We start from the raw sequence: 57,671 nt of genomic DNA on the forward strand, positions 1-57,671 counted from the left end.
GTAGCGATATAAAAAGCTGCAAAGAAAAACTCAGCAGCATCAGCCTTATTAGCTAAAACCTGGTGGTCGCCTTTGCAACAAAGCTCGGTATTGAGCAAAGAAATGGCCAACTTGCTTTGGCCATTTCTGACAAGCCCACAGGCGCATTAACATAACCATCACGAGAAATGTCCCACGACAATAGTCATAAATAAAGAGGTCACTATGACATTGGATAACAATCGAGTAAGGGAGCTACTCGTAAAAATGACACACCATCGCCAAACGTGTTTGCCTCTCGTTAACCCGCAATCACATATGACACTCGCAAGAGCGGCATATCGATTCGTGAAAATAGAAAAAGTGATGATCAAAAAGATGGCGAAGCTGTTCTTCGATCAAGACGGTGAACAATTCATTGCAGAAAATGCCACCGAATACGGCGTTGCCGAGCTAGGTAATTACAAAGAAATGCATTTTATGAATAAATTACTGTTAGATGATTTAAAAGCCCTGCTTAGAGCCATTGACGACACCAACTTAACCGCACTTGTTTCTTATTGGTTAGCTGCTTTACAAGTTGAAAACGATGAAATTGAAAAGCACTTACCTCAGGGTGAGTAATTATACTCGCCCTTCTTTCTTCACTTTGTTTAAACCACATCCCCAATCAACCTAGTAAAAGGTGCAGATAGAAAAAAAGCCGCTGCATCTACTACGCAGCGACCTTGATAGCCTTTTTACGACGCACACCAAATCATCAAACAACACAGAAAAAGCGCCATGTAGAATACGAAGCAAATGGCGCGTTATCCGCGGATTACAGTGTTAAAGCGAAGATGATTTACGTCTCTGGCCTGGAACAAATACGTTCAATGACTTTGGACGCAGCTTGATTGCCAGTTGCTCATCAGAATACAGTTCACCATCAATCACATACTCAATCGGCTTATTCGCAGAAATAGTGACACTCTGAGCCGTCGCGTATTGAAAATGTGTCGATTCTTCCTGTGCGCCTACGCTCGTTAATGTCAGATCCGACAAGGCGATAAGACGTCCGCCTAAAGACTCGGTGTTATCTAAATATGTGATATGCAGCTTGCCATCATCAGGCTGCGGCGCATCACCACCTTGGGCAAGCAACGTACTAAATGGAGCGATATTCGCAACGACAAAACTATGGATTTCAAGCGTTTGTGTATTCTTGTCGTGGTTTCCATCTTCAGTTGGATCGTCTAACGAAACGGTTAAAGCTTGCGTTTCTTCCGCCACTACAGCATTAAAAAAGCCGGTGAGGTAAGCGAGTTGCCCAAAAACATTTTTCTCTTCTCGCTGAGCGTGCTCGATCATTTTCTGTTCTAGCCCAATACCTAAGACCAACAAAATAAGCCGCTGATTACATTCCGCAGTATCAATACGTTGGCAGTGTCCGCCAAGCAACGCTTCACACGCTTTTTCGACCGGTGAGAATTTTGCGCCAACGCCATAAAGCACATGACATAACGCATTGGCAGTTCCGAGCGGAACAATACCGAGTTTGAGGTCGGTATCCACCAATTGGCTCGCCACCTCTGTTACTGTGCCATCGCCACCAGCTACGATGATTTGCTTAGCTCCACTTTCTTTTGCCTGTTGTGTTAGCTGCTCGGCGCTGAGGTTTGTGGTGGTTTGATGAATACTCAAGCGATATTTTTTGGTTAGCTCACGAATCAAGTGCTGTTCGTTTTCCTCCCATTTGCCGCCACCTGAAACAGGGTTAACCACCATCCAAGTGGATTGATCCAGCCCCAGTACGCCTTTTTCACTGATCGCTCGTAACGTCCTAATCTGTAATTTATTTAATCTCGCGGTACTACGTACGTCATTGATTTTTTTCATCACAGATTCAACCGTCAGTGACGGGTCTTTGCTCAGTAAATACGCCGCCACAACAAACACTGAACGACCACGCCCTAACGCACAATGCACAACCACAGCCCGCGAGCACGAGATTTGAGTATCAATCCAGTTAATCGCATGGCGAAGGCGCTCTAGCGTTGGGGCTTTGTGGTCGAGTACCGGAATCGAAAGGTAATGAAACTGCTTGTCGGTCATCGCACTTTCAAGGCCTGCAAATTCTGCGGTGACATCGACAATACAAGAGATCTCATTGGATTCGAGAAAATCTAAGTCACTCTGAAACAAACGGCGAGATAGGTATAAATTGTCGCTGACTTTTTGGATTGGAGGCACAGTATCACGCCGTCTTTCCCAGGCGTTATACGCTCTAGCCCCCAATAAAAATGGAATGAATGCCCAGCGAATCCACCTGACAATCTTGCCATCTTGGTTTTTTCTAAAAATAGAGGGAATGTCGAATACGTAGGCTACGCTGACCAACGCTAAAGAAAGAGATATCCACAAGAACAGCAGACTAACGATAATTTGAGGCGTATATATAGCGGCCAATAAACTGATCAGAGCGCCAAGAATATAATATTTGATGATAAACATTCGCTCTCCTTGCCTTCAGCGAGTGCACTTTTTAGTGGAAGTTAGAATACGCGGGGGATTGAGCTTGGATACATGAACTTGAGTAAACGCCTTGATTGAGTGCCTTCCCGTGCCGAAATGGCACGAAAAGGTCCAACACTCTACCTAGCTTGCCATCTCTTCAACATAACCATCCGCTAGTTTCATTTTCTGCTTATCGGTCATTACCTTACCGGCTAACTGGAAGAAACGCTGCTCTTCTTCCTCAAGATGGTGCAACACTTTGTGACGCAAGGTTTTCATTAGGTTGAGCCACGCTGGCGAGCTCATATCGGTTGCATCAAGCTGTGCAATCACTTTATCAATTTCATGATGCTCTGCGATGCCATGGCGAGTGAGATCAATGGTCTTATCGCTATCTATTAAAGGCGCGTAGAAAAATCGCTCTTCTGCCGCTGCGTGCTGTTCGAGTTCCTCTTTAAGGTTGTGGTAAAACTCTTCACGAGCGGGGGAATCTCCAGACGTTTCCGTCAGAGCATCGAGTAAAAGGCGCTGCTTTTCATGACTCTCTTTCAGTACATCAAATATGTTTTTCATCTTTGACTCCTTATCTGATTGTAAACAATTGGGACAAAAGGAAGGGCGGTGATTGACCGCCCCTCTCTTACATAGCTATGCGTAAAAACCTAACCTGATTCGGCTAACAATCTTGGTCTTCAGCGTTTAGGTTTTCTTTAATGTTTTCACATTCATCTTCAATCGCATTTTGGGTTTCTTCGGCGGCTTCATCTATCTTTTTGCCGGCCTGTTCCATTGGCCCTTCTTCACTACAAGCTGCCAACGCAAACACCAAACCGAATACTGCGGCGATACGGTAAATAAATGACGTAAGTCGCATAGAATCTCCTATCTATTTACGTTTTTTCTTCCCAGCAGAACAATCACTATTGATACAATTAATGACAATAGGAATAGGTAAAATATCACTTGCGCGATAGAGGCAGCAGCTCCTGCAATACCGGTAAAGCCTAATAGTGCAGAAATTAGTGCCAGTGCCAGAAAAATAAACATCCAACGAACCATAGTGTTACCTCCTAATAAAAGTGGGTTAAATCACTCGGCTCGCTATTATTGAACCACTTCTAGCTTATCAATCACCTTATTTACGTCATTGGTGTTATTTGCAATTGAAATTGCAAGATCATGCTCCGCATCTGAATTAACTTTACCTGCCAACGTTACCGTTTTGCGTTCTGTCGTTACATCAATATCCGTACCACTCACATTGGTATCCATTAGTAGGCGCGTTTTAACTATAGTCGTGATTTTAGAATCGGTCAGTGTAGCTAAAGCTTCTGAATCAGTTTCTTTCTTGCCTTCATTCACTACTGACAATTCGTTGTTTACTTTTTTCACACCATCAAGACCAGTAACAAGCTCTTCGGCAAGTGATTTTTCAAGATCATTGTTTACCGAACCAGAAAGGGTAACGACCTGATTCTCTACATCGGTATTGATATCAAAAGAGTTGAGATTGCTGTTTAGCAGTAGTGTGGTTTCAGCTTTACCATCTAGCCAAGCGTCCATGGATTCTTTTTCCCATTTATCACTCGCTAAGACTGCTGTAGATGAAGTAGCAAGAACTGACGTAAGTACAATTTTAGCTGCGATGTTATTCATAGTAATTCTCCTTTATTGACGTTGCACTTCCCTAGGAGCAAACCATGTGCCAACTTTATAACTCATTGTTTTTAATTGACTAATAAAGGAAAGAGGTAAAAATGAGATGAGCAATAAAGTATAAGCATGAATTATTTACACGTAAAAAATGTAATTTTTAATCGGTGATAAAGCCTCCGTCACTTGTGCCTAAATAACCTGATAAAACAGAAAGGCTATTTCCCCAGAATCAATTAATAGCAAACTTATTATTTTAAAAATAAAAATCTGAACAAAAGGAAATATCTACTGATGGCTCTCACCGATATATATCAAAAAGGGGCTAACAACATAAAAATACCGAACAAATCCTTAAATCTATGCTGACAATATTTTGTCTTGTGAAGTGAGAATAATCCACGTACATTGTTTCTGTCATAGTAAAGAGGACATTTCTATGTCGATGCCAAGCCTGTTTCTAAGAATACAAGATCCATCACTTAAAAATGCCATCGCTTCTTGCCAGGAACTGAACAAATTTCGTCTGCATGACATCGATGCCGCAGACCAATGGATTGAAGATTTCCTACAACTCAAACCGGAAGTTGCGATTGTTGAAGTCGCCCACTTTACTAGTGCAGATTATCAACGTCTTTCTAATATCGAAGACATCTACGATATGGACTTGATCATCATTAGCTCTGGCGCTCCAAACGAGAACTTGGATAAGCTGATGAACTTGGGTGCTATTTTTCACTACAGAAAGCCCGTTGATATTGCCATTCTGACGGACACCCTGAGTGAAGTCAGCCAGTACTATCAACACAAACAAGATCAAGGGCGTAAAGTGTCCACCAGCGATCTTGACCAATTTGGTCTTTTGGTCGGCTCTTCCTCTCCGATGCATCAGCTCTATCGTATGATCAGGCGCGTTGCTAAAACAGAAGCCAACGTCCTTATTGTCGGTGAAAGTGGATCAGGCAAAGAACTGGTGGCGCAGACCATCCACTTAGCGAGTGAGCGTAAACAGCAGCCCTTTATAGCGATTAACTGTGGTGCCATTAGCCCTGAATTGGTTGATAGTGAACTGTTTGGCCATGAGAAAGGCGCTTTTACCGGAGCAAATAAAACTCACCAAGGTGTATTTAAGCAGGCAGAGGGCGGCACCCTATTTTTAGATGAAATCACCGAGATGCCTATCGAGCATCAAGTGAAGCTATTGCGGGTGCTAGAAACCGGAGAGTATCGCCCAGTTGGCAGTAATACAGTTCATATCGCTAATACTCGCATCATTGCTGCTACAAACCGTGATCCTAAAATCGCCATTGAGGAGCAGTTCCTGCGTGAAGATCTGTTTTTCCGCTTATCGCATTTCCCATTAACGATACCGCCACTGCGAGAACGAGGCGGTGATATCGTCGGTCTGGCCAAGCACTTTATTGCGCACCGCAACGCCAATGAGGCAAAAACCAAAACGATTCTTGACTCTGCGATCCAAAAAATCGCTGCACACGACTGGCCAGGTAATGTCCGTGAGCTCAAACACACGATCGAGCGTGCATTTATTTTGGCTGATGACACCATCCGAGATGAACACCTGATCTTCGACACACCACCATTGGAAACAGGCACCAGCATCGAAGACCTTGTTCCGGCGGGCGTTTCGCTAGAAGAGCTAGAAAAAGCCGCCATTCTCAATACCCTTGAAGAGAATCAAGGCAATAAAACGGAATCAGCGCAGGAGTTAGGCATTAGCGTGAAAACGCTCTATAACAAACTCGAAAAGTATCAAGACGAGTAACTCGCTATGAGAATACAAAAAGAGTACTGAATAAAACTCAGTGCTCTTTTTGTATCTTATCTTTTATGCAGTTAGGCTGCGTTTGGTGTTTGATTAAACCCACTGCCCCGCAACAAAACCGCTCGACCAGCACCACTGAAAATTGTAGCCCCCTAGCCAACCAGTCACATCCATCACCTCACCAATAAAATAAAGCCCTTTAATGTCTTTGCATTCCATGGTTTTCGAGGATAAGTGATCAGTATCGACACCGCCGAGTGTCACTTCCGCAGTTCGGTAGCCTTCAGTGCCATTCGGGGCGATATCCCAATGCTCTAGGCGCTCCACAATCGCCGCAAGCTCCTTTTGATTGAACTGTTTTAGCGGTTTATCGACTAGCTCTTTACGTTCAATTAAGACTTCAACCAGACGCTTAGGCAGCACTTTGGCAAGCGTATTCTTGAGTGACTGATTTGGATGCTTCTCACGACTGCGTTCTAATAACTCAGCAACATCATCGTTTGGCACAAGATTGATCAACACCTTTTGTCCGGCCCGCCAGAATGAAGAAATCTGTAACACTGCTGGACCAGATAACCCACGATGTGTGAAGAGCAGGGCTTCTTTGAACATGGTGCCATCTTCAGCCGTAATTTCCGCAGGTACCGCGATACCAGATAACTCAGCAAAGTCTTCTTTGTCTTCTTTATGCAGAGTAAATGGTACAAGCCCTGCCGTGGTTGGGATAACTCGAAGACCAAATTGTTCCGCGACTTTATAACCAAATGGTGTCGCTCCCAGTTTTGGCATCGACAAGCCACCTGTTGCGATAACTAAAGACTCACATTCGACAACCTCAGTACCAGCATGCAAACGAAAGCCTTCATCAATTTTTTCAATCGAATGAACATCGCATTGGTAACGCTGCTCGATGTTCGGCATGTCACACTCAGCTAACAACATCTTCACGATATCTTTGGCCGTAAATGCATCGACACAAAACAACTGGCCGTGATCACGCTCTTCGAACTCAATGCCATGTTTACACACCATCGAGATGAAATCCCAGTTAGTGTATTGGGAGAGCGCCGACTTAACAAAGTGCGGGTTTTGACACAAATAGTGATTAGCTGAAACGTCGTAGTTAGTGAAGTTACAACGACCACCGCCCGAGATAAGGATTTTACGTCCTGGCTTTTTAGCATGATCGAGCACCAAAACACGGCGGCCTCGCTTGCCTGCTTCTGCAGCACACATTAAACCTGCTGCGCCTGCGCCAATTACAACAACATCAAATTTCTCACTCATCGGTAGCTCTTAGACTGATTGGTATCGAATCAAAATAAAAAAGGATGTGCACATTGCACATCCTTGCTTTCTAGGCGCGACATTCTACCGACAAATACCGAAAGGGAAAAGCGCTTAAACTCTAAGCGCTCTGTATGTCCGCAAAATCTCAGACAGAACAACTTCTGGATTATTGACTCTTAGAGAATGAAGGCCGCAAGTAGCGTCACGCCGAGCAACGCGGTCGATAGAACAAACAATTCACGCACTCTTTCACACTTACCAGTAAAAATTTCATCGTGGTGATGATGATATTCTTTACTTTTAATGTAGTGATACAACCTCACCTGCTTGGTGACATTTCCATGAGTAGTAAAAAAACCATTACCATCAACTTGCTGATATAACAGCGGATGCGCTTCACGCATGATATAAATTAGAGAACGAAGAGCGGTGAGATACCGGATCATATTAACTCCAGTTACCACCATTAGCGCAAATAAGATTGTGTCTCCACTGATCATCTTTTCCTCCCTACATCTTCAACAATGCTCAAGAGAAAAAGACGACCAAGACTTCGTCTTTACCCGCTACTTACAACGTCCCAAAACGCGTTTACGCAGCTGGAGCATCCATGATTGAAGATGAACCTTCTTTCGCCATTTGTGCTAGATCTTTGTCGATGAAGAACAACGCTTTACCGTCTTCACCTACCAGTTCGATCTTATCTAAAATCCCTTTAAACAACTTCTCTTCTTCGTGCTGTTCTGACACGTACCACTGTAGGAAGTTAAACGTTGAGTAGTCTTGGCTAGTAAATGCAACGTGCGCCAGTTTGTTGATTTTTTCCGTGATCATTTGCTCATGTTCAAATGTCTCGCGGAAAACGTCACCTAGGCTCGCAAAGTCATGCTTAGGCGCATCAATAGCGCCTAAGATTGGCATTGAGCCAGTTTCACTCACGTAAGTGAATAGGCGTTGCATGTGCTCCATTTCTTCTACGGCGTGAGCGCGTAAAAATTCAGCCGCACCTTCAAAACCTTTGTCTTCACACCAAGCACTCATTTGTAAGTATAGATTGGATGAGAAAAATTCTAGGTTAATTTGCTCATTCAATTGTTCGACCATAGTTTGAGACAGCATGTTAACTCCTATTATTGTGCATGCAATATACCCAAGTAACCTCGAAATAAGTGACGCTGCGAGAATAGCTTGGTCTGGCAGACACGGCGAAGTTTCACTTCAACTCTAGTCAGTAACACTACGCTTATTTCAGCATATCAAAGTCACTTGGGTATAACGCCACTATAACATGATTACTGAGACAAGACTTTGTACCTACGGCACCGATATGAGATCACTTCAGCAAATTTTTTTTGGGGTTGGTGCTAATCTAAAACTATGACCTTACAAGGAGATAGCAATATGAGTTACAAACACATACTTGTGGCAGTCGACCTTTCAGACGACAGTAAAGTGTTGATTAAGAAAGCCGTATCACTGGCTAAACCTCTGGATGCGAAAGTCTCTTTTATTCACATCGACGTGAACTACGCAGAACTCTACACCGGGCTTATCGATATCAATATGGCAGAAGCGCAACATCAAGCAATGGAAGCATCGCGCACACAATTGGCAAACTTCGCTGAATATGCGCAATACCCAATTGTCCATACTTTAGTCGGTAGTGGCGATTTGAGTAATGAGCTGTGCGATACCATTCAAGATTACAGTATTGATTTGGTGGTTTGTGGTCATCACCAAGATTTCTGGAGCAAGATTCTATCTTCGACTCGACAGCTGATTAACTGCTCACCAGTCGATATGCTGGTCGTACCGCTAAAAGACTGATTGGCGCAGCGATAAAACTTGGTTAGACTGCGGGCACATTTGTTGTTGATAAAGATTCTCATCCATGGCTTATCTATCCGCAGTTACCCTACTTTGGGCATTCTCATTTAGCCTGATCGGCGTTTACCTCGCCGGTCAGGTTGATTCTTGGTTCTCGGTGTTCATGCGCGTGGCACTGGCGAGCCTGGTTTTCATTCCCTTTTTGAAATTCCGTGGCGTTAGCAAACCCCTGATCGCGAAACTGATGACCGTCGGTGGCTTCCAGCTCGGCTTGATGTATTGCTTCTACTACCAATCTTTTTTGCTCCTTTCCGTGCCAGAAGTATTGCTGTTCACCGTATTCACACCCATTTACGTCACGCTAATCTATGACTTCTTGAAAGGTCGCTTTTCACCTTGGTACTTAGTTACCGCTGCAATAGCCGTATTTGGTGCCGCCTGGATTAAATTTGCAGGCATTAATGAAGATTTCCTACTGGGCTTTTTGGTCGTACAAGGAGCAAACCTCTGCTTTGCCATCGGTCAGGTGGGCTACAAATATATCATGGAGAGTGAACCCGTCGATTTGCCACAACACACCGTGTTTGGCTACTTCTACTTAGGTGCACTTTGTGTAGCAACCGTGGCTTTCGCGCTCATGGGTAACCTCGACAAACTACCTACCACTGCAACACAATGGGGCATTCTGACATACCTTGGGTTGATTGCTTCTGGTTTTGGTTACTTTGCTTGGAACAAAGGCGCGACTATGGTGAACGCAGGTGCACTGGCAGTAATGAACAATGCATTGGTTCCGGCGGGCTTGATTGTAAACATTGTGATTTGGAACCGCGATGTTGATGTCATGCGACTCGCCATTGGCGGTGCGATCATCATGCTATCCCTATGGATTAACGAAACCTGGGTGAAAAAGCGCGTAGAGATGAGCTACGCCAATAAGTAACGCAGCTAATCCTATAAACATTTCGACAATAAAAAACGCTCTCCGACTGGAGAGCGTTTTTTTATTTGATTAATGCACTTTGGCTTGTGAGATTGCGTTCATCAAAGCATTAGGTGGCGTTGGCAGCAACACTTCTAGTTTCGCATTACGCGCTTCAAGCTTGCGCTGACGCTTAAGTAACTTTTGTTGTTTTTTCGCCACTTTTAGTAACTTCTTTTGCTGCTTATAGTGCTTTTTCAGTGCTTTTTTCGCTTTCTTGAGCGATTTTTTATCCGCTAAATCAAACCATACTGGTGCGTCGGCTCTTACTGGCTCCAGAGATTTTTCGGCTTGTTTTTTCTCTTTCACACGCTCAACAACACGCTTCACAATCGCGGCTTTTTCGTTGCTTTGTTTAGTTGTCACTGGAATCGCTTGTGATGGCAGAGCTTCAACCAATAAGCCACATGCTTGTTGCTCACTCAATGGCTTGTCTTGGCATTTTTGTGGAGGAATTGCGGCTGGCTTACAAAGGGTATCTTTGGCCGATGAAGAGCGTGCGCAAGAACGACAAACGAATTTTGGTGCGACAACTAAACGATGGATATCACCAAGTTCTGCCGCGATCTGTTTGCGACTCATTTTACATAAACGTTTAGCCATTCTACTACTCCAGCTTCCCAGTTATCGACCGCATCACAACAAGTGAAATAATAATAATTCTTAGTTAGATATACAGTCAGGGAAGGGAATTAGCAAGAGAAAACTATCAATAGAGACGAGGAAAGAGAGGCTGAGTCACAGCACGATACACCATACTGTGACAAGAAAAGTTGAGCCGTCAGGAAGTTATGCCATCGATGCTTTAACGTAGACATCGAAGCGATTTTTTTTCGTTTCAATCGCCATGGTCGGTTTTTTCTCGTTCAGCCAGTTAGCATAGTCTGGGCGTTTAACTACTACACGCTTTGTGGCTAACGCCATGGCTGGTTCTAGTAGGCCATCGGCGTCCAAATCAGCGCCAACCAACGATTGGAAAACGCGCATTTCTTTTTTCACGAGCGCCGACTTCTTTTTATTTTCTGGGTGCGGATACATCGGGTCAAGATACACCACATCTGGCTGGACAAAGTCTTTATCTTGCGCCAATTGTTCCAACGCATCATGGCTAGAAGCATGGATTAGCGACATGCGCTCAGATACCCAGGTGCCGATTTCTGGGTCTTGTTTCGCTCGATCCAAGCCATCATCTAACAAAGCCGCGACGACTGGATGACGCTCGACCATCTGCACTTTACAACCTAGTGAGGCGAGCACAAACGCATCACGACCAAGACCTGCCGTGCCGTCTAACACGGTTGGCGTTGCCCCTTTGTTCAACCCCGCAGCTTTCGCAATTGCCTGACCTTTACCACCACCGAACTTGCGACGATGACCGACCGCACCACCAATCAAATCCACAAAGATTGCACCCAGCTTTGGCTCATCCACTTTACGTAGCTCCAAACGCTCGGTGGTTAGCACCAAAGCAAAATCGCTATCGTCAGTATGAGAAAGCCGCCAACGCGCAGCGAGTTCATCAAGATGAGATTGTTGAGACAGGTTTTCACAGATCAATTGCAGTTGCAAAAGGAGGCTCCAATAAAAATCGAGGTAACTGGCGCTGAGTGTATACCTAAGTTACCTATTAATGCTAGGTTGAGCTTGCTACGCAGAGGTTATACAACCGTCAGTTGCTCCACTAGCTCAGAAAGCGGCTTAGGATGACCAATACCGTAGCCTTGGCCGTAGTCCACACCGAGGTCTATCAAATGCTGCATGACCTGGTCATTTTCGACAAACTCCGCCACCGTCACTTTGCCTAGTTGTTTCGCCAAGTCATTGATTGAACGAACCATCACGCGGTCCATTTCATTTACGTTGATATCTTGCACGAAAAGACCATCAATTTTCACGATATCGACAGGAAGTTTCTTTAAGTAACCAAATAAAGACAATCCAGATCCGAAATCATCCAATGCAATCATGCAACCCAAAGCCTTTAGCTTGGTAAACAGCTCAATGGCTTGATCCAGATTGCTCATCGCCGCTGTCTCGGTGATTTCTAAGCAGATTTTTTCACACGGCAGAGTCGAACTTTCCAATCGCTCCAATAAGAAGTCAATAAACTCTTGATTCCCCATAGATTGACCTGAAAGGTTTATCGAACAGCGACCAAGCTGTTCAATCACCTCAGGACGCTGTTCAAACCACTCTAGCGTTTGAGTAATAACCTGCTTATCAATCCAATGGGCAATGTTGTAGCGCTCGGAAGCAGGGATAAACAGCGCAGGAGAAACATAATCACCGTACCCATTGCGAATACGCACCAAAATCTCAAAATACATTTGAGTCTCGTGCTTTTGTAAGCTTTTTATCGGTTGAGCAAACAGTTCTAAACGTTGATTCGACAATGCCTCATGCACCAAATTGACGCTCTGCATTTCCATCTGACGACGCTGCAACTCTTCGTTATCTAAGCTGAATAGATTATAGCGGTTACGGCCTTGCTCTTTAGCGGCGTGACAAGCAGAGTCTGCTTGAGCGTGCACCATTTGTGGCGTATCAGCGGTATGATCGATGATACGGATACCAATTGAGCAACTGATGAACAGGCGTGTGTCTTCCCAAATAAAGAGGTGTTCGCTTAGTGTCGAGATGATCAGTTTGGCAATATTGATGGCGCCATATTCGTCACAGTCTTTGAGTAACACCGCAAACTCATCGCCTCCCATTCGAGCCAAGATGGAATTGTACGGCAGAACGCCTTCCAGCATACTGGCGCAGAATTGAATCGCCGCATCACCTGCATCATGCCCAACCGTATCATTGAGGACTTTTAGCTGATCTAAGTCGAGGTACAGCATGGCGTGGACTCGACGATGGCTGTCCACTTCGCACAGTGCGGTCTTAAGCTCTAGTTCAAAATGGTTTCTGTTGTAAGTCCCCGTCAGTAAGTCATAGCGAGCTTGGTATTCCAATTTCTCGGAGAGCAGTTTGGTTTCGGTAATATCTTCGCCCACAATCAGCAGTTGCTCAGATTCACTCAGCGGACGAATATTCTCGCGCACCCAAACACGATGACCATTTGCATGACGATACTCGACTTCACGTCGCCAAACACCATGCACTTGCTGGTTGGGTTGCAATAACACTTGGCGAGGGAACAGCACTTTGTCATCAAAATAGAACTCCCTCAGGCGATGTCCGAGCATGTCCATCGGTTTGTAGCCAAGAAGTAGTTGAGCAAATCGATTCACTTCTTGAATTCGGTTATTACTATCAAGCGTCACCATCATCACGGGCTGCTGCTCATAATAGTTGCGTAGGGTTGACTCACGTTGGTAGAGCTTGTCCTCCATCAATTTACGACTGGTAATATCGCGCGCTTCAAACAAGTATTGCTTATGATTCCCTACTTGCTGAGAAAAAGGCTTGAGCGAAACTTCTAATACCAAGGCGCCGTGTTCTTTACTCCAAATTTCAGCTTCAAACGTCGACACTTGATGGTGAGGCGCATGGAAATACTCCTCTAGCAGCGCTTGGGCTTTCTCACTCCAGTTGGGATGAAACCAAAGTGGTCGGTCTAAACGCAGTCCTTGGTGATAAAGTAAGGATTGAAGGTGATCGTTGCCCGATTTAAGCACACCGTTGGCATCCAAAATGCCCATATACTGCATGCTCTGATCGAAAATCGATTCTAGAATAGCCTGGCTTTCTCGCACAGCGCTCTCACTTCGACGCATCCGCTGTAAATAATAACCCATCAGCAAAATGACCACCGACATCACCACCAACAGGCTACCAAACAGGCGAATTTCCTTGGCAAAACGTTCAGAAAGCTTCATTGGCTTATTAAAAAATACCGCAGAAACCTCTTGTTCAGCCCCCAATCCCCAACGCGCTACCGCTTGGTAATCGAGCTTTATTTCAGAATCACTTTTTTTCACGGCAGGCAGAGGCTGATCAGGGTTATCCAAAACGAATTCAAGCATCTCTGCACTCTCAATACCATGCCGATAACCACTTTGAATAACCCCTCCAACTGCGCCATGACCCAAACCAATGTCATGCACCATAAACAGCGGCGCGTTTGAGACTTTGTTGACACCAACCCAGTCACGCTCGCTGCCAACCATACCTTGTTTATCTCGGTAATAGGTCCAGAACAAGACGACTTTATCGGAACTCAGTTTTGCGACTTGTTGTTTTAGATCGATGATACTGTCTGGGACAACTTGTACGATTTTGTCTCGATATTGCGGGAACTTGAGGACAAAATTGTCGATTTGATAACGCAACACCTCACCGGTCACCGAGTGGTCACTGACGATGAGAACTTGTGTGTAGTTCGGATGTAAGCGCTCAATAAGAGCGAGATTCGCTTCCAAATCGACATCTTCCATGACTCCGGTTGCATTCAGAGAACGATGTAAAGAAGGATGGTAGTTATTAATGCCGTTAAATATAACTGGGGTGTCTTTGATGATTGGGGCTAAACGCTGCATGAGTTCAAGTGCATTGTTATCGCTCACTAAAATGGCATCGAATCGCTCTTTGCGTAATTTCGTAAGATACAAGGATTTTAGTTGCGCAAAAAACTGCTCACTCTGGTTACGTTTCGAGTCTAGATAGAGCACACGCATGTCCAGCGCTCGATCGCCCAGCTGTTGCTCGATGCCTCGCTGTATGGAGTCCGTCCAGAAAAAACCCTGATGATAGGAGTGCACGACCAACACCTTCGGATCTGAGGCCGTAGCAAACGCGCTCCAACATAGCGCGGCAATAACCAGAAAACGCTGCACATTATCTCCATAGCTCGGAGTTAACCCGCAGTTACTCCTGCCAAACCTTGTGAATCCTATCCGCTATGAGTATAAAAGGGAGGTAAAACTCTATCCCTAACGGAAATCATAGTATGAATGCGAGCCTGCCGAAACTCGACGACCTTGACCGCGCAATATTAAAAACACTGATGGCTGACGCCAGAACGCCCTACGCAGAAATGGCAAAGCAGTTCGATGTCAGCCCTGCCACTATCCATGTGCGTATCGAGAAGATGAAGTCGGCGGACATCATCGAAGGAACGGAGGTGATCATCAATACTAAAAAGCTTGGCTACGATGTGTGCTGCTTTATTGGTATTAACCTCAATGCAGCTCGTGATTACCACTCCGCGTTAGAAAAACTCAACGCGCTCGACGAAGTCGTTGAAGCTTACTACACCACGGGCGCGTATAACATATTCGTCAAATTGATGTGCAAATCGATTGAAGAGCTGCAATTTGTACTGATCGACAAGCTGCAAGCCATTGATGAGGTTCAGTCCACGGAGACATTGATATCGTTGCAGAACCCGATCAACCGCAACGTAAATCCGTAAAATTTTTTATAAAAAATGTACAAAAAAGGCCAACCGTTCGGTTGGCCTTGATGTTTTTTGCTCAATTTACGCCGCAATACCCGAATGGCGCAACAGTGCATCGATTTGTGGCTCGCGGCCACGGAAGCGCTTAAACAGCTCCATTGGCTCTTCACTGCCTCCCATTTCTAGGATGTTGTTCAGGAAGCTTAGACCCGTCTCTTTGTTGAAGATGCCTTCTTCTTCAAAGCGAGAATACGCGTCTGACGACAGCACTTCAGCCCATAGGTAGCTGTAGTAACCCGCACTGTAGCCACCAGCAAAAATATGGCCGAAGCTGTGTGAGAAACGCGCCCACTCAACCGCAGGAACTACCGCGACTTTCTCTTTCACTTTCGCCAGAGTTTCCAGTACACGCGCACCCACTTCTGGGTCATATTCAGTGTGAAGCGTGAAATCGAACAAGCCGAATTCTAGCTGACGCAAAATACCCATCGCAGATTGGAAGTTTTTCGCTGCGAGCATTTTGTCTAGCATCGCTTTCGGTAGCGGCTCACCTGTCTCATAGTGACCAGAAATGAACGCCAGAGCGTCCTCTTCCCAACACCAGTTTTCTAGGAACTGACTTGGTAGCTCAACCGCATCCCAAGGCACGCCATTAATACCTGAAACAGCACCTGTATCAACTTGCGTCAACATGTGGTGGATTCCATGACCAAATTCATGGAATAGCGTCACGACTTCATCGTGCGTGAACAGTGCTGGTTTGTCGCCCACTGGACGGTTGAAGTTACACGTTAGATACGCAACCGGCGTTTGCAGCTCGCCAGATAGCGTAACGCGACGACCACGACAATCATCCATCCACGCGCCGCCACGTTTGTGTTCACGAGCGTAGAGATCTAGGTAGAAACTGCCACGGAGTGTGCCTTCAGCATCAAAGATATCGAAAAAGCGCACGGACTCATGCCAAGTGTCTACGCCTTCGCGCTCTTTTACTATCATACCAAACACGCGGTTTAGCACTTCAAACAGACCGCTCACGACTTTTGACTCTGGGAAGTATGGGCGCAGTTCTTCATCCGAAATTTGGAACAGGTGCTGCTTTTGTTTCTCGCTGTAGTAAGCGATATCCCAAACGTTCAGCTCTTCAACACCAAACTCACTTTTCGCAAACTGACGTAACTCTTCGACTTCACGTTCACCTTGCGGTTTCGCACGTGTCGCTAGGTCATTCAGGAAGCCCAGCACTTGATCCGGCGTTTCAGCCATCTTTGTTGCTAACGACTTTTCACTGTAAGTATTGAAACCTAGCATACGTGAAATTTCATGGCGCAGTTTTAGCTGCTCAGTAATGATTTCTGAGTTATCCCATTTGCCTGCGTTTGGACCTCGATCAGAAGCGCGCGTCACGTACGCTTCGTACACTTCTTTACGCAACTCTTGGTTATCGCAGTACGTCATGACAGGTAGGTAAGATGGGATATCTAGCGTAATGAGGTAACCATCTAACTCTTTTGCTTCTGCGGCAGCTTTCGCTGCTGCCAGCGCCGATTCTGGCATACCTGCTAGGTCTTTCTCGTCTGTGATGTGCTTGGTCCAACCCATGGTGGCATCCAGCACATTGTTAGAGAATTTAGAGCTCAGCTCAGACATACGTTTGCTGATCTCGCCGTAACGGTGCTGCTCATCGGATGGCAAACCAATGCCTGATAACTCGAAATCACGCAGTGCATCAGTGATGGTTTTCTGCTGGGCACGAGTTAACGTTGCAAATTCTTCGCTCGCTTTGATGGTTTTGTACGCTTCGTACAACCCTTTATGCTGACCAACCCAAGTGCCGTACTCTGACAAAATTGGTAGGCAACTTTCGTAAGCTTCACGTAGCTCTTCGCTGTTCACTACCGAGTTCATGTGACCCACTGGCGACCAGATGCGGCTTAAGCGATCATCCGCTTCTTCAATTGGCGCAATCACACTGTCCCAAGTTGGGTGAGCGTTGTCTTGTAGAACTTCATCGATTTTTGCTCGGCAGTCAGCAATCGCTTGCTCAACGGCAGGCTTGATGTGTTCTGGTTTAATTTGAGAAAACGGAGGTAGGTCCGTAAACGTCAGAAGAGGATTAGACATGAATAATTCCTTTTGTGTTTTGACTCTGTGATTGCCTGTCTATTTTGTGTAGATAGGCCAACTCAATGTACAGACGAGCCAGCAACATGGATTGGGGGAGCTCCGTTCCCTTTCTCTATGCCGCGATGACCATCATATAGTCAACCAGCGCTACTCTGTCCTTGAGTCTTGTTATACCTAAATGAAATTTCACACCCTTTTGAGTGCGAGAAACTCACCTAGTTCAATTCGATTACCAATAGTAAGTGTGGGTGACTTAAAGAAATTTCAATAGCGTCCCCTTATCAGAGGAACAGATTTGATTGGAAGTTCTACATCTTTAAGTTACTTGAGTATAATACCGCCATAGAGTGAAAATCACAGACCACACTCAACCAAAGAGTGTTTCGAGAGTTTAATTTGTTAAGTTACCGCCACAGCTTCCACGCTGGCAACCATGCCGACGTGGTCAAACACATCGTTCAAAGCCTCATTCTTGATGCGCTGAAACAAAAAGATAAGCCATTCGTTTATCACGATACCCACTCGGGTGTGGGCCGTTACGATCTGACTCACGAATGGTCTGAAAAAACGGGCGAATACAAACAAGGCATCGCACGTATTTGGGATAACCCAAGCATTCCCGAAGACATCAAAAGCTACATCGATGCCATTAAAGTGCTCAACAATGGCGAGAAGCTGCGTTACTACCCAGGCTCACCACGTGTGGCGCGCGCGCAAATCCGCCCACAAGATCGCATGGTGCTGACCGAGTTGCACCCAGCCGATCACCCATTGTTAGAGCAAGAATTCCATCGTGATCGCCAAGTGAGCATCTTCAAAGAGGACGGATTCCAACGCCTCAAAGCAAGCTTACCGCCACAAGAACGTCGTGGTTTGGTGCTGATTGACCCACCATACGAACTCGCGAAAGAGTACCGCGATGTGGTGCGAGCGATTCATCAGAGCCATAAACGTTGGGCCACCGGTATCTACGCGATTTGGTACCCAGTGGTAAACCGTCACGACATCGAAGATATGATCGAAGGTTTGGAAGCACTCGGTATTCGTAAAATTCTGCAAATCGAGTTAGGTGTTGCACCGGATACCAACGAGCGCGGCATGACGGCATCCGGCATGATTGTGATTAACCCGCCATGGAAACTGGAAAGCCAGATGAAAGAGATTCTGCCATTCCTGCAAGACGCGATCGCACCAGCAACTGGCCACTGGAAAGTGGACTGGATTGTGCCAGAGTAAGCACTTCAGTACTGATATCTTCAAGCGCAACGACATTTTCGTTGCGCTTTTTTATGCTCTCAACTCCGCCGTCTGATCGCGCTTATTCTTCTTTTTATACCTCTCATCGCTATTTGTCATAAGCAATGTCACTTTTTCCCATTTAGGAATTCGTTACATTCGATTTATGATAGTGGGATAACGGTGGCATTGAGTTCAGGCAAGGTCATCCCAATCTATCTATGTACCAGATAAAATTTATAAGCTCTTGGAGAAAGTAATGGCGACTCATTTTGACTATATCTGTATCGGTGGCGGCAGTGGCGGCATCGCATCTGCAAACCGTGCGGCGATGTACGGCGCGAAAGTAGCGCTAATCGAAGCTCAAGATCTCGGCGGTACCTGTGTCAACGTAGGTTGTGTACCGAAGAAAGTGATGTGGCACGGCGCACAAATCGCAGAAGCAATGAACCTGTACGCAGAAGATTACGGTTTTGATGTCGACGTGAAAGGTTTCGACTGGAGCAAACTGGTTGAGAGCCGTCAGGCGTACATTGGTCGTATTCACCAATCTTACGATCGCGTTCTTGGCAACAACAAAGTAAACGTAATTAAAGGCTTTGCTAAGTTTGTTGACGAGAAAACCGTAGAAGTAAACGGTGAACATTATACTGCGGATCACATCCTGATCGCGGTGGGTGGTCGTCCTACTATTCCAAACATTCCAGGCGCTGAATACGGCATCGATTCAAACGGCTTCTTCGACCTAGCAGAGCAACCAAAACGCGTTGCGGTTGTCGGCGCTGGCTACATCGCAGTTGAAATTGCTGGCGTGCTGCACGCACTAGGTACAGAAACGCACCTGTTCGTACGTAAAGAGTCACCACTGCGTAGCTTCGATCCAATGATCATCGATACGTTGGTTGAAGTAATGGAAGCAGAAGGCCCAACACTGCATACCCATTCTGTACCAAAAGAAGTGGTAAAAGAAGCCGATGGCAGCCTAACTCTGCACCTAGAAAACGGTGAGAGTCAAAACGTTGACCAACTGATTTGGGCAATCGGTCGTCACCCAGCAACTGATGCAATTAACCTAGCGTCAACTGGCGTTGCAACGAACGAAAAAGGCTACATTAAGGTAGACGAATACCAAGAAACCAACGTGAAAGGCATCTACTGTGTGGGTGACATCATGGAAGGCGGTATCGAGCTAACGCCAGTAGCCGTGAAAGCGGGTCGTCAACTTTCTGAGCGTTTGTTCAACAATAAACCAAACGCGAAGATGGACTACGATTTGGTACCAACTGTGGTATTTAGCCACCCACCAATCGGCACTATCGGTCTTACAACGCAAGAAGCGGAAGAGAAGTACGGCAAAGACAACATCAAAGTCTACACGTCTGGCTTTACTGCGATGTACACCGCCGTTACTAAGCACCGTCAACCATGTAAGATGAAGCTTGTATGTGCGGGCGAAGAAGAAACGGTTGTTGGTCTACACGGCATCGGTTTCACGGTAGATGAAATGATCCAAGGCTTCGGCGTAGCAATGAAGATGGGCGCAACCAAAGCAGACTTCGACTCTGTTGTGGCTATCCACCCGACGGGCTCAGAAGAGTTCGTAACGATGCGTTAATTGCGCGCTAATCGCATTGCTGATTTCAGCGAATCATTTGAAAAGGTCATCTTAGGGTGACCTTTTTTGTTTGCCCATGCTTAACTCGCATTCTCCAATAACGTGCGAATAAACTCGGCTTTGATAGCACTCTCCTGCTTACCGTCATGAATCAGGCACAAGTCTGCACGCAGTGATTCTTTCAGCTTGATAAAACGAATCCCATGCCAATGATGCTGAGAAAACGTCGACGGCACCAACGTCACGGTATTGCTGTTTGCCACATACGCCATCAAGGTGCTTGGCTCCACCACTTGTTTGCCAATATGGGGTGAAAAGCCTTCTTGCAGACAGGCATTAATGATGAAGTTTGCCGAGGCAGAATTCGCCAAACTCATAAACGCAAACTCACACGTCTTTAAATCTTGGAGTCGCAGCAAAGATTTGCTGGCTAACTCATGTTGCTCCGACACCGCCACCACAAACACATCTTTGCCCAAAGACACCGACTGATACGGATAAATATTGAGTACATCGGCAAAACGAACAATGCCTATATCGATTTTCTTCTCGCTCAGATGCTTCTTTTGCGTCTCTGGGTTGAGGTCAAAAATGTCGGCGTGATAAGTGTCATGCTCAGCATGGAAGTGCTGTAACAGACGATCAAATCCGCCCCAAAATGCGCTACTTACCACACCAACTCGCAAGATATTTCTCTGGTTCAATCCCACTTGCTGCACTTGATTGAGTGAGACATCCAAGGTCTGAAAAATCAGTTGGCATTTGGACTCCAACAATCGCCCGGCCTCCGTCAGCATGACGTTTCTTGAGTCACGCTCAAACAGTTTGACGTTAAGCACATCTTCCAACTCTTTGATGCGATTGCTCAACGGCGAATTGGTGATATTGAGGTTCTCGGCCGCCTTAGTGAAATGCTTGGTTTGTGCGACCTCGTAAAAGTAACGCAGCATCTTCAGCGTCACGCGCTCAAATGGTTCTGACTTCATGCATTGAGTCCTAGCGAATTTCATCATCCTCTTTTTAAGGATGATAGTAGCGAATAAAGCAAAGATAACCAGCGCAGAAAGTCACACAATGGAATCAACACACAACCAGAAGGTGACTAACATGAATCACGATCCAGTAATCGGCGCGCTACAAACCATTCGCGAACGCAAACCAAACTTCCAACCTAAAGCGGCGTTTATTTTAGGCTCTGGCTTAGGCGTATTGGCAGACGAGCTACAAGACAAAGTGGTCATTCCATACGAAGAGCTCGAAGGCTTTCCGGTTAGCACCGTGCAAGGCCACTCTGGTGAGTTGGTACTTGGTACCATGGGCGGCGTAGACGTCGTGTGCATGAAAGGTCGCGGTCACTACTACGAACACGGCTCAATGAAGGTCATGACAACGCCCGTGCGCACCTTTAAAAAGCTGGGCTGTGAGTTTCTGCTCGTCACCAACGCGGCAGGCTCACTTCGCCCTGAACGCATCGATGTCGGTTCTCTGGTGGTATTTCATGATCACATCAATACCATGCCTGAATCGCCAATGATCGGTCCGAATGATGAAGAGTACGGCCCGAGATTCTTCAGCCTCGCCAATGCGTACGACAAAGCCCTGCGCGCAGAAGCGTTTGAAGTCGGCAAAGCCAATGGCATTCACCTGAATGAAGGTGTGTTTGTCTCTTACACAGGCCCCAACTTTGAGACCGCAGCCGAAATCCGCATGATGCAAATCATCGGTGGTGATGTCGTGGGCATGTCGGTCGTGCCAGAAGTGATTTCTGCGGCGCATTGCGGCTTACCCGTATTGGCAGTGTGTGCGATCACCAACATGGCAGAAGGCTTGGGAGATGTAGAATTGTCTCACGCCCAAACATTGAAGTGCGCGAAGCTAGCCGAAGCCGATTTTATTCACTTTATTAAGCGCTTTATGAAGCATCACTTCTAAAGCCGTTTCATTCCCAAAAGCAAAAGGGTCATCAAGTAACTTGATGACCCTTTTTCGTATCACGTTTTCTAACGTTCACGGGCATTTCGGAGCCGTTTGTGCGTTTTACTTAACTGCGCGAACCAATTCAGCAATGCCTTCCCAATCGCCGTTGTCCATCATTGCGGTTGGTACCATCCACGTACCGCCACAAGCCACAACCGATTTCAGCGCTAGGTAATCTTCCACGTTGGATGGGCTTACGCCACCTGTTGGCATGAATTCCACTGGGTAAACCGCCGTGAGTGCTTTCAACATGTTTACGCCGCCTGATGGCTCAGCAGGGAAGAACTTCAACGTACGCAGACCCATTTCCATCGCTTGCTCAACCAAGCTTGGGTTGTTTACGCCCGGTACGATAGTCACGCCACGTTGCTGACAGTATTTCACTGTGGTTGGGTTGAATCCTGGGCTAACGATAAAGTCCACACCCGCTTCGATCGCGATATCCACTTGTTCTGTGGTCAGAACGGTGCCCGCGCCAATCAACAGTTCTGGGTACGCTTCACGCATGATGCGAATCGACTCCGCCGCCGCTTCGGTGCGGAATGTCACTTCCGCACATGGTAAACCGTTTTCTACCAACACTTTTGCCAGTGGCAGAGCGTGTGCTACGTCGTTGATTGCGATAACTGGGACGATTTTGATTTCTCTTAATCGTTGTTCAAGTGTTGTCATGGGGAACCTCTAAAGAATAAAGCTTAATGTTGCGACGATAATAAACGCGATACCGCCAAGTAACGTTTCCATTACCGTCCAAGTTTTTAATGTGGTTTTCTCATCCATCTCAAGCAAACGAGATACCAACCAGAAACCAGAGTCATTGAAGTGAGACAGTACCGTTGCACCACCCGCAATCGCGATTACGATAAAGCAAAGGTCTAGTTCACTCAAACCTGTTGATGCTGCCACAACTGGCGCGATAAGAGCTGCCGTAGTGGTTAGCGCTACGGTTGCCGAGCCTTGAGCAACACGCAGACAGGTTGAAATCACAAACGCCGCCACAATCACAGGCATACCTGTGTCTGTAAGAACGTCAGCCAGTGCATCACCGATACCACTTGAACGCAGTACGCCGCCAAACATGCCACCTGCACCCGTTACTAGGATAACGCCACAGATTGGAGCCAATGACTCACCACACAATTTTTCTAGTTTTGCCATGCCGTAGTCTTTGGCAAACACAGCCAGACAGACAATCAAAGTAATCAGCAACGCGACTGGAGTTTTACCTAGCATACGTAGGAACTCAACCAGTGCCGTTTTGCCATCAATCACACCCGCAACCGCCAGTGTGTTCAGTACCGTATCCAAACAGATTAGCAGGACTGGCAGCACAAGGATGGTCATAACCGTGCCAAATTTTGGTGCGTTGCGCTCATCCACCATCGCTTCGCCATTAAAGAAGGCTTTAGATAGTGGGATATCGAATTTTTTGCCCGCGTACAAACCAAATAGGTAAGCGCCAAGGTACCAAGTTGGAATGGCAACCAAAATACCCACCACCAATAGCAGACCGATGTTTGCGCCAAGGAATTCTGCCGCTGCAACCGGACCTGGATGTGGTGGAACAAACGCGTGCATAACCGCAAAAGCACCGGCTGCTGGCAACGCGTATTTAATTGGTGAGCCACCAAAACGAGCCGCCACACTTAGGATGATTGGCATCATCACTACAAGGCCAGCATCGAAGAAGATTGGGAAGCCAAACAGTAATGAAGCGACGCCCAAAGCAAATGGTGCGCGCTCTTTACCAAAGCGACCAATCAAAGTGTCTGCCAGCACTTTCGCACCGCCAGTCACTTCAAGAATTTTACCGATCATCGCACCAAGACCAACCAGCAATGCTACGGAAGCCAGTGTGCCGCCGAAGCCGCCCATCATGGTCGATACGACTTTCTCTGAAGGAACGCCAGTGGCGATTGCCGTACCTAAACTCACCATAGTAAGGGAAGCAAAAGCATGGACTTTCAGTTTAATGATCAGAACGAGTAACGCTGCAATGGCAAGGCCTGCAATCGTCAGTAGGAACGTAGGATCTGGGGCTTGGGTTAATTGCTCCATAGGTTCACCTTTAAGAATTATTGTTTGTGTTATGGTTCACATTTATTTCAGTTACCGGTAACATGTTACCGATAACATGAATAAGATAAACCCATATTTTAAAGTGAATTCAAAAATTGAGATCACGCGCAAATTTGGTTATGAGGATAAGTTATGGCTGGTAGTAGTGTCATCGTTATGGGCGTTTGTGCTAGTGGTAAAAGCACAATTGGTGAGCATCTAGCGAAAAAGCTAGGGCGTAAATTCATTGATGGTGATGATCTTCATCCACGAGCGAACATTCAGAAAATGGCTTCGGGCCAGCCTCTGAACGATGATGATCGCAAGCCATGGCTAGAACGCATTCGTGATGCGGCGTACAGCCTAGAAAGCAAAAACGAACACGGCATTATTGTCTGTTCAGCACTGAAAAAGATTTACCGCGATCAGATCCGCGAAGGCAACAACAACGTGACCTTCCTGTTCCTTGATGGCGATAGGGAGTTGATCCTTAATCGCATGCGTATGCGCAAAGGCCACTTCATGAAAGAAAACATGGTGAAGAGCCAATTCGAGACACTAGAGCGCCCAGACAACGAGCCTCAAACTCTGATCGTCAGTATCGACGGAGACATCAGCGACGTGGTGGAACGCTCTGCCGCTGAGCTAATCAAAATGCAAGCGATCGAGGTGGCGTAATGACTCACTCTGTTGTTCTTGAGGTCACACAACGCTTGACCGAGCGCAGCCGTGAAGCGCGCGCTGCCTTTCTTGCTCGCACCGAAGTGCAAGCCGAAGCTGGCAAAGGCCGTGTTGGTTTATCTTGTGGTAACTTAGCCCATGCAGTCGCCGCTTCTTGCTCTTCTGAAAAGAAAAATATTCTCGATTTTACTCATGCCAATGTCGCGCTGATCAGCGCCTACAACGACATGTTGAGCGCCCACCAGCCGTACCAAGACTACCCAGCACAAATCAAAAAAGTGCTGGCGGACTACGGCCATACGGCGCAAGTCGCAGGTTGTGTGCCAGCGATGTGCGATGGGGTGACTCAAGGTCAAGCAGGCATGGATATGTCGCTGTTTTCGCGTGACTTAATTGCGCAATCAACGGCGTTGTCTTTGAGTCACAATGTCTTTGATGCCACATTACTGCTTGGCATCTGTGACAAAATCGCACCGGGGCAACTGATGGGCGCGCTGTCTTACGCACACCTACCAACGGCGTTTGTGCCAGCGGGTCTGATGGCAACAGGCATCAGCAACGAAGAGAAAGTCGACGTGCGCCAAAAATACGCAGCGGGAGAAGTCGGCAAAGACGCTCTGCTGGATATGGAGTGTCGCGCTTACCACTCTGCGGGTACGTGTACATTTTACGGCACCGCCAATACCAACCAGTTGGTGTTCGAAGCCATGGGCTTGATGCTGCCAGGTTCGGCATTCATTCATCCCCATACCCAACTGCGTAAAGCGTTAACCAATCACGCGGCTCTGAAAATCGCCTCAATGACGGCGGGTTCTGCACACTTCCGTCCGCTGGCCGAGGTGGTCACAGAAAAGAGCTTGGTCAACGGCATCATCGCTCTACTTGCATCTGGCGGCAGCACCAATCACACCATTCATATGATCGCCGTGGCGCGTGCTGCTGGCATCTTGCTCACCTGGCAAGACATCAGCGATCTGTCGGATGTGGTTCCTTTATTAGCGCGCGTTTACCCGAACGGCCCAGCCGATATGAACGCGTTCCAAGACGCGGGGGGCGTGCCAGCGTTATTGCACCGCTTGAACCAATCCGAGCTTTTGCATCGCGATGTGAAACCCGTGTTTGGTGAATTTGAAGACCAAATGACGCTACCGAGCCTTGTCGATGGCCAACTGACCTGGACATCGTGCCAAGGCAGCCAAGACGGTGACGTGATCGCCAAACCAGACGCCACATTCCAAAATACTGGCGGCACTCGCGTATTGACTGGCAACTTAGGCAAAGCCGTGGTGAAAGTGTCTGCGGTGAAAGAAGAGCAACGCGTGATTGTTGCACCAGCGATCGTATTCCAATGCCAACACGAAGTGGAGGCCGCGTACAAACGTGGCGAGCTGAACAAAGACTGCATCGTTGTGGTCACACACAACGGCCCAGCGGCAAACGGCATGCCTGAACTACACAAGCTGATGCCAATTTTAGGGAACGTGCAAAAAGCGAGCTTTAAAGTCGCGCTAGTGACGGACGGTCGTTTATCTGGTGCATCCGGTAAAATTCCGTCTGCGATTCACGTTTCTCCAGAAGCCATTCGTGGTGGCGCGATTGGTTTAGTGCGCAACGGTGATTTGATTCGCCTTGATTGTCAAACGGGCGAACTGAACAACTTAAGCGACACCACTGGTCGCGAGTTGATTCATTTCGATACCGAATCGACCCAACAAACTTGGGGACGAGGCTTGTTTAGCGTGATCCGCCAAAACGTATCGAGTGCAGAAGAAGGCGCAAGCTTTATTGTTTAAGGCGAGAAGAAAAACCTCGTCATTCCGACGAGACTAAGCAAGATCAGGAATCTAATATCAACGAGCTGTGAAGCCAGAGAAAATCCCCTCTGCCACTGCACTTTTTGTTGGTAGATTCTGAATCACACTCGTTCCTCGCTATTCAGAATGGCAAGCTTTGGAGTTGACCTCGGTTCTTTCTAGAAACGAATGAATCCGTCATTCCGACGAGCCTAAGCAAAATCAGGAATTTAATATCAGCGTGCAGTGAAGTCAGAGAAAACTCCTCTGCCACTGCACTTTTTGTTGGTAGATTCTGAATCACACTCGTTCCTCGCAGTTCAGAATGACGAGCTTTAGGATTGGCCTCGGTTCTTTCTAAAAAACGAATGAATCCGTCATTCCGACGAGCCTCAGCAGGATCAGGAATCTAATATCGACATGCTATGACGTCAGAGAAAACTCCTCTGCCACAGCACTTTTTGTTGGTAGATTCTGAATCACGACCGTCCCTCGCAGTTCAGAATGGCAAGCTTTAGGATTGGCCTCGGTTCTTTTTAAACGAATGAATCCGTCATTCCGACGAGCCTAGGCGAGATCAGGAATCTACTATCAACGTGTTGTGAAGCTAGAGAAAACTCCTCTACCACTGCACTTTTTGTTGGTAGATTCTGAATCACGCTCGTCCCTCGCTGTTCAGAATGACGAGCTTTGGGATTAGCCTCAGTTCTTTCTAAAAAACGAATGAATCCGTCATTCCGACGAGCCTAGGCGAGATCAGGAATCTAATAGCAAAATGCTGTGAAGCCAGAGAAAACCCCTCTTCCACAGCACTTTTTGTTGGTAGATTCTGAATCACGCTCGTCTCTTGCTGTTCAAAATGACGAACTTTAGGATTGGCCTCTGTTCTTTTTAAAAATGAATGAGTCCGTCATTCCGACGAGCCTAGGCGAGATCAGGAATCCACTATCAAGGTGCTGTGAAGCCAGAGAAAACCCCTCTTCCACAGCACTTTTTGTTGGTAGATTCTGAATCACGCTCGTTCCTCGCTATTCAGAGTGGCAAGCTTTGGGATTTGCCTCGGTTCTTTCTAAAAACGAATGAATCCGTCATTCCGACGAGCCTAAGCAAGATCAGGAATTTAATATCAACGAGCTGTGAAGCCAGAAAAAACACTTCTGCCACTGCACTTTTTGTTGGTAGATTCTGAATCATACTCGTCCCTCGCTGTTCAGAATGACGAGCTTTGGGATTGGCCTCGGTTCTTTCTAAAAAACGAATGAATCCGTCATTCCGACGAGCCTAAGCGAGATCAGGAATCTACTATCAACGAGCTGTGAAGCCTGAGAAAACACTTCTGCCACAGCACTTTTTGTTGGTAGATTCTGAATCTTGCTCGTCTCTTGCTGCTCAGAATGACGATATCTAGCATTCAGTAAGTTACATCAAGCGGTCTTCATCACTACGACGGCAGCAATCACCACAAAGATACCAAACCAGCCGATTGGCTTGAGTTTCTGCTTAAACAGCAAGGCTCCACCCACTGCGGTACCCAAGATACCGATCGCACCCCAAGAGGCATAAGCAATGGCTAAGTCGATCTCTTTCACCGCTTGTGCCAACAGTGTGAATGCTGTCAGTACCAACACAATCGCCGCAATGCCCCAGCCTTTATATTTAAAGCCTTTTGAGCGTGTCAGCGCCATATTGGCCATGATATCGACCAAGGCAGCCATCACGACAAATCCAAATGACATCGTAAAAAATTGACTCATGATTCGCACCTTGTACTAGTAGAAAATGAACGTTCTTTTGCCGGTTTATCGGCATTTTTCTTGGCGTTAGGTTGACCATGTGATTCCCCTAAGGTCACACACACAATGCCAACAACGGCTAACATCAAACCAAACAATTCTTGATGGTTTAAGTTGGCATCAAAGGCGATGATCGACACCACGGTGATCAACGAGATACCTAACCCTTCCCAAACAGCGTATGCCACACCTATCGATATTTTCTTCGCGGCAAACGCGAGAAAGTAGTAAGAGATTGCGATCAGCACATACATTACGATGTAGCCCCACCACCCGTGCCCTTGTCCGATAAGAGACATAGTGCTGGTGCCAGCCACTTCGGCAACGATGGCGAGCAATAAAAATAGACGTGCAACTAGCATGATTAATCCTCCATCAGAAATTAAAAAAATGCATAACGGAGAATGGTGAATGCCGCGTACCTGTATCGACATTCAAAAAGTTAAAAAGATAAAAATGAGCCACTTCTCCTGACTATTTGAGATAAGGTTAGCGCTGGGTAGGAAAAAGAGACAGGTAATTGAGATATTCATTTTTGAATATCTTAAGAAGTAAGTTGTCTATGTAATCACACAATATTGATAAGGTTAAAGCATCTACTCTCATTCAGCCGATGCCATAAAGTGACATCACTGCGTAAAAATCAGCGGCGTATTGAGGGTTTGTCGCACCACTTTATGCAGGTGTCTGTGCAAAGGATGGTTGCGGTTGGTTTGAAGGAAACCGCCAGAGACAACAAACTGGCTAAACTCACGATTAACGGGTGGCATTGCGTAAGAGGCGAGTTCTGGCATCAACAATGCTGAGCTTTGACTGGCATACATAATCGCGTCGGTTTCTTGCAACATTTGGCAAGCCAAACGCAAATTATAGGACTTCAGTAACACTACTGGCTCATAACCCATGCGTCGATACTCGGACTCCACGGTACAAAGCGGTTTATATGACGCAGGCGCAGGCAAAGAGACGAGTGGTAGTTTGGACACCGTGTCCCAATCATTGCTGACTTTCGACAACGTTGGGTGGTTTTTGCGCGCCAAAATCACTCGTTTTTCAACGAATAACGGGCGCATGTAAATGTCTTTCGACAGCTCGGTCTCTTGGTCAAGAATGCAGTAATCGTGCTCGCCTTCTAACATTTCATCGTGCGAGTAAGTATTCCAGCTGGAAAAGGCAAAGTGCGCTTTGGGAAAGGCTCGATGACAGCCAGTGAGCAGTCGCTGCCCTTGTTCATCCATCAAATAAGGGTCAGTTACAATCGCAATCTGCCCTTGGTATTGCAGTGGGTCGAACACTTCAAATTCTTGCACCACTTTTTCCAGTGGTGCAACCATATTGTCGAACTCGGCGGCGAGACGAATCGCCATGGGTGATGGCTCTACCCCATGTGCTTTACGCACAAAAAGCGGGTCATCAAACACTTGCTTCAACTTCATCACGCCGCGGCTGGCGCTCGGTTGAGAAATGCCAAGCTGCATTGCGGCCAGCTTGATGCTGCGGTTTTCCACCACGGCTTTTAATAAACGCATTAAGTTGAGATCCAATGCATCCAGCTGATGTGCCATACCCTAACCTACCAATACCATTGATGAGCGAATACAAAGAGCAGTTAACAATTAGTTAAACACTCTCTCCCGACGTGATCTGATACCCCATATCGAAGACTTTTTCTTCTTGCGTTTCGCCTTTCAGGCGCGCAATTAATAGCTCTGCGCTCTTTACACCAATTTGGAAACGCGGCGTATCAACGCTGATCAGTTTCGGGCTGATGGTTTGACCGATATCCAGCGCGTTATAGCCCGCCACTGCCAATTGCTGTGGAACTTGAATGCCACGTTGCTGCGCACTCAGCATGGTGCCAATTGCGATGTCATCGTTGGTACAGAACACCCCATCGAGCGTTGGGTGCGTTTCCAGTGCGCGTTCGAGCAAATCATGCGCTAAAGAAAAACTAGAATGATCACCAGTTAATACATGTTTGGGTTCTAGCCCTGCTTCTGTCATCGCGCGATCGTAACCTTGCATCCGCAACTTGGTTCGCGTATCCAGACGCGCGCCAAAATAGACGATTGTACGCTTCCCCGTATCTAGCATCTGCTTAACCACGGTGTACGACGCATCTTCATGATCGAGTCCAACCGCCATATCAATCGGCTCCGATGGCAGTTCCATGGTTTCGACCACCGGAATGCCCGCATTTTTGATCATCTGTAATGTACGCGGCGTGTGATGGCTTTCAGTTAGAATAAGCCCATCGACTTGATAAGAGAGTAATGACGCGATCTTGCGCTCTTCTTCAAGCTCATCGTAGCTAAAATGCGCTAAAAGCGTCTCATAGCCATTGGCTTTGGTCACCATCTCTATGCCCTGAACAAAGGAAGCAAAAATTTGGTTGGACAAAGACGGCAGTAAAATACCAATGGCTTTACTGGAGGACTTTGACAACATCGCCGGTGCACGGTTTTCGATGTAACCCATCTCTTCAATCGCAGTCGCAATCTTGGCCCGAGTCTTTTCTGCCACCGATTCAGGGTTACGCATATAGCGTGAAACGGTCATCTTCGTGACGCCAACCTGGTCTGCGACATCCTGCAATGTCGTACGAGTTTTCTTATTCTGTTGAGCCATAAATATGTGATTTATCAGTAATGTTACAAGTAACATTATGACGAATAGACTCTCTGCCGACAAGTTCAGTGAAAATAATTCGCAAAATCATGACGTTATTACTCCATTAGCAATCAAATTGCGTTTCATGGATTGTGAATCAAAACCGAATAAATAAATGACATTTATATCAAAGTTCTTATAAAATGCCGTACCTAAAAGAATAAGACATTAGTCACAGTGCAGTTAGGCTCTAGCGAAACCCAGATTTACTACCACCTGCTTGATCTGGACGACTCCCAAAAGCAGCAATACCTCCAAGCATTGCAACGAAGTCAACCTGAGCTGTATCGACAACTCGTTCCTCTTTTAGCCAACGAGACACCGGAAGAACAACTAACGCAGTTACTTTATTTTGGTGCTCATCAGGCAACGAACCAAGACGTCGATCTAAGCGGAGAAATAATCAGTAAGTACCGCCTAACTCATGAGTTGGGGCGTGGTGGCATGGGTGTCGTATACGCAGCTCTACGTGCAGATGAAACGTTCGAGCAAGATCTGGCTATCAAGTTTATTCAAAGCAATTTGAGCAATGTGTTAGGGCAACGTGCACTCTTCGACGAAGCTCAACTTCTCGCGCGTCTAAACCATCCTTACATCGCGAAAGTGTTTGACGGCGGTCTCCATCAAGATTCGGTTTACATCGTGATGGAGCGGGTGTTTGGTCAAACTTTGGATGAGTATCTATCTGAAAATAAGCTAGAAAAAACGGAGAAGCTGCTGTTGTTTAAGCAGATCTGCCAGGCGATGGAGCACGCCCACCAACACCAGGTTTTGCATGCCGATCTAAAACCAGAAAATATACTGATTGATCGTAGCAAGCGTCCCAAGCTGCTTGACTTCAACTTGACTCAAAAAGCGCACTCCAACCGAGAAGACTCACCCTCAGCGCTGATTGCGTTTAGCCAAAATTTTGCCAGCCCAGAGCAGCAAGCAGGACAGGTTCTAACAGAGCAAAGCGACGTGTACTCCTTAGGCAAAATTCTCGCTTTGATGTTTCCATCACCAACAATTTGGTCTGATGTTTACTGGGTGATAAGACGCGCAACGCGTCCTGCCACTCAAATGCGATATATCAATGTTCGAGCATTGCGCATTGATATCGAACGAATTATCGAACGCCGTCCAATCGAGCAGAAAAAAAACTGGCCATTGTATAGCGCCTTTCGCTTGGTACAACGACGTCCCCTTGCTTCGGTATTGTCAGGCATCATTGTGCTCTCTGGTGTGTTATTTGGCAGCGCCATGATGCAAAAGAATATCCAGCTGCAACAAGAGAAGAAGATTGCAGAAGATATGATGTACGAAATGACTCGCCTCATCTTCCACGCGAAGGGGCAAAATGTCGAACATCTCTCAGTGAACTCCATGATGGAGTTAACACGAAGGCGGATACTCTCTAACCCAGATATCCCCAAACATATAAAACAAAAAATGTTGTTGGCGATGATGACACCGGTGCCAGAGAAGCACCTAACTACACCAATGAGTTGTCAGCCAAATTGTGCGTCTAAGGACAGCACCAACCAATAAGGCTTAAAACAAGATGTATACACGTTCAGTGGTATTTTGGCTGTCTGCATTGACGGCTACGTCCACGTTGGCAGCAGACGTTTCAGTTGCCACTTCACACCCACCAGCTTCAACCTTGAAGCAAGGCTACTTTATCGACGCCCCAGTGACTGGCCTGTATTACAAAACCAGTTCCAATATCACTGGCGTCACTCAGCAAGGAGCATTTCATTACCAACCCGGTGATGTAATTAGCTTCTTCCTTGGTAACGATGATAAAGGTTATCTGCTGACGACCTTATCAAGCCAAGAAGTGCTGACGCCGACGATGGCGACAACCAAACCTAGCCGCAGCATCAATATGACGCGTCTGCTGCTTTCTCTCGACAGCACGCCTGAGAATCGTGAGGAAATTGTCCTAGCAAACCGTGTGCTGTCTGATCCTCACTTTCAAAGCCAGCTCAAAGGCCTTGATCTCAATTACCTGGATGACGCTAAACGCTACCTCAATCTCGATTGGGTATCTGTCAATGAGGCGATTGAGCACCTAAACGAAAGCCAGCAGTACATTGAAAAAAACTTTTCCTCTGATGAGATCATTTTTGAACCTCGCGACATGACGTTCAAAAACATCGTCATCAAAAAGAAGGATTGGCAAGGCCGCGCTTGTGCTTACGATCTACGCTATCAGCATCATCCCAAATATCGTCCTCCTATTGGTGAAACTCGATTCACCATCACCAAAGACTCATTGATTGAACACCCAAGCATTGGCGACCATTTTCAAGGCTGCTTCCTCTCGATGAAGCGCCCTATCACGGAAGATGTCGTCGAACCGATAAGCAAGTTTGCGGATTGGTTTAATATCGTTGGTTGTTCAATCACAGGGTGCACCCGCAACGACTTGAATGGCTTCTCTCTCGAAGACTTCGATGATGAAGGTGACTGGAAGTACCGCTCCGTTGCCCTCAATTTTGATCCGAGCACCGAGTTATTGATGGAAAAAGTACAAGGTCTCGGGCGTAAAAAAAACATCCAACACAATAACCGCACAGAAATGCTCTGGTTTACGTATCCAAATACTAGCGAACACGATATTGACTACCTCGGTGTGTGGCAGCAAACCGAATACCACCAACAGTCCATGACACAATCGTGCCTATTGATGCGCCATCAACAAGTCATGCGACTGCCGCAAAATACGGACACCTGCCCAACCGATACAAGCCTGTACACCCAAGATGTTACCCGCGAATTTGCCGACATGTGGTGGGTCAACAATAGCGCCCCCAAAGCCGAACTCGCGCAAATGAACGTCATGGTACGTTGGTCAACAACCCCATCCGAAATCAATTACACCACCTGGGAATACTTGCCTGCTGGTGCAACTTGGGAGCAAGGCATTTTATATCGCTATCAACAAGATGTTCTCCGCAACCAAGACGGTTCCGATCGCATTGAAACCCACACCATTTCTGAATTTGTCAAAGTGAGCGAGGATGTATAACCATGGCAACAGCAGTAGCACTGACACAAATCATTCAACAATGGCAATCTGGTGATAAACGAGCTGAGAGCGAGCTCTATCAGTTTGCTTATTTACAGTTGCGTAAGATCGCCCAACACGAGCGTGAACGAAATGCAGAAAAGTACGGCACCGACAACAAAGTACTGGCAGACAGCGTCAACAGCACCACGGCATTAATTCATGATGCTTACCTGAAAATGTCCAACTGCGACATGAGTGAAATTGAAACAAAGCGCGATTTCTTTTTGATGGCCGCCAAAGTGATGCGTCAAATCTTGATCGACAACGCACGCTCGCACCAAGCACAAAAGCGTCAACACATTACATTGATGAGAGATGAAGAAGATCGTTTCGAGCAATTGATTATCATGGATAAAGCTCTGGATAGTTTCAGTAGCCGCTATCCACGCCAATCGAGCGCACTCAAACTCAAGTATTTAATGGGCATGAAAAACCAAGAAATCAGTGAGCTACTCGAGTGCAGCGCAAGCCTGATAGAGAAAGACCTCAAATTCTCTCGCAGTTGGCTACAATCACGAATGGCGCACACGTAATCATGAACAAAAAGCTTTGGATAATCGGCGCAGTATGCGTCGGTTTGTTCGGTATTTACTTCATTTCAAACAAACACAATTTGGCATCTGTGAAAGACTCGTCAGACAACGCCGACAAGTCAACCCAGCAAGCACATCGTCAATATGAGCGCACATCTTTAGTTGAAGTAAAGCAAGCGTTGACAGGTTCTGCGTTGGATCGCACTCCTAAAAAGACGGGAGATGACGCATTTAACTCCGCCCTTTTAGGACAACCTGGCCCTGTTACGAATCCATTTCATACCACAGAAGACAACACGTTTTACGAGTCAGCATTGGGTGATAAGAACAGCCGACCACAAGAGGACCCATCAGAGAATAATAAACCCATCATCAACCTCACTGTGGAACAGCAGCTACAAACCATTATTTATGCTTGGGAGCTGAAACAAAACTCTCCGGTGAGTTATTCGCTCAACCTTAACCAGCTTTTTGAAGACCCAGATGGCGATCTCCTCACCACTCAGATTTGGCTTGAAAACGCCAATGGGTTAAGAGTCCTCAACCAAGGACAAATGATGGTACAAGGAGCGCCTGAGGAAATAAAAACCACCACATATTTGGCGGTAGCAGCGCGCGATGATTATCACGGTAATAGCGATCATGCATGGGTCACAACGCGCTTTGAGTTACCCGTTATCACACCCGATCAAAATGACACAGAACATCCGTTAGTTGGCGATGTAGTTTATCGCCTAGAGACGACACAAAATCTTGCCGGTATCGCGTACGCGTATGAAGTGGTGTATTGCGAGGCCTTTCAGTTTGAGGGGGGCGAAGTAAGTTATGCCGCCTCACACAACAAACGCCAGTGTCCTGAAAAGGGAGACTTGAAAAAAGTGGGCAAGTACAAAATCAGTGATGACTCGTTGATCGTTTATGTCCAAGGTGTACGCCAAATTTGGACCATCAAAAAAGAATACCCATCTCAGGTTCATGAAGATACTCGGAACTACTTCATCACCGTGTTTGATGGTAAACAATTCGAAAGCTATACCATGCAAAAGAACAAGCAGTCCATGGAAAAGCGCATCAATGTCCACACTGGCGAGTACGAATATCAAGGAACGTCGTTTGACTACCTCTTCCCAATTTCAGGAGGAGGTTACATAAACGGGACTGCTAGCAACTACATATTTGATAGAAGTGTTCAGGGTAACGAACCAGTGCACAAACTGGACTCTGATCTCAATATGAAATCAAATCAACATGACCTCTTTTGTCATGATTATTTATTTTACTGGTACAGCTCTATCGTAGCTGGGCGAGGAGAGTTTGCCGATATTATCTCTAGCTCAATGGATTTTGACAACGTGACACCAATACATTGTGCTGACTGGCCAGATAATTACTGGCAACGAACATTTATGTTTTACAACCTTGAATACACAGATTACGACATATTCATTCCAGGCGAAGTCTACAGTTATGTGCTTAAACCTCACCCTCAATTTGCTGATCGCGTTGAGGAATTTAAGATCAACATGATTTATCACGCCCCTGTCCTTAGAGACACCCAATAAACCTTTTTTACCGGTGGTTATATTAACAAAACAATCATTCCCAAAATAAAACTGGAACCGTGATCAAATTATAAATTTTCCATCATAGACAAAAAATAGAAATAAATTTTACGGGTTTTGTGCGGATTTTCGTGTCTTGAACCTAAGCTCAATAGTCATTAAAAAGACACCACTCTCTTATATCTCACTAGTGAGATATAAAGAAAAAAATAATAAAAAAAGCGACTTTCTCATTCGGAAACGAAACAAGGACAAATAAATAATGAATAAGGTGAGTTTACTAGCAGCGTCAGTGGCTATCGCTCTTACAGGCTGTGGCGGTTCAGATGGTGGTTCAAACAGTGCTAACGACGGCGTTGTGATCACAGGTTTTGACGGCTACTTCAAGCATGCCGTTGTTTTTGAAGATACGAACAACAACGGCCAATGGGACACTCAAGAAACATTCCTTGGTCTGACCGATGAGAAAGGTCAACTGAAATTGGATGCAAAACCAGAAAGCACTCTAGCGCTACAGACCATCACACCAAACGGTTCAAAGCAGAAACAGCTCATCGCCTTGGATGCGAAAGAGTACGCTGGCAAATACACGGTTGATATGGATCATCCAGGCCAAGCTATGGCGCACGAAATCGTATTCCGTGCACCAACATCGTCAAACGTGATTTCACCTATCACGGATCTTGTGGCGATTGAAATGGCAAAAGATCCAGCCATTAGTGAAGAAGATGCGAAAGCGAAAGTAAACCAAGCGCTAGGAGGCTCAGAAGAAGCACCAATTGATCTGTACAGTGATTTTGTTGAAGGTGCGACAAAAAACGCCGAACTACATAAAACCGCTCAGATTCTGACCGACTCGAAAGCACAAAACCCAACGAACTACGAGAAAAAAGCCACGGAGTTTGCTCAAGCGGCAAACCAAGAAGTGGAACGTCTTGTTGCATCTGGCGAAAACATCAATGACCCAAATCTACGTCCAATCATCACTGACGCGACCCCAGACAGCGACACCTTAGCACCTGAAACGGCAGTTAATAACAAGCTAACCATAAACAAAATCGTCGAAAAGGCAGCTAAAGATAAGCTAGAAAAACTACCAAAAATCGTACAAGGCGTGGACTTTGATGGCTTAGAGCTAGACATTGAAGGTCTATTTGCAGACAAAGACCAAAACCTTGTGACAACCAAACTGACGCACAGCTTTGCAGGCACAGGCATTGAAGTTGTGCAAACTGGCAACCTGATTGTTCTACATCCAACTGCAATCGTAGAGAAAGCTGGTGATTTTGAGATTGTTCTAACGGCGCAAGACATTGATTCGTCAGGTAAGGTTTTGGGTACGGTAAGCACCGTATTTCAGTTCGAAATCGAATCGGCAAACTTACCACCAATGGTTGTAGAAACAGAACAAGCGCGTCTGCAGTCCATCGTTGATGGTTGGTACCTACAACAAGGTGAAGTGTTTGAACAAACACTCGATATTTCTGGTTTGTTCCAAGATAAAGACGGTCAAATTACCGACTACTCAGCGGACTATGTAGACATTGAAGGTCTAACAGTATCTGAGGATGGTAATGCAATTATCACCATTAAAGGCACACCAACAAAAGCAGGTGAAGCTGGAGCAGTACTTGCGATTAGCGCAACAGATGGCCATACCGCGGTACAAATTGCGCTCAGCATGCCAACGGTTATCGAAGGCGTCACGCCACCACCAGTAGTACCGACTTTGGGCTTCACTCACGAGCACTTCAACGGTCAAGAATGGAAAATGGGTAGCTTTGCACAGAAAGATGGTGAAATTGGCTACGCCATGTTGATGCAAGATTCTGAAGGCCTACTATTCTGCTGGGGTTCAAACCACGATGAGATGAATCAAGAGTACAAAGCGAACATCAGTGACTTCCTAAAAGACACATGGGAACACGATGCTTACGCCATTCTTGCCGATCTGGACCAACAAACTGGTTACACGGAATACAACAATAAAGACTGTAACGACGTTGAGCTGAAAGACGGTAAGCTATACAACAGCTACGGCGACGAGTATGAAATGTTGTACCAGCACAAAACCGAGCATAACGGCACTCAAATGATCGTTAAAATATCAGATGATGAGCTGTTCTGGATGGACTCAAGCAATACCCCATTTGCAGAATCACTTTCGGTTGCAGAACACATCAAACACGGCACGGTAGAGCATGACTTGATGGTAGAAAGTAATGGCACAGGCGACGACACAGTCCTGAAATACTCGTCAGGTGCGTACGAATACGACACTGATACTTACAACTACACTTCGTTCATGCCAACAGGATTCCAAACTCCAGGTAATTGGGAAATCCAGAATGATGAAGACCGTGAACTGCTGATTCTAGAAGAAACAGGCTCAGAGTCAGATTACAAAACTCGTCATCGTTACATCAACCGCGATTTTGGTGACTTTTATATTGGTATTCGTTGGAGTAAAGAACAAAACGGTCATGAATCCGCACCGGAATATGGTCTGTACTCTAACAGCAAAGAAGCCATGACAAGCATCGCGAGTTCACTACCGATTTTGGAGCCTGGTGATGATGACTAAAGCAACCATCGTTAACCCTTGCTGTGATAGCGTGCATTTGCGTAGAAGACGCAGAACACTTTGGGAACGATTGGTCGGCATCAAAGAAGTGTATATCTGCTCTAACTGTCACAAAGAAACGCCACTCAAATAGCGATAATATTTGAGACCGCAAAAAAGCCCCGAACTCGGGGCTTTCTTCTATATTTTGACCGCAATATCTGAGTCGTTATTTCACGCACACCACGTTCAACAATGAGGTCCCGGTGAGCTGATTGGGCTCACGATCGGCGAACAAACCTTTCTTATCTTTGCCCCAATACGGCAGTTGCAGTGGCCATTGATTTTTTTCCATCACCCCAGACGCCCTCAGCGCTTTAAACTCTGCAGGGTTAGCTAAGTTCATACCCAGTTGCTGACATACTTTGTGCGAGTTTTCGTAGTTGAGGCGGTTCCACGGCTTACCATGTTCCATGTAAAACTGATTATGGTGATCGAGTAAATATGGGACCACGTACGTTTTGCCCTGCACTGAAGTTCTCAACCGAACTTCAATGTCATCATTTCCAGTGACAATTGGCTTCGCTTTGGTCTTAGCAACAGGCGTAGACGAAGAGCTATCACGCGAACTTTTTGCCTTGGTATCTGGCTTCTCTGCCCGCGCTTTAAAGGCGTCGGTATCAGCTCGCACAGCAGGAACTGGCGCGGGTTTCGGGGTCACCGTCGGTGTTGGCTTAACCGAAGATGCGGCTGATTTCGACGATACAGTAGATTTAGGTGTAGGTGGTGTTACTGGTTGTTTCGTCCCTTTCCCAACCACTCGGATGAACGCCTCTTTGTAATTCGACAAGGTTTTGACTCCTCGTAAGTCATCCCTCGCATCAGACAATGCCTTGTAAGGTCCAATCAAACAGCGATAGCCTTTGGATTCAGGCTTCATCCATACGTCAGTCGTGATTTTACTATAGAGAGGCTTAGCTTTCGCGAGAGACATAGGCTTGGGTAGCAATCCGCATTGAATCCAGTAGAGGTAGTTGCCCCCCTGCGGCACTTTCTTTCCCCATACTCCGTTACCAATTGGGCACGTTTTCTCAAGCATCGGTAATTCTTTCTCGCTGGCTTGAGTGGCTTGGCAAAGGAACTCCTCCGCCGATACTGGGCTAGAAAACTGGGCGCATACTAGCAACAAACCCAAAGCCAGGCTTGCTTGGAAGATACGAGATGGGTGTTGTGCCTTCTTCATTTCCATACACTTCACTCTAAATTAGTGGGTAAGGTCATTATGGCGGCAAAGCGCCAAAAAAATGTGAACAAAGAATAACTAGCAAAAAAAGAGCCGGAATTTGCATCCGGCTCTCAGTTTAGGAAGGAATTAAGTGAATTTACAACGCTTGGTGGGAAAATTCTTATCCTTTGTACAGTTTCGGGTTGAATACATCACGTAGCCAGTCGCCCAACAGGTTGATAACCAAAACCAATGTTACTAGCACGATGCCAGGGAAAGCAGTAATCCACCATGCACCAGAGAAGATGTAGTTAAAGCCGATGCTGATTAGCGCACCCAGTGACGGCTGATCGACTGGCAGACCCAAACCTAGGAATGACAGCGCCGCTTCCGACATGATCGCGTTCGCTACCTGTACCGTCGAGATAACCAAGATTGGCGATAGACAGTTCGGCAGAATGTGACGGAACATGATTCGAGGCGCTTTAAAGCCCATCACACGCGCCGCTTCGACGTATTCTTTCTTTTTCTCTGCCAATACCGAGGCACGAATAGTACGTGCGTATTGCGGCCATTCTGCCACACCGATGATCACCACCAGCATGACCACCGCATATTGGCTGTAAAAATCACTGCCAAAGCTGGCTTTGAAGATAGCTGACACGATGATCGCGACCATCATGGTCGAGAACGACAACTGTACGTCTGCAAAACGCATCAAGAAGCTATCGATACGGCCGCCGAAATAACCCGCCGACAAACCAATGATGATACCCAGTACCAACTGAAGGCCAACCGCCAGGAAGCCGATGGTTAGAGACAGACGAGAGCCGTAAAGAATGGTCGATAAAATATCACGGCCTTGCTCATCAGTACCCAACACAAAGCGCTCATCGCCATCTTCCATCCACGAAGGTGGCAACTCAGAATCCATGATGTCGATAGACGTCAGATCGTACGGGTCTGTTGGCGCAAGAATCGGTGCAGCCAATGCCAATACTAAGAACATCATAAAGACGGTAAAACTCGCCATCGCCACTTTGTCGCGTTTGAAGTAATACAGAAAATCTGACTCTTTGAAGCGCTGCCACGTTGATGGAGCAGGAGCTGGTGTTAAATTTGATTGGCTCATGATTAAGCTCCTTTTCCAGTTAGGTTCACAGTTGGGTTGATGATGCCGTACAGCAAGTCAACGATGGTATTGGTTACCACGAAGATCAGACCAACAAAGATAACGTAGGCAGTGATCAGCGGTGTATCTACACGGTTGATTGCCTCTAGGAAAAGGAAGCCAGTGCCCGGCCATTGGAACACGGTTTCAGTAAGAATGGTGTAGGCCACCATGGTACCAATCTGCACGCCACCTACCGTCAATACTGGTAGCATGGTGTTCTTAAGTGCATGTTGGTAATAAATCTTTTGTAAGTTCAAACCTTTTGCTTTGGCGAACTTAATGTATTCCGAACTCAGAACTTCCAGCATTTCTGAACGTACCAAGCGGATGAACAACGGCAGCATGATAGACGCTAGCGCAATACAAGGTAGGATGAGGTGCTTGATACCATCAATGGTAAAGAAGCCAGATTCCCAACCGAGTACGTTAGCGGTTTCACCTCGCCCATAGGAAGGCAACCAACCAAGTTCTATGGAGAAGACATACATCAGCATGATTGCGGTTAAGAACACCGGAATCGAGATGCCGACACTGCTCATCGCCATGACAAATTTGGTAAAAACACTCTTAGGATGAATCGCAGAGTACACCCCAAGCGGAATAGAGAAAACAATGATGATAAGCGTCGCGCCAAACACGAGCTCTAATGTAGCTACCAGCTTGTCGAGAATCACCTCAACCGCAGGTCGCTTAAAAAAATATGAGGTACCCAAATCACCTTGCAGTGCATTACCCACAAAGCGCGTGTACTTTGTGATAAAGGGATCGTTCAGGCCCAAGTCGTCGCGTAGCGCTTGACGCTCCGATTCCGAAACCGACTGACCTACAAGCTCACGCAGCGGATCACCCAGGTTGTCCTGAATGGCAAACGCCACCAAACTGATCACAAACATCACTATCAGTGCCTGAAACAGGCGCTTGACCAGAAACGAAAACATTCCTTGCCCCTTAACTATCCATAGATCTCTAAATTAGAGAGAAAATTCAGTCTAAATAACCAACTCAATCCGACTGAAACAAAACTGAGTCGAGTGCTTTAAGTTGAGGAGGGAAATCCATCCCTCCTCAAAGTCGACTAACCGTGATTATTCAACCACTAGGTCACCGAAGTAAGGCATTACCATTGGGTTAACGATATCTGCTGCTTTCACGTTAGACTTCGCGCCCCATGCTTCACTTTGCCAGTGTAGCGGTACGAATGCTGCGTCGTTGTATAGTGTCGCTTCTACGCCCTTCAGCATTTCTGCACGTTTCGCAGGGTCCGTCTCTACGTTCGCAGCTTCAACCACTTTGTCCATTTCTGGGTTTGAGTAGTAACCACAGTTGTACTGACCACGACCGGTTTCTTCGTTACGAGTCATCGTTAGGAACTCGTTGAAGTTCGCTGAGTCTTCTGTATCTGAGTGCCAACCGATCATCAGCATGTCTGCCGCACACTTGTCGAACTCAGGCCAGTACTGCGCTTTTGGCATGGTCTTCAGATCAACCTTGATACCGATCTTAGACAACATTGCCGCCGCCGCTTGTGCTACTTTCGCATCGTTCACGTAACGGTTGTTTGGTGCGATCATCGTTAGCGTCAGGCCGTTTTCGTAACCCGCTTCTTTCATCAGTTCTTTCGCTTTCTTCAAATCGTAGCGAGGAACCAGTTTGTCATCGTGACCTACGTAACCTGCCGGGCTTTGCTGACCAGCGGCCGTTGCGAAACCTTTCATGATTTTCTTCACGATACCTTCGTTATTGATTGCGTGAACAATCGCTTGGCGAACGCGAACGTCTTTCAATGCTTCGTTGCTGTTTTGGTTTAGTTGGAACGTGATGATACGAGTACCAGGTAGCGTAACTAGGTCGATGCCGTCAGCATCTTCAACGCGTTTGTGGTCGTTTGGCGCTACAGGGTGAATCATGTCAACACCGCCAGAAAGCAGCGCTGCTACACGAGTTGCGTCTTCTTTAATTGGCACAAGCGTTAGCTTATCAACGTTACCTTTCGACTCTTTGTCCCAGTAATCTTTAAAGCGTTCAAATTCCACTTTTACGCCCTGTTCACGAGAAGTCACAATGAATGGACCCGTGCCAGAAACGTTAGTCGATGCGAATGAATTACCGTGCTTCACTAGCTCAGACTTATCTTTGCCGTCCGCAGTTTTGCCAGTGTAGAACTTGCTGTCCATTGGGAAAATGTACGTTGCGGTTTGCAGCACTAGTGGGTAAGGACCTTTAGTTACAAGATCGAACGTGTTGTCGTCAACTTTGACGATTTTCTCGTACGGGTCGAAGATGTTTTTAAAGTCAGGAGAGCTTTGTAAACGCTGGAACGTCCACACGACGTCGTCAGCCGTTAGAGTATTGCCAGAATGGAATTTCACACCTTCACGCAGTTTGAAACGAACAGTCGTATCGTTAATACGTTCCCAGCTTTCCGCTAGGCGAGGCTCGAAATCCATTTTTTGAGTAAAGCGAACCAACGGATCAAATACCATGTGTGACATTTGCAGTGTGCCACCTGATAGCTGCTCATGTGGGTCAAGCGATACTGGGTCAGCTGCATAGCCAACTTTGATATCTGCTGCCATTGCGTTAAAGCTTAGGCCCGCAGCCATTAGCGCCACTGCTAATTTGCTTTTCATGGTTTTCATTTGCATAACTCCTTCATGCGGGGATACGGATCCCTTGTTGTTGTGTTTGCGTCTTTGTTATGACTAAAGGTTAGCCAAGCGAATTGCTTGGTTTATGCCGTTTCGATCTCTTCTCGCAAGCCTGTAAACTCCGGCATCAGAGAAATCAATTTTTTGCTGTATTCGTGTTGAGGTGCCGTGAATAACTGTTCTGTTGGTGCCACTTCTAAAAGTGTACCCATTTGCATCACACCTACTCGGTCACACATCTGACGAATAACAGGTAAATCGTGGCTGATAAACAACATAGTCAAGTTCAGCTCACTTTGCAGATCTTTCAGCAAGTTTAGAATTTGTGCCTGTACCGATACGTCCAGTGCTGAGGTCGGTTCATCACAAATCAAAAGTCGAGGACGAGTCGCCAACGCACGCGCAATAGAAATACGCTGACGCTGACCACCGGAGAATTCATGAGGATACTTTAGCCCAGCCATTCGACCCAAACCAACATGATCCAATAGGTCATTCACGATTTGGCGAGTTTCCGACTCGTTTTTCGTCAATTTATGAAAACGGATTGGCTCAGCAATAATATCAAATACCTTCATACGAGGGTTCATTGAAGTATACGGGTTTTGGAACACCATCTGCATTTGACGACGCATCGGGCGGCGCTCTTTCTCAGAGGTTAAAGCGGTCAGGTCAATGCCCTCGAATTTCACCTGACCAGAGTTAGGTTGGTATAAACCAGCAATCACACGTGCAATGGTCGATTTACCTGAACCAGACTCGCCCACCAAACCAAAGGTTTCGCCTTCGTGCACTTCAAAGCTCACATTATTAGATGCTTGCACGTATTCTCGGCGGCTCTCGAACAAAGAGTCTTTGGTCACAAAGCGAAGATTGACGTTCTTCACGTCCAAAAGCGGGCCAGTGTACTCACGCTCATCTTGGCTTTGTCCTAACCAGTGGTTCTTGATATCGAGTGGCTCCATTTCCGCCGCTTCTTCTATATAGCTTACTAACGGGAAACGATCTAGCTTTCTGTCTGAACGTGGTACCGCTGAAATTAGACTGCGAGTATAAGAGTGATCAGGATCGCCCAATACTTTGGCTGTTGGTCCAAACTCCACTAAGTCACCACGATACATTACCGCCACGCGATCGGTGACATTGGAGACGACACCCATATCGTGAGTAACCAACATACAGCCGACATTGTTCTTGATACACAGCTCGCGGATCAAGTTGAGGATTTGGTCTTGGATAGAAACGTCTAACGCCGTAGTTGGTTCGTCCGCAATGATCAGATCTGGCTCACCAGCCAAAGCAATCGCAATGACGACACGCTGACGCATACCACCAGAGAATTGGTGTGGGTATTGTTTCAAGCGGTTTTCTGGCTGCGGGATGCCAACTTGCTGCATCAGAGAAAGTGCACGCTGATACGCCTCTTCATCAGAGACTTTCATGTTGGCGTGGATCGTCTCTTTCAGCTGCTGCTCAACCGTAAAAAGTGGGTTAAGTGAGGTCATTGGATCTTGGAAAATAAAACCAATTTTCGATCCGCGAACCTTACGCATCGCTTCTGGTGATAAACCAGAAATTTTTTCTCCATCCAAGAATACATCACCGCTAGCAACGCGACCTGGAGGGCTAAGCAAATCAATAACGGCGTTACCAACGGTGGATTTACCCGCACCTGATTCGCCAACAACACCCACGATTTCACCACGTTCAATATGAAAAGAAAGTGACTTCACGGCAGCGTGAACGCCGTGTCGGGATGGGTATTCAATACGAAGGTTTTTCACTTCTAATAGTGACATTTCAGACCTCTACTGCCTTGTCTGTGGTATCGAATCGCGCCAAAGGCACCATTCATCAACTGAATGAATCCGTTCAAATTCAGAATAATACTCTGAAATCTTAATGCGGAAATAATTTGGCAAAAATCACACAAAAAAGCAACAATTAAAGTATATTCCGCCGAAAAAACATTAAATAAACGCACAATTAGCGAATAAAAATGCATTAACAAGTATTTAACCATTTTCATATCACACTATTTTTGTGCGTCATGCACCAATAAAACTAGAAAAATGCTCTAAAAGTAAACATGAGCTAAACAAGATCATTAACCATATTATTCATGTGCATTTATTAACATTTAACAAACAATATCATATGCAAAAAGTGTTTTTTCAACATAAAAAACTATTAATAAAATAGTCGGCAAATACAAAAAGCCAAACTTAGGAAGAGAAAGGATAGGTCAAAACGTGAACAAAACAGCAAAACCACACAAATCCTGCTCCAACGCAGATTATGCGCCACTTAAGCGGTTTATTGACTAAGCAAAGGAAAGTACCGCTATCCTCATTCGTACGTCATAAGAAAACTCGCCGGTTTTAACCCTTTACGACACAATTGAGAGTGGGATAATAGATGAACAGTGTCAAAGCCAAGCCGTAAATAAAAGGAGCCCCTGTGCTTAAAGCGATTTTTTTTGATATGGACGAGACTTTATGTGCAACGTCACAAGCCGATAAAGTTGCAGGACAAGCGTTTACAACTTGGATTCATAAGACCTACCCACAAGTTACCGAGCCAAAAGCGTTTTTGCAGCGCTACTTACAGGGTGTATACAAAAAGCTGAATGCTGAGTTCCCTCACCTTGTGGCTCTGCTACCCGATGAAAATGCCTTCCGTTGTGGCCTGATCCAAAACATCTTGGCGGAGCAAGGCGTCAGCATCACTGCAAAAGAGGCTCAACAAGCTCAAGACTACTTTGACTCTGCACGTATGGGCGCGTTCACCTTCTTCCCTGGTGTAAAAGAAATGCTCAGCGACCTTCGTCAACATTACAAACTCGTCGTGATCACTAACGGTCCGATTTTTTCTCAACACCCTAAATTAAACGCGACACAAATGAGCAACTGGGTGGACCATATTATTGTGGGAGGAGAAGAGCCAGAAGAGAAACCTGCTACAAGTATTTTCCAAAAAGCGCTCGACTTGGTCGAAGTAAAACCAGAAGAGGCTCTACACGTGGGCGACTCTTTACCTGCTGACATTGCTGGCGCTAACAATATGGGCATTTTGAGTGTGTGGGTGAATGCGACAGGCGCAAGCAACTCAACGGATATAACGCCAAGTTTTGAAATCCAAGAAACGGTAGAACTGAAAGAAATCCTTAAAACACTCGCCCAATAAAATCAGCGGATTAGAAAACTACAAAACCCCAGACACTGCTCTGGGGTTTATTTTGTCAGCTCGAAAAGCATTTGGATCATAGGTGGTTAAAAGCCCCTAAAGCTGTACACTTTTGGGGAAAATTGAAATGGAATGCCGATTCTTTTCAGGAGAGATGCAAAAAAGCCCCAGTCTTTCGACTGAGGCTCTAAATAGCGGTCGGTGAAGAGCCGAATTCTAACTTCAGGCGAACCCCACTTGGGTTCAAATCCATTGATACATTACCGACTAATACAGTCCAAGCGAGATCATAAACTCTAAAACGACGAAAGCCTGCTAAAAAGCAGGCTTTCTAATAGTGGTCGGTGAAGAGGGATTCGAACCCCCGACCCTCTGGTCCCAAACCAGATGCGCTACCAAGCTGCGCTATTCACCGAACTGTATTTGCTGATTTTCTCAAATCAGACAGGACACTTCAACTAAGAAGTCACCTTAATTAATGGGGTGGCTAACGAGATTCGAACTCGCGACCACCGGAATCACAATCCAGGGCTCTACCAACTGAGCTATAGCCACCATCAATTTTTGCTGTTTACCGCTCTATTAGAGCCATAAACTAAATAGTGGTCGGTGAAGAGGGATTCGAACCCCCGACCCTCTGGTCCCAAACCAGATGCGCTACCAAGCTGCGCTATTCACCGACGATGTTTTATCTTGATTGAATCAAGATTGGGAGCAATGCTACCGCATTCAATCTAAAAAAGAAAGAATGGGGTGGCTAACGAGACTTGAACTCGCGACAACCGGAATCACAATCCGGGGCTCTACCAACTGAGCTATAGCCACCACTGATTTTTACCGATGTATCCTCCGAGGCAATGGTACGCCCGAAAGGATTCGAACCTTCGACCTTTGGCTCCGGAGGCCAACGCTCTATCCAACTGAGCTACGGGCGCATGCCCTATCGGCGGAGTGGAATAATACGGATATCACACTATGCCGTCTAGTACTTTTTTTACTTTTTTTATCGTTTGGTCTCTTTTTCGACAGTTATCTTCCGTTAAAGTGGATTTTTGATGTGATTCACGCCCTGTCATGGATAACTTGTTGTTTATTGCAACAAGTTATCGGGATATAATCACCCATTATTTACATTGATTTAACAGCTGCAACCAAGTTGTCTAATCATTCTATGCCATTCAGTGGAATTTAATGATTTCTCTGCTCGGCATTAATACTCTAACTATATAAATAGGTAAGTCACTTACCTCGGGAATGTGAAGTGGGTTTAATGGATATGTCTCGACAAATGATTAGCGTTTTGTTCGCTGCCTTAACGTTTTCTACGGCAGCTTTAGCTTCTGACATCAGCCAAACTGAATACGATGCGATCGCAGAACGCATCCAACCTGTCGGTGATGTTTATCTAGCAGGTTCTGAGCCAGTGAAAGAAGAACCAACCGGTCCACGTGATGGCGCCACAGTTTATGGTACTTTTTGTATTGCTTGTCACGCATCTGGTGTAAACGGCGCACCTAAAACAGGTAATGCCGATGATTGGGCACCGCGTATTGCACAAGGCAAAGATACGTTAGTGAAGCACGCATTAGAAGGCTTCAATGCGATGCCAGCCAAAGGAACCTGTATGGACTGTTCTGACGATGAAATCATCGCAGCAATTGACCACATGATTGAAGGTCTATAAGTAAAGACATCAACGAAAAAGGCTTGCCAGTTGGCAAGCCTTTTTGTTTTTAATCAGTGAGAACAAGGTTACTTTACTTCTTAAACATTGCTCGAATATTGGCAATGTGTGCTTGACCTTTCGCCATACGTTCTTCCGCTGATACTGGCTTTTTGTTTACTTCCCATTCAACGTCATCAAATGGTAACTCATCCAAAAAGCGGCTTTGAGTCGGCTTGATCAACTCGCCGAACTGTCGACGCTCTTTGCACATAGTGAAAGTCAGTTCACGTTGCGCGCGAGTAATACCAACGTACATCAGGCGACGTTCTTCTTCCACGTTATCTTCATCAATACTGGTTTGGTGCGGTAAAATACCTTCTTCGGACCCAATTAAGTATACATATGGGAACTCAAGGCCTTTTGAGGCGTGCAAGGTCATCAGTTGTACTGCATCACTGTCTTCATCTTCTTCACCGCGCTCCATCATGTCACGCAAGGTCAAACGTTGAACGACTTCTTTTAACGTTTTCTCTTCTTGATCGTAGTTGTCACCCTCTAGGTCCGCCACTATCCATGAATAAAGGTCAGAAACGTTCTTCATTCGCATTTCAGCGGCTTTTGGACTTGCTGAAGTTTCGTATAGCCAATCTTCATAATGGATATCACGAACTAGCGAACGAACCGCTTCGACGGTATCACCACGCTCAGCTTGATCAGCAATCGCCACTAGCCATTGGGTGAAACGACGCAAGTTTTCTAGACCACGTCCCGTTAGGTGCTGTTCGAGCCCCATTTCAAAGCTCGATTCAAACAGGCTCTTCCCTCGCATATTGGCATAACTGCCTAACTTCTCTAACGTTACTGGGCCAATTTCACGTCGTGGAGTATTCACAATGCGCAAAAATGCATTGTCGTCATCCGGATTAACCAAAACGCGCAAATACGCCATGATGTCTTTAATCTCTGCGCGCGCAAAAAACGAGGTGCCGCCAGAAATTTTATACGGTACGCGGTTTTGCATCAGAGACTTTTCAATCAAACGTGATTGGTGGTTACCACGATATAGAATCGCATAATCTTTATATTCGGTACGGTTTAGGAACTTATGCGCAATTAGTTCACCCGTTACGCGCTCTGCTTCATGCTCTTCATTTTTAGCCAACAACACTTTGAGTTTTTCACCGTCAGGAATTTCAGAGAACAAGGACTTCTCATAGACGTGAGGGTTGTTAGCTATCAAAATGTTGGCCGCACGCAGGATTCGACTCGTTGAACGGTAGTTTTGCTCTAGCTTAATCAAACGCAAATTCGGATAATCTTCACCCAGCAACACGAGGTTCTGAGGTTTCGCACCACGCCATGAATAAATAGACTGATCGTCATCCCCTACAACAGTCAATCGCCCACGTTCTCCGACAATTAATTTGACCAGCTCATACTGACTCGTGTTGGTATCTTGATACTCGTCAACCAGTAGGTAACGGATACGATTCTGCCAACGCTGACGAACATCTTCATGATTACGTAAGAGTAAAACGGGCATCAAAATTAGGTCATCAAAATCAAGCGCGTTATAGGCTTTCATTTGCTTTTGGTACATATCAAAACAGAACGCAAACAATTGTTGCTGTTCACCTTGCGCACGCGCTTTGGCTTGCTCTGGCGTCAACATGTCGTTTTTCCAGTTGGAAATACAACTCAGAAGCTGACGTAGCAGATCTTTATCACCATCAAGCTGCTTTTCGGTAAGTTCTTTGAGTAGCGCTAGCTGGTCTTGGTCATCAAACAGTGAGAAGCCCGCTTTCAACCCTAAATGCTTGTACTCACGCTTGATGATGTTCAATCCTAAAGTGTGGAATGTTGATACCATCAAACCTTTAGACTCACCTTTCCCTAACGTTTGACCTACACGCTCCTTCATTTCACGTGCTGCTTTGTTGGTAAACGTCACCGCCGCAATGTTACGCGCTTTGTAACCACATTGCTGAACCAGATAAGCGATTTTATTGGTAATAACACGAGTTTTGCCCGAGCCAGCACCAGCTAGCACTAGGCATGGACCAGACACGTATTTCACGGCTTCATCTTGACTAGGGTTCAGCTTCATAGAAATTCTCTGCGGGTGATGAATGTGGCGCCTATGATAAAGGGGTGGCCTCGTGAAAGCTATGCTGATTTCTTGTAATTTTCACACCAATTAAGTGCAATATTCTGTTGCATAAATGGCGGGTATTTAAGCTATAATGAATGAACGTTCATTCACTAAAGGGTGACATTATGAAGGATAACCCTGCTGTAGATAAACGAGAACAAATCTTAGTCGCTGCTGAACAACTCATTGCTGAATCTGGTTTTCAAGGGCTTTCCATGCAAAAGCTCGCCAATGAGGCAGGTGTCGCAGCAGGGACGATTTACCGTTATTTCTCAGATAAAGAACATCTTTTAGAGGAACTACGCCTTAACGTTGCTAAGCGTGTTGCTACTGCGGTGCAACTAGGTGTTAGTGAAGAGATGCCTTTAAAACAGCGTTATCGAACCATGTGGCTCAATATTTGGAATTTAGCGAGCTCGAACTTAAGTGCGATCAGCAACCGAGTCCAATATGAGTCTTTACCCTGTTCAAATAGTAGCAAAGCTCGGGAACTTGAGAGACAAATGTTTGCCCAAGTAGATCTTCTTTTTAATCAGGGTAAAGATGAGGGAGTATTCAAGCTTCTCGATAACGAAGTACTTTCTGGATTAAGTTTTGAGGCAAGTGTTGCACTTGCTCGGAAACACGCTTTGGGATTTTATCAACTGGATAAGACGGCATTAGAGGCCGCTATTGAAGCCAGTTGGGATGCAATTATTAAACACTAACTTGGAGTTCTTAATAGAATGAAAAAGTGGACTTTCTTTATGTTACTTATCGCCGTTCTCTTGTTCGGCAGCGTGATAGGTTTCAATTTATTTAAGCAACAAAAGATCGCTGAATACATGGCAAACCGTCCTGAACCTGAGTTCCCAGTAACCGTGACAGAAGTGCAAGCGGTGGATTGGGTACCAGTCATCGAGGCAATTGGTTTTATCGAGCCAAACCAAGGCGTGACGGTAGCGAACGAAACGAGCGGTGTTATCGATAAAATCGCGTTTGATTCCGGTACTCAAGTTAAATCGGGTCAGCCATTAGTGTTGCTTGATTCTGAAGTCGAAAAAGCAAATTTGAAGAGCTCGCAAGCTAAGTTGCCAGCGGCAGAAGCGAAATACAAACGCTACCAAGGCCTATTCAAAAAAGGCTCTATTTCTAAAGAAGCGTATGACGAAGCAGAAGCAAACTACTTCTCCTTAAAAGCGGATATTGAAAGCCTGAAAGCAACCATCGACCGACGCGAAATCAAAGCGCCATTTGATGGTGTGGTAGGTATTCGTAACGTGTACCTCGGTCAGTACCTACAGGCGGGCACCGATATTGTTCGCCTTGAAGATACCAGCGTGATGCGCTTGCGCTTCACCGTGCCACAAACCGATATTTCACGTATCAATATCGATCAAGAAGTGGATATCTTTGTTGACGCTTATCCAGACCAACCTTTCAAAGGGTCTATTTCTGCGATTGAACCAGCTGTAAACGTACAAAGTGGCTTGATTCAGGTTCAAGCGGATATCCCTAACAGTGACGGCAAACTACGTAGTGGTATGTTCGCGCGTGCAAACATCATTCTGCCTAAATTAGAAAATCAGGTCACGCTACCTCAAACCGCGATCACATTTACGCTGTATGGCGACAATGTTTACATCGTAACAGAAGAAGATGGCGAAAAACGCGTTAAGCAGCATGTGGTAAAAGTTGGCGAACGCTCTAAAGATATCGCACACATTCTAGAAGGCGTGAAGCCAGGTGATGTAGTGGTGACATCGGGTCAAGTCCGTTTGAGTAACCATGCGAAAGTAAGCATTGTCGAAAGCGATGCAACTACCCCACCTGCTGAAACACCAATGCTTTAAGTTGGAGGCATCATGCGCTTTACAGATGTTTTTATAAAACGTCCAGTTTTAGCGGTATCGATCAGCTTTTTGATTGCATTGCTTGGTTTGCAAGCGGTGTTCAAAATGCAGGTTCGTGAATACCCTGAAATGACGAATACGGTGGTCACCGTGACCACCAGTTACTACGGTGCAAGTGCCAACTTGATCCAAGGCTTTATTACTCAGCCATTGGAGCAAGCGGTAGCGCAAGCCGATAATATTGATTACATGACTTCGCAATCGGTACTGGGTAAATCGACCATTACTGTCAACATGAAGTTGAATACTGATCCAAATGCGGCGTTGTCTGACATTCTGGCGAAAACCAACTCGGTACGTTCACAGCTACCAAAAGAAGCCGAAGACCCAACCGTAACCATGTCGACAGGTTCGACAACGGCGGTACTGTACATCGGCTTTACGAGTGACGAGTTATCTTCAAGCCAGATCACTGACTACCTTGAGCGTGTAATCAACCCGCAGTTGTTCACCGTAAACGGTGTGTCCAAAGTTGACCTGTATGGTGGTATGAAGTACGCACTGCGCGTATGGCTAGATCCTGCCAAAATGGGCGCTTTGAAGTTGACCGCAACCGATGTGATGAGCGTTCTTAACGCCAACAACTACCAATCTGCAACCGGTCAAGCGACGGGTGAGTTCGTGCTTTATAACGGTAGCGCAGATACTCAGGTATCAAACGTTGCTGAACTTGAAGCATTGGTCGTGAAAACTGGTGAAGGGGATGTCATCCGCCTAGGTGATATCGCTAAAGTAACGCTAGAGAAGAGTCACGACGTTTATCGCGCAAGTGCAAACGGTCAAGAAGCTGTGGTTGCAGCGATCAACGCAGCGCCAAGTGCTAACCCAATCAACATTGCAGCAGACGTACTTGAACTGTTGCCTCAGCTCGAGCGCAACCTACCAAGTAACATCAAAATGAACGTAATGTACGACTCAACTATCGCCATCAACGAATCGATTCATGAAGTAGTGAAAACGATTCTTGAAGCAGCAGTAATCGTACTTGTGGTTATCACACTGTTCCTAGGTTCATTCCGCGCGGTAATCATTCCTATCGTGACCATCCCACTTTCATTGATTGGTGTGGCAATGGTGATGCAGGCAATGGGTTTCTCTTGGAACTTGATGACGCTACTGGCGATGGTGCTTGCCATCGGTCTAGTGGTGGATGACGCGATCGTTGTACTAGAAAACGTTGACCGTCACATCAAAGAAGGGGAATCGCCATTCCGAGCTGCAATCATTGGTACGCGTGAAATTGCGGTTCCAGTTATCGCGATGACATTGACGCTAGGTGCAGTGTACGCGCCAATCGCATTGATGGGTGGTATCACCGGTTCATTGTTCAAAGAGTTCGCTTTGACACTGGCAGGTTCAGTATTCGTATCCGGCATCATCGCTTTGACACTATCACCAATGATGTGTTCGAAGATGCTGAAAGCGAACGAGAAGCCAAGCAAGTTTGAGCAAAAAGTTCACCATATCCTTGATGGCATGACCACTCGTTACGAAGGCATGTTGAAAGCGGTAATGGCTCATCGTCCGGTTGTTATTGCGTTTGCAATCATTGTATTTGCAAGCTTACCGGTCTTGTTCAAGTTTATTCCTAGCGAACTAGCACCATCTGAAGATAAAGGTGTGGTCATGCTGATGGGTACCGCCCCATCAAACGCGAACTTGGACTATATCCAAAATACCATGGATGACGTAAACCAAATACTCTCAGATCAACCGGAAGTGGAATACGCACAGGTCTTTAATGGTGTACCAAACTCAAACCAAGCGTTTGGCCTAGCAACATTGAAGCCTTGGAGTGAACGAGAGGCAAGCCAATCTGAAATCACGAAACGTGTGGGTGGCCTAGTATCAAGTGTACCTGGTATGTCTGTCACTGCATTCCAAATGCCAGAGCTTCCAGGTGCAGGCTCAGGTCTACCTGTTCAGTTTGTAATTACAACACCAAATAGCTTCGAGAGCTTGTTTACTATCGCTAGCGATATTCTAACCGATGTTGCAAGTAGCCCAATGTTTGTCTATTCCGACCTGGATTTGAACTACGATTCAGCAACGATGAAGATCAAGATCGATAAAGACAAAGCGGGTGCCTACGGTGTGACTATGCAAGACATTGGCATCACCCTCAGCACGATGATGGCAGATGGTTATGTAAACCGAATCGACCTGAATGGCCGCTCGTATGAGGTGATCCCTCAAGTTGAGCGTAAATGGCGTCTAAACCCAGAATCGATGAAGAACTACTATGTACGCTCTGTGGATGGTAAAGCGGTTCCATTAGGCAGTCTGATTACCATTGATGTGGTGGCTGAGCCTCGCTCTTTGCCACACTTCAACCAGCTAAACTCAGCGACTGTGGGTGCAGTACCATCGCCTAGTGTTGCTATGGGTGACGCAATCGACTGGTTTGAGAATATTGCACAAACCAAGCTGCCTGCAGGCTATAACCACGATTACATGGGTGAATCTCGTCAGTTTGTAACGGAAGGTAGTGCCTTGTATGCAACCTTCGGTCTTGCACTTGCGATCATCTTCCTCGTTCTGGCGATTCAATTTGAATCACTCCGCGACCCTATTGTCATCATGGTATCTGTACCTCTGGCAATCTGTGGTGCCTTGATCGCATTGGCCTGGGGTACAGCCTCGATGAACATCTACTCGCAGGTTGGTTTGATCACGCTGGTCGGCCTAATAACCAAGCACGGTATCTTGATCTGTGAAGTAGCCAAAGAAGAGCAGTTACATAATAAACGGTCTCGTATTGATGCGGTGATGGAAGCTGCGAAAGTGCGTCTTCGCCCTATCCTAATGACCACTGCTGCGATGATCGCAGGTCTTATCCCGCTGATGTACGCAACAGGTGCAGGTGCCGCGCAACGTTTCAGTATCGGTATCGTCATCGTTGCTGGCCTTGCAATCGGTACACTGTTCACACTATTTGTACTACCTGTGATTTACAGCTACCTAGCTGAAAAACACAAACCTCTGCCAGTATTTGTTGAAGACAAAGACTTGGAGAAGTTAGCGCGAGTTGACGAAGCGAAAGCAGCTCATCGTGAATTAGCGGATAACAGATAAGCTATTAAGGCATTCAAAAAGGTCACTTCGGTGGCCTTTTTTATTGCCGCTCTCTTTTTTGCCATCTAAGTGGCGACTTTCACGTATCATTTACTTAAAATGAGGACAAATCAAAAGGAGTTTTAGCCACTATGTTTGACCCAAAGAAATTAGAGCAAATTGCTAAACAGATTCACGACTCAATGCCTCAACCTGTAAAAGAGTTGGGCTCTGATGTCGATCAGAAAGTTCGTCAAGTAATCCAAGGCCAGCTAAACAAGCTAGATGTTGTAAGTCGCGAAGAGTTTGATGTTCAAACTCAAGTTTTACTACGTACACGTCAAAAGCTAACAGAAATGGAACAGAAGTTGGCGCAACTTGAAGAAAAGCTTGCTGAAAAATAAGTATCAAAGCGCTCCTCACAAAGGAGCGTTTTTCTTATCGGCGCGCAGATAAATCGGCTAAAAACAAAAAGGCTTGGTCAACGGCGACCAAGCCTTTTGATTAGATGTTGTGTTTTATTTTGTATTTATCACTCCAGTCTGCCTGGAGTTTATCTACTGCGTTACTTGAGACTAAGTAAATTACGCTGTATTAAGGTTTCATTTCTAGGAGAAGGCGCGGACTTTACGATAGTAAACGAGCACCTTCGACACCAAAATGGAACCTTAAGGCCAGTCATTTAGCCGCCCACCGCGATACGCTTCATATCAGTCATGTAACCACGTAGCTCTTCACCGATGTACTCTACAGGGTGGTTACGGATTGTTTCATTCACAGCGATGAGAATCGCGTTATCCACTTGGTTAGACGTTTCACCTAAACCTTTACCAATTACGTCAGTATTTACGGCTGGCATAAACTTCTCACGTAGAAGCGGCGTTGCTACGTTAGCGAACAGGTAGTTACCGTATTCCGCAGTGTCTGAGATAACCACGTTCATCTCGTATAAACGCTTACGTGCGATAGTGTTTGCGATAAGTGGCAGCTCGTGTAGAGACTCGTAGTAAGCAGACTCATCGATGATGCCAGATGCCGTCATCGCTTCGAATGCTAGCTCAACACCCGCACGAACCATAGCAACCATCAAGATACCGTTATCGAAGTACTCTTGCTCAGAGATTTCTACGTCAGTTTCTGGGTAGTTTTCGAAAGCAGTTTCACCTGTTTCTGCACGCCAGCCTAGTAGATTTGCATCGTCGTTTGCCCAGTCAGCCATCATAGTGCTAGAGAAGTGACCGGTGATAATGTCATCCATGTGCTTGTTGTATAGCGGACGCATCAGTTCTTTTAGCTCTTCAGAAAGCTCAAATGCTTTCACTTTTGCAGGGTTAGTTAGGCGATCCATCATGTGAGTGATACCACCAAACTTCAGTGCTTCAGTGATGGTTTCCCAACCGTATTGAAGAAGCTTACCAGCGTAGCCAGGATCGATACCATCAGCAATCATCTTCTCGTAACATACGATAGAGCCAGCCTGTAGCATGCCACAAAGGATAGTTTGCTCACCCATTAGGTCAGATTTCACCTCAGCAACAAAAGAAGACTCTAGACAGCCTGCACGGTGACCACCGGTTGCTGCAGCCCAAGCTTTCGCGATATCCCAACCTTCACCTTTTGGGTCGTTCTCTGGGTGAACAGCGATAAGAGT

The 57,671-nt window shown here is 46.1% G+C and carries 50 protein-coding genes and 5 tRNA genes (2 of these 55 only partly in view); 23 read left to right on the forward strand and 32 right to left on the reverse strand.

What is annotated here, in order from left to right:
* Window positions 1-56: the end of a DUF2383 domain-containing protein gene (locus R7093_RS12310; RefSeq protein WP_005379194.1), read on the forward strand. The gene continues 382 nt to the left of window position 1, outside the view; the window shows 56 of its 438 coding nt (coding positions 383-438); its start codon lies beyond the left edge, outside the window; it ends in the stop codon at window positions 54-56.
* A gap of 148 nt (window positions 57-204) precedes the next feature.
* The gene (locus tag R7093_RS12315) at window positions 205-603 is read left to right on the forward strand and encodes a hypothetical protein (RefSeq protein ID WP_005379193.1); all 399 of its coding nucleotides are present in this window, start codon (window positions 205-207) and stop codon (window positions 601-603) included.
* A 204-nt stretch (window positions 604-807) separates the two neighbouring features.
* Here R7093_RS12315 and R7093_RS12320 read toward each other — a convergent pair whose 3' ends face one another.
* From R7093_RS12320 to R7093_RS12340, 5 genes are all read right to left on the reverse strand, one after another.
* Complete coding sequence (locus tag R7093_RS12320; RefSeq protein WP_213987264.1) at window positions 808-2,472, reverse strand: diacylglycerol kinase family protein; 1,665 nt, start codon at window positions 2,470-2,472, stop codon at window positions 808-810.
* A 144-nt stretch (window positions 2,473-2,616) separates the two neighbouring features.
* Window positions 2,617-3,048, reverse strand: coding sequence for a hemerythrin domain-containing protein (locus tag R7093_RS12325; protein WP_318146675.1), 432 nt, complete (start codon window positions 3,046-3,048; stop codon window positions 2,617-2,619).
* 103 nt (window positions 3,049-3,151) lie between these two features.
* On the reverse strand, window positions 3,152-3,349 hold the full coding sequence (locus tag R7093_RS12330) for a hypothetical protein (protein ID WP_005379178.1): 198 nt from the start codon (window positions 3,347-3,349) through the stop codon (window positions 3,152-3,154).
* An 8-nt stretch (window positions 3,350-3,357) separates the two neighbouring features.
* Window positions 3,358-3,534, reverse strand: coding sequence for a DUF1328 family protein (locus tag R7093_RS12335; protein ID WP_005379177.1), 177 nt, complete (start codon window positions 3,532-3,534; stop codon window positions 3,358-3,360).
* Window positions 3,535-3,579: 45 nt separating this feature from the next.
* The gene (locus tag R7093_RS12340) at window positions 3,580-4,131 is read right to left on the reverse strand and encodes a BON domain-containing protein (RefSeq protein WP_005379174.1); all 552 of its coding nucleotides are present in this window, start codon (window positions 4,129-4,131) and stop codon (window positions 3,580-3,582) included.
* A gap of 436 nt (window positions 4,132-4,567) precedes the next feature.
* Between R7093_RS12340 and R7093_RS12345 the strand changes: the two genes are divergently transcribed.
* Window positions 4,568-5,911: a sigma-54 interaction domain-containing protein gene (locus R7093_RS12345; protein ID WP_005382945.1), complete on the forward strand. Its 1,344-nt coding sequence runs from the start codon at window positions 4,568-4,570 to the stop codon at window positions 5,909-5,911.
* 93 nt (window positions 5,912-6,004) lie between these two features.
* Here the strand turns inward: R7093_RS12345 and R7093_RS12350 are convergent, their stop codons facing one another.
* The 3 genes from R7093_RS12350 to ftnA all read right to left on the reverse strand — a co-directional run bounded on the left by R7093_RS12350 (window position 6,005) and on the right by ftnA (window position 8,320).
* Window positions 6,005-7,198, reverse strand: coding sequence for an NAD(P)/FAD-dependent oxidoreductase (locus R7093_RS12350; protein ID WP_213987263.1), 1,194 nt, complete (start codon window positions 7,196-7,198; stop codon window positions 6,005-6,007).
* A gap of 179 nt (window positions 7,199-7,377) precedes the next feature.
* Window positions 7,378-7,701 (reverse strand): universal stress protein UspB, encoded by a 324-nt coding sequence (gene uspB / locus R7093_RS12355; protein WP_005382937.1) that lies wholly within the window; start codon window positions 7,699-7,701, stop codon window positions 7,378-7,380.
* A gap of 91 nt (window positions 7,702-7,792) precedes the next feature.
* Window positions 7,793-8,320, reverse strand: a complete 528-nt coding sequence (ftnA, locus tag R7093_RS12360; RefSeq protein ID WP_005379167.1) for a non-heme ferritin — start codon at window positions 8,318-8,320, stop codon at window positions 7,793-7,795.
* Window positions 8,321-8,602: 282 nt separating this feature from the next.
* Here ftnA and uspA point away from each other — a divergent pair, with 282 nt between their 5' ends.
* Window positions 8,603-9,028 carry a universal stress protein UspA gene (uspA, locus tag R7093_RS12365; protein WP_318146676.1) on the forward strand — a complete coding sequence of 142 codons (426 nt, stop codon included), beginning with the start codon at window positions 8,603-8,605 and terminating at the stop codon, window positions 9,026-9,028.
* Between the two features lie 64 nt (window positions 9,029-9,092).
* Window positions 9,093-9,971 (forward strand): carboxylate/amino acid/amine transporter, encoded by an 879-nt coding sequence (locus R7093_RS12370; RefSeq protein WP_017635030.1) that lies wholly within the window; start codon window positions 9,093-9,095, stop codon window positions 9,969-9,971.
* A gap of 69 nt (window positions 9,972-10,040) precedes the next feature.
* Here the strand turns inward: R7093_RS12370 and R7093_RS12375 are convergent, their stop codons facing one another.
* The 3 genes from R7093_RS12375 to R7093_RS12385 all read right to left on the reverse strand — a co-directional run bounded on the left by R7093_RS12375 (window position 10,041) and on the right by R7093_RS12385 (window position 14,794).
* Window positions 10,041-10,613: a hypothetical protein gene (locus tag R7093_RS12375; protein ID WP_213880019.1), complete on the reverse strand. Its 573-nt coding sequence runs from the start codon at window positions 10,611-10,613 to the stop codon at window positions 10,041-10,043.
* A 186-nt stretch (window positions 10,614-10,799) separates the two neighbouring features.
* The gene (locus R7093_RS12380) at window positions 10,800-11,579 is read right to left on the reverse strand and encodes a class I SAM-dependent methyltransferase (protein WP_025768285.1); all 780 of its coding nucleotides are present in this window, start codon (window positions 11,577-11,579) and stop codon (window positions 10,800-10,802) included.
* Between the two features lie 89 nt (window positions 11,580-11,668).
* On the reverse strand, window positions 11,669-14,794 hold the full coding sequence (locus tag R7093_RS12385) for an EAL domain-containing protein (protein ID WP_318146677.1): 3,126 nt from the start codon (window positions 14,792-14,794) through the stop codon (window positions 11,669-11,671).
* Window positions 14,795-14,907: 113 nt separating this feature from the next.
* On the opposite strand from R7093_RS12385, the gene asnC reads away from it, so the two are divergent.
* Entirely contained in the window at window positions 14,908-15,372 is a 465-nt protein-coding gene (asnC, locus tag R7093_RS12390; protein WP_005389595.1) for a transcriptional regulator AsnC, read from the forward strand.
* 66 nt (window positions 15,373-15,438) lie between these two features.
* Here the strand turns inward: asnC and prlC are convergent, their stop codons facing one another.
* Window positions 15,439-17,481 carry an oligopeptidase A gene (prlC, locus tag R7093_RS12395; RefSeq protein WP_025768283.1) on the reverse strand — a complete coding sequence of 681 codons (2,043 nt, stop codon included), beginning with the start codon at window positions 17,479-17,481 and terminating at the stop codon, window positions 15,439-15,441.
* 399 nt (window positions 17,482-17,880) lie between these two features.
* On the opposite strand from prlC, the gene R7093_RS12400 reads away from it, so the two are divergent.
* Both R7093_RS12400 and gorA read left to right on the forward strand, forming a co-directional pair.
* Window positions 17,881-18,720, forward strand: a complete 840-nt coding sequence (locus tag R7093_RS12400; RefSeq protein WP_005379158.1) for a 23S rRNA (adenine(2030)-N(6))-methyltransferase RlmJ — start codon at window positions 17,881-17,883, stop codon at window positions 18,718-18,720.
* A 259-nt stretch (window positions 18,721-18,979) separates the two neighbouring features.
* Window positions 18,980-20,335, forward strand: a complete 1,356-nt coding sequence (gorA, locus tag R7093_RS12405) for a glutathione-disulfide reductase (protein WP_005478739.1) — start codon at window positions 18,980-18,982, stop codon at window positions 20,333-20,335.
* 80 nt (window positions 20,336-20,415) lie between these two features.
* Here the strand turns inward: gorA and R7093_RS12410 are convergent, their stop codons facing one another.
* Entirely contained in the window at window positions 20,416-21,321 is a 906-nt protein-coding gene (locus R7093_RS12410) for a LysR family transcriptional regulator (RefSeq protein ID WP_085570075.1), read from the reverse strand.
* Window positions 21,322-21,442: 121 nt separating this feature from the next.
* Here R7093_RS12410 and xapA point away from each other — a divergent pair, with 121 nt between their 5' ends.
* The gene (gene xapA / locus R7093_RS12415; protein ID WP_165401609.1) at window positions 21,443-22,267 is read left to right on the forward strand and encodes a xanthosine phosphorylase; all 825 of its coding nucleotides are present in this window, start codon (window positions 21,443-21,445) and stop codon (window positions 22,265-22,267) included.
* Window positions 22,268-22,372: 105 nt separating this feature from the next.
* Here xapA and R7093_RS12420 read toward each other — a convergent pair whose 3' ends face one another.
* On the reverse strand, window positions 22,373-22,984 hold the full coding sequence (locus R7093_RS12420) for a bifunctional 4-hydroxy-2-oxoglutarate aldolase/2-dehydro-3-deoxy-phosphogluconate aldolase (RefSeq protein ID WP_005394384.1): 612 nt from the start codon (window positions 22,982-22,984) through the stop codon (window positions 22,373-22,375).
* A 9-nt stretch (window positions 22,985-22,993) separates the two neighbouring features.
* Window positions 22,994-24,370, reverse strand: a complete 1,377-nt coding sequence (locus R7093_RS12425) for a GntP family permease (RefSeq protein ID WP_012841240.1) — start codon at window positions 24,368-24,370, stop codon at window positions 22,994-22,996.
* Between the two features lie 153 nt (window positions 24,371-24,523).
* Between R7093_RS12425 and R7093_RS12430 the strand changes: the two genes are divergently transcribed.
* Window positions 24,524-25,048 carry a gluconokinase gene (locus tag R7093_RS12430; RefSeq protein WP_005379140.1) on the forward strand — a complete coding sequence of 175 codons (525 nt, stop codon included), beginning with the start codon at window positions 24,524-24,526 and terminating at the stop codon, window positions 25,046-25,048.
* A complete protein-coding gene (gene edd, locus R7093_RS12435) occupies window positions 25,048-26,844 on the forward strand; it encodes a phosphogluconate dehydratase (RefSeq protein WP_025768272.1) in 1,797 nt (598 codons plus the stop codon). The genes R7093_RS12430 and edd overlap by 1 nt, the downstream gene beginning before the upstream one ends.
* A gap of 142 nt (window positions 26,845-26,986) precedes the next feature.
* Here the strand turns inward: edd and R7093_RS12440 are convergent, their stop codons facing one another.
* The 5 genes from R7093_RS12440 to R7093_RS12460 form a co-directional block, all read right to left on the reverse strand.
* Window positions 26,987-27,148: a hypothetical protein gene (locus R7093_RS12440; RefSeq protein ID WP_155396189.1), complete on the reverse strand. Its 162-nt coding sequence runs from the start codon at window positions 27,146-27,148 to the stop codon at window positions 26,987-26,989.
* Between the two features lie 1,120 nt (window positions 27,149-28,268).
* Entirely contained in the window at window positions 28,269-28,598 is a 330-nt protein-coding gene (locus R7093_RS12445; protein WP_005478614.1) for an SMR family transporter, read from the reverse strand.
* On the reverse strand, window positions 28,595-28,999 hold the full coding sequence (locus tag R7093_RS12450; protein WP_005379135.1) for an SMR family transporter: 405 nt from the start codon (window positions 28,997-28,999) through the stop codon (window positions 28,595-28,597). Before R7093_RS12450 ends, R7093_RS12445 begins: the two co-directional genes overlap by 4 nt.
* Window positions 29,000-29,266: 267 nt before the next feature.
* Complete coding sequence (locus tag R7093_RS12455) at window positions 29,267-30,202, reverse strand: LysR family transcriptional regulator (protein ID WP_005379132.1); 936 nt, start codon at window positions 30,200-30,202, stop codon at window positions 29,267-29,269.
* Window positions 30,203-30,257: 55 nt separating this feature from the next.
* The gene (locus tag R7093_RS12460; RefSeq protein ID WP_047103689.1) at window positions 30,258-31,265 is read right to left on the reverse strand and encodes a substrate-binding domain-containing protein; all 1,008 of its coding nucleotides are present in this window, start codon (window positions 31,263-31,265) and stop codon (window positions 30,258-30,260) included.
* A 219-nt stretch (window positions 31,266-31,484) separates the two neighbouring features.
* Here R7093_RS12460 and R7093_RS12465 point away from each other — a divergent pair, with 219 nt between their 5' ends.
* The 6 genes from R7093_RS12465 (at window position 31,485) to R7093_RS12490 (ending at window position 39,177) form a co-directional block, all read left to right on the forward strand.
* Complete coding sequence (locus R7093_RS12465; protein ID WP_053349772.1) at window positions 31,485-32,837, forward strand: serine/threonine-protein kinase; 1,353 nt, start codon at window positions 31,485-31,487, stop codon at window positions 32,835-32,837.
* A 13-nt stretch (window positions 32,838-32,850) separates the two neighbouring features.
* Window positions 32,851-34,323 (forward strand): chromosome partitioning protein ParA, encoded by a 1,473-nt coding sequence (locus R7093_RS12470; protein ID WP_213908239.1) that lies wholly within the window; start codon window positions 32,851-32,853, stop codon window positions 34,321-34,323.
* Between the two features lie 2 nt (window positions 34,324-34,325).
* The gene (locus R7093_RS12475; protein ID WP_005379118.1) at window positions 34,326-34,898 is read left to right on the forward strand and encodes a sigma-70 family RNA polymerase sigma factor; all 573 of its coding nucleotides are present in this window, start codon (window positions 34,326-34,328) and stop codon (window positions 34,896-34,898) included.
* Between the two features lie 2 nt (window positions 34,899-34,900).
* Window positions 34,901-36,460: a hypothetical protein gene (locus R7093_RS12480; protein WP_213915132.1), complete on the forward strand. Its 1,560-nt coding sequence runs from the start codon at window positions 34,901-34,903 to the stop codon at window positions 36,458-36,460.
* Window positions 36,461-36,722: 262 nt separating this feature from the next.
* The gene (locus tag R7093_RS12485) at window positions 36,723-39,044 is read left to right on the forward strand and encodes an acid phosphatase (protein WP_104979898.1); all 2,322 of its coding nucleotides are present in this window, start codon (window positions 36,723-36,725) and stop codon (window positions 39,042-39,044) included.
* Window positions 39,034-39,177: a hypothetical protein gene (locus R7093_RS12490; protein WP_012841245.1), complete on the forward strand. Its 144-nt coding sequence runs from the start codon at window positions 39,034-39,036 to the stop codon at window positions 39,175-39,177. Before R7093_RS12485 ends, R7093_RS12490 begins: the two co-directional genes overlap by 11 nt.
* A 75-nt stretch (window positions 39,178-39,252) precedes the next feature.
* Here R7093_RS12490 and R7093_RS12495 read toward each other — a convergent pair whose 3' ends face one another.
* The 5 genes from R7093_RS12495 to R7093_RS12515 form a co-directional block, all read right to left on the reverse strand.
* A complete protein-coding gene (locus R7093_RS12495; RefSeq protein ID WP_017636150.1) occupies window positions 39,253-40,272 on the reverse strand; it encodes an SPOR domain-containing protein in 1,020 nt (339 codons plus the stop codon).
* A 157-nt stretch (window positions 40,273-40,429) separates the two neighbouring features.
* On the reverse strand, window positions 40,430-41,380 hold the full coding sequence (locus tag R7093_RS12500; RefSeq protein WP_171343022.1) for an ABC transporter permease: 951 nt from the start codon (window positions 41,378-41,380) through the stop codon (window positions 40,430-40,432).
* 2 nt (window positions 41,381-41,382) lie between these two features.
* A complete protein-coding gene (locus R7093_RS12505) occupies window positions 41,383-42,360 on the reverse strand; it encodes an ABC transporter permease (protein WP_005379110.1) in 978 nt (325 codons plus the stop codon).
* Window positions 42,361-42,507: 147 nt separating this feature from the next.
* Entirely contained in the window at window positions 42,508-44,061 is a 1,554-nt protein-coding gene (locus R7093_RS12510) for an ABC transporter substrate-binding protein (protein ID WP_005379109.1), read from the reverse strand.
* Window positions 44,062-44,153: 92 nt separating this feature from the next.
* Window positions 44,154-45,869, reverse strand: a complete 1,716-nt coding sequence (locus R7093_RS12515; protein WP_005379108.1) for a dipeptide ABC transporter ATP-binding protein — start codon at window positions 45,867-45,869, stop codon at window positions 44,154-44,156.
* A gap of 661 nt (window positions 45,870-46,530) precedes the next feature.
* On the opposite strand from R7093_RS12515, the gene R7093_RS12520 reads away from it, so the two are divergent.
* Complete coding sequence (locus tag R7093_RS12520) at window positions 46,531-47,256, forward strand: HAD family hydrolase (RefSeq protein WP_005379107.1); 726 nt, start codon at window positions 46,531-46,533, stop codon at window positions 47,254-47,256.
* A gap of 338 nt (window positions 47,257-47,594) precedes the next feature.
* On the opposite strand, the gene R7093_RS12525 is transcribed toward R7093_RS12520, so the two are convergent.
* The 5 genes from R7093_RS12525 to R7093_RS12545 form a co-directional block, all read right to left on the reverse strand.
* Window positions 47,595-47,671, reverse strand: a tRNA-Pro gene (locus R7093_RS12525).
* Between the two features lie 64 nt (window positions 47,672-47,735).
* Window positions 47,736-47,811: transfer RNA gene (locus R7093_RS12530), tRNA-His, on the reverse strand.
* Window positions 47,812-47,859: 48 nt separating this feature from the next.
* A tRNA-Pro gene (locus R7093_RS12535) sits at window positions 47,860-47,936 on the reverse strand.
* Between the two features lie 69 nt (window positions 47,937-48,005).
* Window positions 48,006-48,081 (reverse strand) — tRNA-His (locus R7093_RS12540).
* 33 nt (window positions 48,082-48,114) lie between these two features.
* Window positions 48,115-48,191 (reverse strand) — tRNA-Arg (locus R7093_RS12545).
* A 335-nt stretch (window positions 48,192-48,526) separates the two neighbouring features.
* Here R7093_RS12545 and R7093_RS12550 point away from each other — a divergent pair.
* On the forward strand, window positions 48,527-48,940 hold the full coding sequence (locus R7093_RS12550) for a c-type cytochrome (protein ID WP_005384252.1): 414 nt from the start codon (window positions 48,527-48,529) through the stop codon (window positions 48,938-48,940).
* Between the two features lie 73 nt (window positions 48,941-49,013).
* Here the strand turns inward: R7093_RS12550 and rep are convergent, their stop codons facing one another.
* Complete coding sequence (gene rep / locus R7093_RS12555) at window positions 49,014-51,029, reverse strand: DNA helicase Rep (protein ID WP_005379104.1); 2,016 nt, start codon at window positions 51,027-51,029, stop codon at window positions 49,014-49,016.
* A gap of 170 nt (window positions 51,030-51,199) precedes the next feature.
* Here rep and R7093_RS12560 point away from each other — a divergent pair, with 170 nt between their 5' ends.
* The 4 genes from R7093_RS12560 (at window position 51,200) to ubiK (ending at window position 56,424) form a co-directional block, all read left to right on the forward strand.
* A complete protein-coding gene (locus tag R7093_RS12560) occupies window positions 51,200-51,781 on the forward strand; it encodes a TetR/AcrR family transcriptional regulator (RefSeq protein ID WP_005384254.1) in 582 nt (193 codons plus the stop codon).
* 18 nt (window positions 51,782-51,799) lie between these two features.
* Window positions 51,800-52,906, forward strand: a complete 1,107-nt coding sequence (vmeC, locus tag R7093_RS12565) for a multidrug efflux RND transporter periplasmic adaptor subunit VmeC (RefSeq protein WP_005379101.1) — start codon at window positions 51,800-51,802, stop codon at window positions 52,904-52,906.
* A 12-nt stretch (window positions 52,907-52,918) separates the two neighbouring features.
* Window positions 52,919-56,041: a multidrug efflux RND transporter permease subunit VmeD gene (gene vmeD / locus R7093_RS12570; RefSeq protein WP_005384257.1), complete on the forward strand. Its 3,123-nt coding sequence runs from the start codon at window positions 52,919-52,921 to the stop codon at window positions 56,039-56,041.
* A 131-nt stretch (window positions 56,042-56,172) separates the two neighbouring features.
* Window positions 56,173-56,424, forward strand: a complete 252-nt coding sequence (gene ubiK, locus R7093_RS12575) for a ubiquinone biosynthesis accessory factor UbiK (protein ID WP_005379099.1) — start codon at window positions 56,173-56,175, stop codon at window positions 56,422-56,424.
* 278 nt (window positions 56,425-56,702) lie between these two features.
* On the opposite strand, the gene ilvC is transcribed toward ubiK, so the two are convergent.
* Window positions 56,703-57,671: the 3' portion of a ketol-acid reductoisomerase gene (gene ilvC / locus R7093_RS12580; protein WP_047103684.1), read on the reverse strand. The gene runs 516 nt beyond the window's last position; only the last 969 of its 1,485 coding nucleotides appear in the window; its start codon lies beyond the right edge, outside the window; its stop codon occupies window positions 56,703-56,705.

The sequence above is a fragment of the Vibrio sp. 1580 genome, assembly GCF_033340055.1.

Excerpts from the sequence above, each read along its gene's own strand:
- R7093_RS12315 (WP_005379193.1), top strand. The coding sequence starts at position 205 with ATGACATTGGATAACAATCGAGTAAGGGAGCTACTCGTAAAAATGACA.
- R7093_RS12320 (WP_213987264.1), bottom strand. The coding sequence starts at position 2,472 with ATGTTTATCATCAAATATTATATTCTTGGCGCTCTGATCAGTTTATTG.
- R7093_RS12325 (WP_318146675.1), bottom strand. The coding sequence starts at position 3,048 with ATGAAAAACATATTTGATGTACTGAAAGAGAGTCATGAAAAGCAGCGC.
- R7093_RS12330 (WP_005379178.1), bottom strand. The coding sequence starts at position 3,349 with ATGCGACTTACGTCATTTATTTACCGTATCGCCGCAGTATTCGGTTTG.
- R7093_RS12335 (WP_005379177.1), bottom strand. The coding sequence starts at position 3,534 with ATGGTTCGTTGGATGTTTATTTTTCTGGCACTGGCACTAATTTCTGCA.
- R7093_RS12340 (WP_005379174.1), bottom strand. The coding sequence starts at position 4,131 with ATGAATAACATCGCAGCTAAAATTGTACTTACGTCAGTTCTTGCTACT.
- R7093_RS12345 (WP_005382945.1), top strand. The coding sequence starts at position 4,568 with ATGTCGATGCCAAGCCTGTTTCTAAGAATACAAGATCCATCACTTAAA.
- R7093_RS12350 (WP_213987263.1), bottom strand. The coding sequence starts at position 7,198 with ATGAGTGAGAAATTTGATGTTGTTGTAATTGGCGCAGGCGCAGCAGGT.
- uspB (WP_005382937.1), bottom strand. The coding sequence starts at position 7,701 with ATGATCAGTGGAGACACAATCTTATTTGCGCTAATGGTGGTAACTGGA.
- ftnA (WP_005379167.1), bottom strand. The coding sequence starts at position 8,320 with ATGCTGTCTCAAACTATGGTCGAACAATTGAATGAGCAAATTAACCTA.
- uspA (WP_318146676.1), top strand. The coding sequence starts at position 8,603 with ATGAGTTACAAACACATACTTGTGGCAGTCGACCTTTCAGACGACAGT.
- R7093_RS12370 (WP_017635030.1), top strand. The coding sequence starts at position 9,093 with ATGGCTTATCTATCCGCAGTTACCCTACTTTGGGCATTCTCATTTAGC.
- R7093_RS12375 (WP_213880019.1), bottom strand. The coding sequence starts at position 10,613 with ATGGCTAAACGTTTATGTAAAATGAGTCGCAAACAGATCGCGGCAGAA.
- asnC (WP_005389595.1), top strand. The coding sequence starts at position 14,908 with ATGAATGCGAGCCTGCCGAAACTCGACGACCTTGACCGCGCAATATTA.
- prlC (WP_025768283.1), bottom strand. The coding sequence starts at position 17,481 with ATGTCTAATCCTCTTCTGACGTTTACGGACCTACCTCCGTTTTCTCAA.
- gorA (WP_005478739.1), top strand. The coding sequence starts at position 18,980 with ATGGCGACTCATTTTGACTATATCTGTATCGGTGGCGGCAGTGGCGGC.
- R7093_RS12410 (WP_085570075.1), bottom strand. The coding sequence starts at position 21,321 with ATGAAGTCAGAACCATTTGAGCGCGTGACGCTGAAGATGCTGCGTTAC.
- xapA (WP_165401609.1), top strand. The coding sequence starts at position 21,443 with ATGAATCACGATCCAGTAATCGGCGCGCTACAAACCATTCGCGAACGC.
- R7093_RS12420 (WP_005394384.1), bottom strand. The coding sequence starts at position 22,984 with ATGACAACACTTGAACAACGATTAAGAGAAATCAAAATCGTCCCAGTT.
- R7093_RS12425 (WP_012841240.1), bottom strand. The coding sequence starts at position 24,370 with ATGGAGCAATTAACCCAAGCCCCAGATCCTACGTTCCTACTGACGATT.
- R7093_RS12430 (WP_005379140.1), top strand. The coding sequence starts at position 24,524 with ATGGCTGGTAGTAGTGTCATCGTTATGGGCGTTTGTGCTAGTGGTAAA.
- edd (WP_025768272.1), top strand. The coding sequence starts at position 25,048 with ATGACTCACTCTGTTGTTCTTGAGGTCACACAACGCTTGACCGAGCGC.
- R7093_RS12445 (WP_005478614.1), bottom strand. The coding sequence starts at position 28,598 with ATGAGTCAATTTTTTACGATGTCATTTGGATTTGTCGTGATGGCTGCC.
- R7093_RS12450 (WP_005379135.1), bottom strand. The coding sequence starts at position 28,999 with ATGCTAGTTGCACGTCTATTTTTATTGCTCGCCATCGTTGCCGAAGTG.
- R7093_RS12455 (WP_005379132.1), bottom strand. The coding sequence starts at position 30,202 with ATGGCACATCAGCTGGATGCATTGGATCTCAACTTAATGCGTTTATTA.
- R7093_RS12460 (WP_047103689.1), bottom strand. The coding sequence starts at position 31,265 with ATGGCTCAACAGAATAAGAAAACTCGTACGACATTGCAGGATGTCGCA.
- R7093_RS12470 (WP_213908239.1), top strand. The coding sequence starts at position 32,851 with ATGTATACACGTTCAGTGGTATTTTGGCTGTCTGCATTGACGGCTACG.
- R7093_RS12475 (WP_005379118.1), top strand. The coding sequence starts at position 34,326 with ATGGCAACAGCAGTAGCACTGACACAAATCATTCAACAATGGCAATCT.
- R7093_RS12480 (WP_213915132.1), top strand. The coding sequence starts at position 34,901 with ATGAACAAAAAGCTTTGGATAATCGGCGCAGTATGCGTCGGTTTGTTC.
- R7093_RS12485 (WP_104979898.1), top strand. The coding sequence starts at position 36,723 with ATGAATAAGGTGAGTTTACTAGCAGCGTCAGTGGCTATCGCTCTTACA.
- R7093_RS12490 (WP_012841245.1), top strand. The coding sequence starts at position 39,034 with ATGATGACTAAAGCAACCATCGTTAACCCTTGCTGTGATAGCGTGCAT.
- R7093_RS12495 (WP_017636150.1), bottom strand. The coding sequence starts at position 40,272 with ATGGAAATGAAGAAGGCACAACACCCATCTCGTATCTTCCAAGCAAGC.
- R7093_RS12500 (WP_171343022.1), bottom strand. The coding sequence starts at position 41,380 with ATGAGCCAATCAAATTTAACACCAGCTCCTGCTCCATCAACGTGGCAG.
- R7093_RS12505 (WP_005379110.1), bottom strand. The coding sequence starts at position 42,360 with ATGTTTTCGTTTCTGGTCAAGCGCCTGTTTCAGGCACTGATAGTGATG.
- R7093_RS12510 (WP_005379109.1), bottom strand. The coding sequence starts at position 44,061 with ATGAAAACCATGAAAAGCAAATTAGCAGTGGCGCTAATGGCTGCGGGC.
- R7093_RS12515 (WP_005379108.1), bottom strand. The coding sequence starts at position 45,869 with ATGTCACTATTAGAAGTGAAAAACCTTCGTATTGAATACCCATCCCGA.
- R7093_RS12550 (WP_005384252.1), top strand. The coding sequence starts at position 48,527 with ATGGATATGTCTCGACAAATGATTAGCGTTTTGTTCGCTGCCTTAACG.
- rep (WP_005379104.1), bottom strand. The coding sequence starts at position 51,029 with ATGAAGCTGAACCCTAGTCAAGATGAAGCCGTGAAATACGTGTCTGGT.
- R7093_RS12560 (WP_005384254.1), top strand. The coding sequence starts at position 51,200 with ATGAAGGATAACCCTGCTGTAGATAAACGAGAACAAATCTTAGTCGCT.
- vmeC (WP_005379101.1), top strand. The coding sequence starts at position 51,800 with ATGAAAAAGTGGACTTTCTTTATGTTACTTATCGCCGTTCTCTTGTTC.
- vmeD (WP_005384257.1), top strand. The coding sequence starts at position 52,919 with ATGCGCTTTACAGATGTTTTTATAAAACGTCCAGTTTTAGCGGTATCG.
- ubiK (WP_005379099.1), top strand. The coding sequence starts at position 56,173 with ATGTTTGACCCAAAGAAATTAGAGCAAATTGCTAAACAGATTCACGAC.